This is a genomic window from Levilactobacillus sp. HBUAS70063, from assembly GCF_038374745.1.
GTDB lineage: Bacteria > Bacillota > Bacilli > Lactobacillales > Lactobacillaceae > Levilactobacillus.
Map to the genome: position 1 here is coordinate 1 of NZ_JBANSM010000004.1, position 57,671 is coordinate 57,671.

Genomic DNA, 57,671 nt, shown 5'->3' on the forward strand with positions numbered 1-57,671 from the left:
GTTCCCATGCCGAACACGGAAGTTAAGCTTTAGTACGCCGATAGTAGTTGGGGGATCGCCCCCTGCGAGGATAGGACGTTGCCACGCGATTATTCCGGCATAGCTCAGTTGGTAGAGCACCTGACTGTTAATCAGGTTGTCGACGGTTCGAGCCCGCCTGCCGGAGTCGGGTTAACCTGGTTAACCAGTTGATATGCCGGCTTAGCTCAGCTGGTAGAGCATCGGTATCGTAAACCGAGGGTCGGGGATTCGAATTCCTCAGCCGGCATCAGATAAGTTGTTAGTCTTTGGACTGACAGCTTTTTTTGTTCGATAAAAAATAGAACTTGAATCTAAGGTAAAATCTGGTAAATTTATCTTATAAGGTTTTGACCTTATCGGACTTCGAGTCCGTATTGTGACCGCATCCTGCTGGGATGCGGTCCTTTTTTATGCGAGGACGGCGCGTAAACGTAAGATCACTAGAGCCAACGATGAAAGCGATTACACAATAACTTGCAATTGGTATAGCCACTATGAAGCAATTGGTATATATCACTAAAACGCCACTATACCGGCATTTTAACACATAAAAAAATAAATGATTTTTAGGAAATCCTATTGTGGTATACCCATCTTAGTGCTATTCTATAAGTATCAAGTAAACACAGGAGATGCCATCATGAAAAATGTTTTATTAGTATGTGGTCAGGGAATTTCAAGTCACTTATTCTTAGGCGAAGCCAAGCGGGCCGCCGAAACCCAACGCGTACCGTTACACTTCACCGCGACGAGTTTAATGGAAGTTACGCCAGAACTGCTGGCCGATCAAGACCTCGTTTTGTTGGCCCCACAAGTCGCTTACCAGGCGAAGATGCGTGCTAAAATCGGCGATCAAGTTCGGACCGCGCCAATTCCTAATGACATTTATGGTTGGTTAAATAGCCAAGCCTTGGTTAAGTATGCTTGTCACCAATTGAACTTTGCGCCGGCCGCTGTGGCAGTCGCTTACTAGGCGTTTGCGATGACGCCAACGATTGAACAACTGGCGATGCAGGTCTTAGTAACGGCGGGAAATGCCAAGACCAGTTTGTACCAGGCCATAAGCGTTGCGCGCGAGCAGCACCAGTCGTTGGATTTGACGACGTGTCATGACCAACTGGTGACGGCCCATAAAGTCCAAACGCAGATGATGGCAAAAATGGCGGCTGAGGACCTTCCCGTAACGATCCTCATCAACCATGCAATGGATACTTTAATGGCCGTACAGGGGAATTATGAGCTAATTGAGGCATTAGGCCCCGATTGGCGACGTCAAAATTAAAGATGAAGTCGAAGCGGTGGTCAGAGGACCATCGCTTTTTTATATCGTCTCAAGGCGAAACGGCGTAAATTTATTCATTAAAAGAATAATATTAGTTGGCTGGTTGAAATGAATAAAAAATAAGAAGATTGCATGAGACAGCTAATAATTTCATCATTGTTTTTTGCCCGTGGGGGCGGGGATGGAGACGCTTTTATTTCAAAAACCGTTGCGTAACGGGGATTCATGAAGTATAATTACAACTATGTTTTATTAGAGGTCTATGAGACCCTGCCACAATCGCTTTTAGTGATTCGGATGGTGGAATATAAAAATATTCATTTTAACCAAGCAATGGAGGTATTATCGTTTTGAATAACAAACCAGAGTCGACCACCCAAGATCGAACTTTCTTCGGTCAGCCGCGGGGGTTATCAACGCTGTTCTTCACAGAAATGTGGGAACGGTTCAGTTACTACGGGATGCGAGCCATCCTTATCTACTATATGTACTACTCGGTTACCAAGGGTGGTCTGGGGTTTGATCAAGCAACTGCCGCCTCAGTGATGTCCATCTATGGTTCCATGGTTTACCTGTCATCCGTCCTCGGGGGTTACCTGAGTGACCGGGTCTGGGGAAGTCGCCGGACCGTCTTCATTGGTGGGGTGCTGATCATGTTTGGGCACATCGCCCTGTCAGTCCCAGCCGGCCGGATTGCGCTGTTCATCTCCATTCTCTTAATCGTCTTGGGGACTGGGCTGTTGAAGCCTAACGTTTCTGAAATGGTTGGGGGCCTGTATGATGCGGGGGATACCCGGCGTGATTCTGGGTTTACCATCTTCGTCTTCGGGATTAACTTAGGTTCCCTGGTGGCGCCACTGCTCGTTGGGTGGTTAGGTCTGAACTACAACTTCCACTTAGGGTTCTCCTTGGCCGCTATCGGGATGTTCTTGGGCTTAGTCCAATACTGGTACGGTGGGAAGAAGTACTTGAGTAAAGACAGTCTTTACCCAACCGACCCACTGGAACCCGGTGACATGAAGAAGTTGGGCGTTCGTTCAACTGTCGGTTTAGTCGCCTTTGCTTTAATTATTCTTTTAATGTTCCTCTTAGGTTCCCTGAACCTGAACAACTTTGTTCTGTTATTATCGATTATCGCCATTGCAACGCCAGTCGTTTACTTCGTGATCTTCCTGACCAGCAAGAAGGTTACCACGACCGAACGGAAACACGTTTGGGCTTACTTAGGCTTATTCATTGCCGCTGCTATCTTCTGGGCAATCGAAGAACAAGGGTCCTCTGTCTTGGCCTTATTCGCTGCCAACCAGACGAACAACAACTTCTTAGGGCTGCACATCTTGCCTTCTTGGTACCAGATGTTAAACCCACTGTTCATCCTGATCTACACGCCATTCTTCGCGGCGCTGTGGAACCGTTTAGGGAAGAACCAACCAAGTTCTCCTGCTAAATTCGCTACTGGGATGCTGTTCGCCGGGGCTTCATACCTGATTATTGTGGTTCCAGTCGTAATGTTTGGCTCTAGCGCCAAGGTTAGCCCTCTGTGGTTAGTCGGAAGTTGGGCAATCGTTGAAATCGCCGAACTGTTGATTTCGCCAATTGGGCTGTCCGTTACCACCAAGCTGGCGCCTAAGGCCTTTCAGTCTCAAATGATGAGTATGTGGTTCTTGGCCGATGCCGCTGGGCAAGCCGTCAACGCTCAGATTGTTAAGCTGTACACGCCAGAAAACGAAGTCGGTTACTTCCTGGGGGTTGCCATCGTGGCGATCGTTGCCGGATTAATCATGTTCGTTCTGGTTAAACCAATTAAGAATTTAATGGCCGGCATTAAATAGTCAATATTTACCGGCAAAAGTGCTACTCTTAGTGGAGTGGCACTTTTTTATTTGGGCAACTAAAGGCTGAAAATAGAATTAACACATCGCTTCCCGTAGCGATGGTGTTCTGTCCACTAAAATTAGTGACACCAGCGGCCTGCGCCTGCCAGGGGGTCCGCCTGCTATGGGGGCCACCGCCAGCCTGAAGGGCGGGCTTCCGGTTCGCTTCGAAGCCGCGCTAAGCCCGCAAGTCTTCGAAGTCGCCCCACGCTGTAAGCTGAGAAAGGCCCTCAGCTAACACCGTCGACACAGCTGGCTCCACCCACCACAATCCGACCCCTATTTGGCGAACGGTAAGGCGGCCAGTTCCTACTACGAAGCGGTAAACAACTAGCTTTTACTTAGACAACGATTCGGCGTCTCAGAAAGGAGGAATCATGATGGTTAAAGTCGCCTTAAGTAGCGATCTTCATCTCGATGTGAATCGGCAAAACGTCGACCAACTCTTACCGCAACAGGCCGGCTACCTCATGCAACAGAACGTGGGGGTGTATCTCATCGCCGGAGACATCACCAACCACTTCGATCAGTCGCTCGATTACGTGGAGCGATTGCAGCGGCTGATTGCGCCCGCTCAGGTCCGGTTTATCGCCGGCAATCATGACATGTTACATGATGTGACGTATGCGGCCCTTGAGAGCCCGTTAGCGCCGACTTACCTCCATCTGGGACAATTAGACGTGGCCGGCACTAACTGGCGGATAATCGGCAATAATGGCTGGTACGACTACCAGTTTGCTGACAACCTAGTCGGGCGGGACTTTTTAACCTGGAAACGGGCCTTCTGGGTGGACGGGACGATCGAACAGCCCCAGTCCGATCCAGAGCGGATGGATCACGTCTTGGCGACCGCCACAGCACAGTTGGACCGGGCGCGCGCAGACCATAAGCAGGTCCTGTTTATGACCCATTTCGTGCCGCACCGCGAATATATCCGCTATACCGATGACGATCGCTTTTGGAATATGGCCAACGCCATGCTGGGCAGTCCGCGGCTAGGAATATTGCTGGACGACTACCGGGTGCCACTGGTCTTATTCGGCCACGTTCACCGGCACTTCGCACCGCGGCGGTTCGGGGCGACCACCTACTACGATCAGGCGCTGGGGTACCATAACAAGCGGATTAATGAGTGGTCGCAGGACGATTATTTCACGGAATGGCGGCAGCGACTACGCTTACTGGATTTAAAATAGAAAATATTTTGCAGAAAAAGCTTGACGATTTATGCAGAATTCTGTATGATAATAAATGTTGATTCGTTACGGCGATTCACTTTTGGTGGGGTAGCGAAGTCTGGCTAAACGCGGCGGACTGTAAATCCGCTCCTTCGGGTTCGGTGGTTCGAATCCACTCCCCACCATTTTTATTATTGGGCTATAGCCAAGTGGTAAGGCAACGGGTTTTGATCCCGTGATGCGCTGGTTCGAACCCAGCTAGCCCAACTTAAACCAGTCACTGTGTGTGGCTGGTTTTTTTGTGCCCATTTTTACGTTGAAACGGGGTAGGAGCCAGCGTGGTCAACCGCCCGTAGTTCCGGACGTAGTTGTGCGTTGGCGATTGACAATTCCGTCGTTTTTCGCTAAAGTTGACTTAATCATTGCACTAGACCAATTATGACCCCGGTCGGTGCTGAGTGACTGTCCATTCACCACTTAAAGCCCGTGAGCGTCACGCTCAGGCGTTGTGTGGTGGCAACTTAACGGACACTTAGACCAGCAGGCGAGTTGGGCTGGGATTACGAGGAGGAAACTGAGATGAGAATTGGATTTATTGGCGTTGGCGGCATGGCGCAGGCCATTATTGGTGGCTTGTTGCAGGCCAAGACCTTCGCCCCCGCAGAAATCACGGTACATAGTCATCACGAGGAAAGTTATCTGCCTTACGCCCAGGCCCATGACCTGATTGCCGCCAAGAGTAATACGGCGGTCGTGGTCGGAAGTGACCTAGTTGTGCTTGCGGTGACGCCTAACGTGGCCCCAGCGGTTTTGGCGGAGGTTAAGGATCAACTGACCCCGGAGAAGACCCTAATTTCCATCGTGGCTGGGCTGTCCTTGGCCGAGATGGCGCGCCTCACGTCCGCAGCGTTACCGACGTTGCGGACGCTACCTAACGTCAACGTCGAAGTGGGCGCGGGGATGACGGCCGTGGCGGCCAACGACGCGTTAACCGGCGACCGGTTGACCGCGGCACTACGGGTCTTCAACACGATCGGTTCGACCACGACGTTAGGTGAGGACCAGTTCGGCGTCTTCAGCGCGTTGGCGGGAAGTTCGCCGGCCTACATCGATTTCTTCATTGACAGTCTGAGTCGCGCCGGCGTCAAACATGGGCTGACGAAGCAGCAGGCCACGGCCATTGCCGCGCAGGCGACCCTGGGTTCGGCCAAGATGGTGCTCCAAAGCCACAAGATTCCGTTTGAACTGATTGACCAGGTTTCCTCGCCGGGTGGTAGCACGGTTGCTGGCTTACTGGCGATGGAAGAGGCCGGTTTGATGACGGCGGTCGTCAAGGGCATCGACGCTACTATCAAGCGCGATGCCGGCGAAACGGACTAGGTCTCACCGATTAAATTAAAGACGCGTGTCAGTTGCAATTTTGGTCTATACCGATTACAATAAGACTATACCGCTGGTTGGGGCCGACTGAGGCCTTGATTGGCTGAGCGTTTGACGTCTCGTGCGCAGGATAACCACGAGGCGTTGAGCGATAAAATCGTTATTGTCTTGTCATTGAGGAGGAGACTCATGAGTATTGTCTTAAAGCACGCCAAGATTTATACCGGGGATGACGTCATTCCCGATGGTTACATTCGCTTCGACCAACAGATTGAAGCGGTCGGTCCCGTTGCCGATTTCCGGCCGTTACCCGCCGATGAGATTCACGTGGTCACGGGACGGACGATTGTCCCGGGATTTATCGATGTGCATAGCCACGGGGGTTATGGATATGATAGTATGGATGGGGACCCCGATCAGATCGATAAAATGGTTAATCTGATGGTTCACGAGGGGATTACCTCGATCTTTCCAACCACGATGACCCAGTCGAATGAGGCCATCGACCACGCCATGCAAGGCGTCGCCGAGGCGGCTAAACGTAATCCGGTGATTCAGGGGGTGCATCTGGAAGGGCCATTCATTGCGGCCATCTTTAAGGGCGCTCAACCAGAGAAATACATCAAGGATCCCGATGTTTCGTTGCTCGACCGGTGGAACAAACTTTCTGGCGGGCGGGTCAAGCTAATCACGTATGCGCCGGAGGACCCGGGTTCGCAGGCGTTTGAGGCGTATTGCTTAGCCAATAACATCGTGCCTTCCGTGGGGCATTCCAACGCCACGCGGGAACAGTTGCTGGAGAGTCGGGCCACCCATGTGACGCATTTATACAATGCGCAACGGGGCTTGCGGCACCGCGAACCGGGCGTTACCGGTCACGCCATGCTGGAAGATAACCTGTATTGCGAACTGATCTGTGACGGGTTCCACATTGTGCCCGACATGATCAAGCTGGCATACGAACAGAAGGGGCCACACCGCCTAGAGCTGGTGACGGATTCCATGCGTGCCAAGGGGATGCCCGAGGGTGTCAGCGAACTTGGTGGGCAAAAGGTGATTGTGAAGGACCGGCAAGCACGGTTGGAGAGTGGTAATTTAGCCGGCTCCGTTTTGCGGTTTGACGAGGCCTTTAGAAATATCATGGCCTTCACCGGCTGTGACCTGAATGATGCCGTACAGATGAGTTCGGTCAATCAGGCGGAAGAATTTAAGTTAACGCAAAAGGGCAAGCTGGTTCCCGGCCGCGATGCGGACCTGAACCTGCTCACCCGTGACTTGCAATTGGAAACGACCTACAGCTTAGGCCGCAAGTTCAGTCAAGAGTCAAAGTAAAAATTTAGTTGATTTGCAGAAGGGACGTAGGTGCTGTGAGTTCACCGATTTATATTCAAATTCATAATGACATTAAACGGGCTATTGAGGCTGGTAAATGGGCGGTTGGCGATCGGATTCCGTCCGAACGAGAACTGTCTCGAGATTTTGATGTGAGTCGGATGACGCTCCGTCAGGCGATTCAGACCCTCGTGGATGAAGGGATTCTGGAACGGCAGGTCGGGTCAGGTACCTACGTTGCCAATCAAAAGGTCCAAGAGAAGATGTCCGGGGTCACGAGTTTTACCGACCTCATGTTGGCTCAGGGCAAGCAACCGGCCAGCAAGACCATCTCGTACCACGTGATGAGCCCGTCGCTGAGTGAGGCGGAGAAGCTTAAACTCCATGAAGACGAGCAGGTTCTGCGGATGGAACGGATTCGTTTCGGCGATGACGTTCCCATCTGTTTTGAGGTGGCCACGGTACCGGAACACTTAGTCGATGGCCTCAGCAAGCAGGAGGTCACGAGCTCACTGTATCGGGCATTGGAAGATAAGAAGAACTTGAATCCCGGGAAGGCCCAGCAGACGGTTTCGGCCATGTCGGCTTCCGAACGGATTTCAGAGTTCTTAAAGATTAAACGGGGCGACGCCATCTTGCGGCTCCGGCAGGTGACCTACCTGCAAGACGGAACACCGTTTGAATACGTGCGGACGCAATATGTTGGCGAACGCTTTGAATTCTATCTTGAAAAGTAAATGAAGGGGAGCTGGACGGTGGTTCGGCTCCTTTTTGGCAAAAGAAAGGCGGAATGACGCATGAAAAAAGAAGAACGGTTCGAGGTAACCCCCACCAAGGCCAATAACGGGGTGTCGTTTGACGTGGTCACGGATACCCAAACGGGCGTGAGTACGTGCTGGCCTCCAACTACATTGGCAGCAGCATGACAGTGTTGGTCGATAAGGATGGCAAGCCGTTGCTGAAGTCACGGCTATAAAAAAGGCGCCGTCCACGGGGAACGGTGCCTGGGTGAAACCAACTTATAGTGGCCGGGTAGCAACCGGGTCCGATCATCCCATGCCAACCCAAATTTGGCGAACGTTAAGGTGGTCTAACAGACTGTGGTCCGTTATCGTCGTTTGGCCTGTTGCCGCACCAGATGGAGATAGTGGGGGATGACGGCGATGCGTTTTAACCGCTTGGGTTCCTTGACCGTGCGGTAGAACCACTCGAGATGGTGGTCCTGCCACCACTTGGGGGCTCGAATGACCGCACCAGCGAGGACGTCGAAGCTACCACCCACGCCCATCCACAGTCCCTGGGTGGTGTGACGGTGTTGGGCGATAAAGGCTTCCTGTTTGGGGAACCCGAGGGCCGCGAAGACCATGTCGGGTTGCGTACGGGCGATGTCAGCGACCACGGCCGCGTCGTCTTTAAAATACCCATCGTGCATGCCGGCAATGACCAGTCCCGGATAGTCCTCGGGGAGTTTTTCCTTGAGCGTGGCGATGACGGCCGGTTTGGCTCCCACGAAGTAGGCGGAGCGGTGGTGGTCACTGGCCCACTGGAGTAAGGCCGTTAGCGTGTCGAACCCCGTAATCCGTTCGGGTAGGGGCTGGTTGAGAATCTTAGCGCCATCAAGAATACCGATACCGTCCGGCGTGATGAAGTCGGCGGATTGAAGGAGCTGGTGGTAATCGGGATTGTGGTGCGCGTACATCACGATTTCTGGATTCGCTGTCACTACGAAGGTGTTCTGGTGCGTAAGAATCCGTTGTTGTAAGGTTTTTAAGAATTGCGCGGCGCTGGTCTTGATAAATGGTACACCCAGCACCGTAACTGTAGAAAATGACCGTTGCATGGAGGTCTCCTTTCGAGATTGTCATGCCATTGAATAAAGCCGGGTTGGGCCGCACTAAATAGTATGACGCTCTGTGTGTTTCATGCTAAAATAAGTCTATTAGATTAAAATTGTACCAGTCCAGCTTGAAAACTAGCTAAGGGAGTAACGCATTATGACGAATTTGTATCCTGACGACAGTTTTACCCTGCACACGGATGCCTACCAGATTAATATGATTCAAACGTATTATCAACAAGGGATTGCTGACAGACACGCTGTTTTTGAAGTGTTTTTCCGTGACATGCCGTTTCACAACGGTTATGCCGTGTTTGCTGGTTTGGAGCACATCGTTAATTATATCCAAAATCTCCACTTTTCCCAAACGGATATTGAATACTTACGAGAAGCTGAAGAATATCCGGAAGATTTTCTGGATTATCTCGCGAACTTTAAATTTAAAGGGACAATCCGGTCGGCCGTTGAAGGCGAGCTGGTTTACGCCCACGAACCCATCTTACAGGTGGAGGGGCCCCTGGCAGATTGCCAGTTAGTGGAGACCGCGATTTTAAATATTGTGAATTATCAGACCTTGATTGCGACCAAGGCCGCCCGGATTCGTTCCGTGGCCGGTGACGATGCCCTAATGGAATTCGGGACACGGCGGGCGCAGGAGTTTGACGCCGCCATCTGGGGGACACGGGCAGCCTTTATCGGCGGATTCGATGCGACCTCTAACGTTCGGGCCGGCAAGATCTTTGGGATTCCTATCAGTGGGACCCACGCCCACGCGTTGGTTCAGACGTACGGCAACGATTACGAGGCCTTCATGGCTTACGCGCAGACCCACCACGACTGTGTCTTCTTAGTCGATACTTACGATACGCTCCGCAGCGGGGTGCCGAACGCCATTAAGGTGGCCAAGGAGCTGGGCGATCGGATTAACTTCCAGGGCGTCCGGATTGATTCTGGTGATATGGCTTACTTATCTAAACGCGTTCGGCAAAAGTTGGACGAGGCTGGCTTCCCGAACGCCAAGATTTTCGCGTCGAACGACCTGGATGAAAAAACCATTCAAAGCCTGAAGATGCAGGATGCCAAGATTGACGTCTGGGGTATCGGAACCAAGCTAATCACGGCCTTTGACCAACCCGCTCTGGGGGCCGTCTACAAGATGGTGGCCATCGAGGATGCCAACGGCAAGGTGAAGGGGACCATCAAGTTGTCCAACAACGCCGAAAAGGTGACCACGCCAGGCAAGAAGCAGGTTTGGCGGATTACCAAGCGGGCGGATGGCAAAACCGAAGGCGATTACGTCACGTTGGCGGATGAAGATCCGCGGCGGGAGGAGACCATCTTCATGTTCCACCCTAGCTTTACTTACATCAACAAGACGGTCAACGACTTTAACGCCCGGCCAATTCTCCAGCCAATCTTTGAGAAGGGGGAGTTGGTCTACAAGTTGCCAACGCTCTCGGCCATTCGTGATCGGTGTCGTGGGGCACTGGCTAATCTCTGGCCCGAATACAAGCGGGACCTCAATCCCCAGAAATACCCCGTCGACTTGTCACAGGATTGCTGGGACCACAAGATGGCCATTATCAACGATATTCACAGTTACGTCCAAAAGATGCCCGAATAAGCTAAGCAGGTGGACGTTGCGGATCAGCCAGGCTGACCCAAATTTATGAGGGGGCAAGTAACATGCGAGCAATGCAACAAGAAATTATCGCCGCGTTAAAGGTCCAACCCACCATTGACCCGGCCAAGGAAATTCGGCGGAGCGTTGATTTTCTCAAGGCCTATCTGAAACGCTATGACTTTTTGAAGACCTTGGTGTTGGGCATTTCCGGTGGTCAAGACTCCACTTTGGCCGGTATCCTGAGTGAACAGGCGGTCACGGAGTTACGGCAAGAGACCGGGGACAGTCGCTACCGCTTCATTGCGGTTCGGCTGCCCTACGGCGAACAGGCCGATGAAGACGATGCCATGATGGCCATTGATGTGATGGGGGCCGACGAGACTCAGACGGTAAACATCAAGGCTGCCGCGGACGCGATGGAAGCGGCCGTGAGCGCCAACCACGATGACGTCAGTGACTTCAATAAGGGCAACATCAAGGCCCGTCAGCGGATGATCGCGCAGTACGCCATCGCTGGGGCCCGCGCCGGGGCCGTGGTGGGAACCGATCACGCGGCCGAAGCGGTGACGGGCTTCTATACTAAGTTCGGGGATGGTGCGGCTGATATTTGTCCACTGTGGCGGTTAGACAAGCGTCAAGGCGCGGCCATGTTGGCTTACCTGGGGGCCCCGGAACACCTTTACAAGAAGGTACCCACGGCGGACTTGGAAGATAATCGGCCGGCCCTGCCCGATGAGGCGGCCTTGGGTGTTCGTTACGCGGACATCGATGATTACCTAGAAGGTCGTAAGGTGAGTGACGAAGCGGCCGAAAAGATTGAGAACTGGTACCGTAAGACCGCCCACAAGCGGCATTTGCCGGTCAACGTCTACGATACTTTTTGGAAAAATTAGGAGACAAACGATGCGAAAGAACAATATGAGTGGTTACATCAATGTATTGAGCAAAGTCTTACAGGGAACCGAGGACGAAGCCGGTGCCATGAACGATGACTTTGAAAAGATGCGGTCGGCGATTGACAACGATACGGTGAGTGACTTGTCGCAGGCCGACTTGCAGGCCGTGGTGGACAACTTCCAACGCGGGACGGACGGTTACGAGGACAAGTTGAATCAGTTGGAACAGGCCAGTGCCCCCGTCCGCGTTCTGGGGAAGCACAAGTCGTTGGTCGCGGCCTTTCGGACCTACACGGAAGCCTGCCAAGCGATGACCGACAGTATTGACGTCGAGCATCAAGCGGTTGACGTCGCGGCGTTTAACCAGTCTGAGAAGACGCAGGAGAACGCCATGGAAAAGGTGACGGCTGCCACCCAACGGATCATGACGAGTCCCATGTAAAAGACGAAGGATGTCGGGTGTTTGAACGGCATCCTTTTTTGCTTTGAGGACTCACGATCGGCGACTGACGGCAGTCACCGATTGAACGAGCAGGCATGGTATAATGCAGGTATGACGAACACCAACGGAGGGGTTGCATGGCAAGAGAGAATGAAGAACAGTTGAGCGCCTTGGCCGAGCCGGTTCAGCGGCAATTAAGCCAGTATCGCGTTCAGCAGATTGCGGCGGTCTTGACGCTCATGGACGAGGGCAACACGGTGCCGTTCATCGCCCGGTATCGTAAGGAACGTACCGGGTCACTGGATGAAGTGGCCATCCGGGAGATTGAAGACGAGGCCACACGCCTGTCTAAGCTAAACAAGCGGCGGCAGGACGTCTTGAAGGCCATCGCCGAACAACAGGCGTTGACGCCCCAGCTGAAGCGGAACTTGGAGCAGGCGGCAACCTTACAACAGGTGGAAGACCTCTACCTGCCGTATAAGAAGAAACGCCAGACCAAGGCGACGTTGGCGGTGCAGCACGGGTTGAAGCCACTGGCCCAGTGGTTACTGACTTTTCCGCAAACGGACCTAGACGCCCACGCCAAAGCTTACATTCAACCGGACCAGGAATTGCCCGATCTAACGGCCGTCTGGGCTGGGGTTCACGAGATTTTGGCGGAAACGTTTAGCGAACAGGCGGCGTTTCGGGAGTGGATTCGCCATTACACGTGGCAACACGGTGAATTGACCAGTAAGCTGAAACGGGGCGCCCAGGAGCGCGACGAGCAGCAGGTCTACGCCACGTACTACGACTTCGGTCAGCGGCTGAATCAGGTGCCGCCGTACCGGGTGTTGGCGATTAACCGGGGTGAACGTGAGAAGGTGTTGTCCGCGGGAATCACGGTGGACCCGGCTTCAATTCTGCAGTATGGGCATTTTCGGTTGGTCGGCCAGCATCACGGCCCGGCCGTGGCTAAGATTAAGGCGGCCTTCGCCGATGCCTACAAGCGTTTCCTAGGGCCGGCCATCGAACGGGAATTGCGGCGTCAACTGACCGATCAGGCCGATGCGCACGCGATTCAGGTCTTCGGCCATAACCTCTACCACCTGTTGATGCAGGCTCCCTTGAAGGGGAAGGTCGTCATGGGCTTTGACCCGGCGTACCGGACGGGCTGTAAGTTGGCAATTATGGACGCGAACGGCCGCTTTCTAACCAAGCAGGTCATTTACCCCCATAAGCCGGCCAGCCAAAAGCAACGAGCCGCGGCCGGTCCCGCCTTCAAGCAGTTGTTGAATGCGTATCACGTGGAAATGATTGCGATTGGCAACGGGACGGCGAGCCGAGAGTCCGAGGAGTTCGTCAGCGGAATTTTAAAGACGCTGGACCATCCGGTGTACTACGTCATCGTCAATGAGGCGGGGGCTTCCGTATATTCCGCGAGTGCCAATGCCCGCGCGGAATTTGCGGACCTGCACGTTGAAGAGCGGTCGGCGGTCAGTATCGGTCGGCGGCTCCAGGATCCCCTGGCGGAATTGGTCAAGATTGATCCCAAGGCCGTGGGGGTGGGACAGTACCAGCACGATGTTCCCGAGAAGGCGTTGGACGAGCAGCTTGATCGGGTCGTGGAGACGGCGGTGAACCAGGTCGGCGTCAACGTGAACACGGCCAGTCCGGAATTGTTGACGCACATCTCCGGGTTAACGGCGACGACAGCCCAGAACATTGTGAATTACCGCAATACCAACGGTGCCTTTGCTAGTCGAAAGGATCTGCAGCAGGTGCCACGACTAGGACCGAAAGCTTATCAACAATCCGTGGGGTTCCTGCGGATTATCGGTGGCCAAGATGCGCTGGACAATACGGACATTCACCCCGAGAGTTATCCGGCCGCTCGCGAGCTGTTGCGGGGGATGGCAGCGGATCAACAGGCGATTGGCACGCCTAAGCTGCAGCAAGAACTGGCCCAGCTGAATCAGCAACAGTGGGCGGCAAAGCTGGGGATTGGTGCGGCGACCCTGGCCGATATCGTGGCCGGGCTACAGAAGCCCGGGCGCGACCTGCGGGATACCATGCCGGCGCCGTTGTTGCGGCAGGACGTCCTGACCATGGCAGACTTGAAGCCCGGCATGGAGTTGCAGGGAACGGTCCGCAACGTTGTGGACTTCGGGGCCTTCGTGGATATTGGCGTCAAACAGGACGGGCTGGTGCACATCTCCCAGCTGGCCGATCACTACGTCAGTGACCCCAGCACAGAGGTAACGATTGGCGATGTGGTCACCGTGTGGGTGCTCAGCGTCGATGAGAACCGCCAGCGAATTCAATTGACGATGCGAGCTGATGACCATGACTAATCAGGAGTTACAGCGGTTAGTGGAACGGATTTCGCTGGAAAGCTTTGGCCAACCGTTTCGGCACCGGGCGTGGTTCAATCCGCGCCTGCGAACCACGGGCGGTCGCTATCGTCTGGAAGACCACAGCATTGAAATTAATCCGCGCATGCTGACGGAACACGACGAGACGACGTTAGAGGGCATCATCAAGCATGAGCTGTGTCACTACCACCTGCATTTGGCGGGCCAGTCCGGGCAACACCGCACGCGAGCCTTTAGGGAGCTACTCCAACAGGTGGGTGGTCTGCGGTTTGCGCCCGCCCCACAGCAGGCGCAACCGAAGCTACGGCCCTGGCATTTGTACGTTTGTCAAAATTGTGGTCAGAAATATTACCGTGCCCGGCGCATTGACGTGACGAAGATGGTGTGTGGGCGGTGCCACGGCCACTTGGTCTGGCAGAAGACCGTGATCGCTAGGCAACGACCACAGTAAACTTAGGAGGTCAGTAAATTATGGGAAAAACGATTATTCGGGTACCAGCAACCTCGGCCAACCTTGGCCCCGGCATTGATTCGATTGGGGCGGCCTTACATCTGTATTTGACCGTCATCATCGAGGAAAAGACGGAAGAATGGCGGGTTAATCACGCGTTGGGAACCAGCATCCCCCGTGACGAACATAATTTAATGGTGCAGACGGCGTTGAAGGTTAATCCCAAGCTGCAGGCCCATCAACTCACGGTGATGTCGGATATCCCGGTCTCACGCGGATTGGGAAGCTCGACCAGTGCCGTAATTGCCGGCATTAAGATTGCCAATGAGCTGGGCGAGATGGACTTGTCTATCGCCGACCAGTTGAATTGGGCGGTTAAATTAGGCGGCGAATTGGATAACGTGGCGCCGGCCTTGATGGGACAGGCGGCCGTGGCCACGGTTAACGATGGCGTGGCCGATGCCATTAAGTTACCGTTGCCGGATTTGCAGGTGTTGGTCTTTATTCCGGGCCAGAAGTTATTGGCCGAAAAGAGTCGGGAGGCGCTGCCTAAACAGGTGGCCTTTAAGACGGCGGTTCACGCCAGCAGCGTGGCTAACGTCCTCGTGGCGGCCTTGTTAAAGAAGGATTGGGCCCTTGCCACGAAGCTGATTGAGATGGATGAATTCCATGAACAGGCGCGGTCACAGCTGGTTCCAGAACTCAATACGATTCGTGATGCCGCCCATGAGTTAGGGATTGTCGGAACGTATCTCAGTGGAGCCGGTCCGACCGTGGTCACCTTTGGCACTTCCGCTCAGCTGACGCTTCTACGGACCAAGCTCGCGGATGCTGATTTACCGGGGAGCTTGCGTATTCTGGAACTTGACCAAGATGGCGCAACCGTCCTCACGGATGCATAATTTTAGATTTTTTTTGAATTAACTTGCAAAAAAATATTGTCACTGCCCGAATCATTTGGTATACTATTTCTTGTGAGTTAATGCGGCCATGGCGGAATTGGCAGACGCGCAAGATTAAGGATCTTGTCCGGGTAATCCGGGTGGAAGTTCGAATCTTCTTGGCCGCATATTGAGTACGGATAAGCCGTGATAGGACGTGTAAAACGTTGCTATCACGGCTTTTCTGTTTTTTGAATCCTGATAGATAGTGATAGGCTGTGGGCAATTTCTATACCAAGACTATACCACATTGTGCACAATTGATTTAAATAACATCGCCTATTTTCCGAACGTTAGCCGCAACCTGCTTCTGGTTCATATGTGTGTACACGTTAAGTGTAACTTTAATATCGCTGTGTCCCAGTTGAAGTTGCAAGGCTTTTGGTTCGATACCACTGGCAATTTGAATTGAGGCGAAGGTGTGGCGTAAGCCGTGAACGGTGATTCTAGGCAGTCCGCTGTCTTTGATGATGGATTCTAACCAGTGGTTGGGCGTCATCAGCGACATCGGCTTCTTGTGTTGTGGATCGCGGCTACTAGTAAAAACGAGTGAGTCAGTCATTGGAATAACTGGCATGCTGGCTCGAAACGCTTTGAGGTGACTAATTGCAAGTGGCTCAAGTGCAAGCGTTCGGTTGCTGTTGACCGTCTTGGGTGTGTCAATCCCCTCCGAGTTATCTAGCTTACGGGTGACGGTCTTATTGATGGTGACCGTACGGCGAAGAAAATCAAGGTCAGACCACTTGAGCGCCAGTGCTTCCCCCTTACGCATTCCGGTGGTGGCCAGTAGGTAGAAGAGGGCACTGCGTTCAACGATACCGTCTATCTGGTCTTGTTGGTCAACAGCTGCTAGGAATCGTCCTAACTCGTCAGCCGTCCAATAGTTATCAGGCTTCTTTTCTACCTGTTCAGGGTGATTGTGGTCAAGCCAATGCGCGACGAGAACCGCAACCTGAGCGACGCACTCAACGCATTAACGCATGAATTTCACGCTATGCGTGAGAATGAAGACCGGGAACACCGAACCATAGACGACAAACTGCATGAGCACGATATTAAAATCGCGCGCCATGATGAGGAACTGAAAACCCTGTTCCGGGGTGACAGGAAATGAGTAAAGGCCGAGCAATTGCTCGGCCTTTTTTTATGCCCTCAAAACGCACGAAACCCGCACGCACTAGGGATTCCAGCTCGGTATGCTTATTACCGTTATCGGGCCTGGTAGCAACAACTAAGCATGAAAGAGGTTTTTATTTTGGCTGAATTAACTTCGCACGATCATGAAACATTAAAAGGGTATATGATGAAAAAGGCTTTTGTTCTAAAGAATTTGCCACACAAGACGGCTGTTCAAAAAGTCTATGTAGGAACCAGTAATTTGTATGCTCTGCAAAAGTCTGGAGATAGTCTCTATATTTCACGCTTTTCGATGGATCGTCCATTCGATGAAAAGGCTCAAACTCCAACTTATCAGGGGCAGATGAGTCTTTTACACTTTGGTCACGGTCAAACTCTGGATTATTTTTCTCATAATGGTACTGGTTATTTCTTGGTTGCAACTAAACCCAATACTGATGGATGGGCTACACAAATTGGCCGGATTGAATATCAAGACGGTGCAACAATTGATAGCAACCTAGAAGTCACTCGTATCTCATCTATTAACCATGCTCAGAAGAGCGGTGCCTCAATTGGCACGTTGCTGCGCACTGAAGCAGCCGTATCTACGTCAGGCAAAGAAATCCTGATTTTAGCTATGAACCAAGCTAAGACAAAGTCTGTTCTTACGCGGTATAATCTTGAACAGCTTAACAATGTTCTTGACAATAACGAAGGCAAGAACATTGCGGCCAGTGATCCTGCGGTTAAAGCAACTGCTATTGCAACTATGACTATTTCTGGTAACCTATCTCTTAGTCACACCATGAACAACTCAGTTCAAGGCTTAGATTTATCTGATGGTGCTGCAATTTATATGTCATCTGGTAATGAGGGTGAACAACCTACTATTTCTAAATCTCTTTGGAGTAGCGGCACTATTAACAAGGGGCATAAGGTTGATAGTCGTTACTGGCCTATCTCAAAGGGGCTCGTTGAAACCGAAGGCATTCAACTCAAAGGCAACTACCTGTTCTTAGGTGTTGCGTACCATAGTCAACCTGCGGGTGTTCCATACCCTGAAAATCAAACGACGGATAATTTAGTTTATTACATTGATAAAACTAAGTTCTGATATAAAAAAAGCAAGCCAGCAATGGCCTGCTTTTTATTTTGCTAAATATAAAGTGGAACTATTCATAGTATCCGCTTGAGTATTAATTGTCCAAGGATAGCCTTTTTTTCCTGCTGAAATTCCAGTTCCACCATTGACATAGATGCCTAGCTTATACCCTTGATTAATCAGGTTGGAAATTTTCTTTTTTGTATAGCCGTTTTTCATAAGAATTGCGTTAACCGTTTTAGCTAAAGCAGCATTGCTTGATGTTACAGGAGAGTCCAAAACATTTAAGATTGTTTCGTTGTAACTAGTTCCGTATGACGTCTTTACATCGTGACTTAGAGACTGTAAGTCAATAACATGTTTATAATTACTAGTATTTAATGATGTGTTGCCAACAAACTGGCCTGCTCCCCGTTGTGAAAGATCCAAACTAACCTTAGCCTTGGGGAAGTATTTCAACACGGCTCGTGCGAGCTTCTGAGATTTATTATTGTTCAGATAGCTACGGTAACTACTATCTGATTTGAATGAACTGATTTTTTTAGAAATTGCGGGAGTGACATAGCCATGCCAAACATATCCTGACTTTTTGTTTCCGTAAACTTGGTAATACACCTTTCCATGCCGCTTAAACGATTTTTGAACGTACCAAGAAGTATATTGATATTTTTTGATATTGTATAACTTCTTAGTGAAGTTCTTGTTCCAGATATAGGCATTTTTCTTAGTGTTTGTGTTATAAAGAGGTGCGGCATCGTCCTTTGGCGCTGACCATGAGTAATTTTTGGTTAGTCCATACTTCCATGGATAAGATTTTTTGCTTGCAGATGCATTTGTAACAGCTACGCTTCCAGCCACAGCCCCTAGAAGTATTAGTAATGTAGCTCCCTTAATTCCGATTGTTTTCAATTGAATTACCTCCCAATTATGTTCCTACCATCCTTGTTGTTAGTATACCCCAGTTTTGAAACATTAAAAATCAGCGGATTAATAATTTGCGACGCTAGTCATTAGGCGTAATCTCCTTGTGACCAGTTACGGCTTCCATACCTTCGCGGGTAACTACTAACTGTCGCCCAAATAGGCGTACAGTGCCTTCTGGAAAGCGCTCAGGGCGTGCCCTTAATGCCGAACGAACGTAATCCGGGGCCTTTCCCCAACGTGCAGCAGCGTCTTTAGCACTCATGATTTCAGGATTGTTTAGATTGATATGTTCTGTCATTTCTATCACCTCACAGCATTTTGAATAGACGGAGAAGACTGAGAATTAGAGATAATGAACTGACAATGATAGCTACATAAAGCAATTTAGTTATTTTCTTACTCATATTGAAGCCTCATAAATTACCCCCTACAGGTACGTCTCCCATCCCTGTTAGTATACCCTAGTTGATGAGGCATTAAAATCAGGGGATTCAGAATCTACAGTACTAATCATTGAGAGTAGCTCCTTATACCTTGGCCCAAGTCTCTTTGGGTTTCCCGCAATTTTGGTCCGTTAGTGGGCCTTAAATGACAAACAGATAACAATTTCGCTACGCAATCGTTTTCACCCCAAATAGGTCTTCAAAAATCCTTAAGAAGGGCGTAATATTGGAAATTAAATCGGGGATTATGAAAGTTTTCAAGCAAAAAGGCTGACAAAGTGAAAGCCAGGCGTTATAGTAGTAATCCTGTGTCAATGATTGACAAAATTCAAAAAGGAGGTCGGCGCATGAACGACTTAACTAAGGGCAATTCCCTCAAACTCATTTTCTTTTTCACGATTCCACTTTTAATTGGTAACTTGTTTCAGCAATTATATAACGTATCAGACACTGTGGTTGTGGGGCAAACCTTAGGGGTCAAGGCGCTGGCCGCTGTTGGGGCAACGGGCTCCATCAACTTTTTGATCATTGGGTTCGCCCAAGGCTTAACGGCCGGCCTGGCGATTATCACGGCAACGCGTTACGGCGCCCGCGATTACAAAGGGGTGCGGAAGTCTTTTGCCGCGAGCATTGTCATTTCAATCTTAATGACCATCGTGCTGACGGTATTGTCGCTGACCTTCGTTGATCCTATTCTTCACTTGATGCAGACGCCGGCTTCCATCTTTGAAAATGCCCGGATCTTCATCAGCACCATCTTCGCCGGGATCTTTGCGTCGATGGCCTTTAACTTGCTATCCAACATTATCCGGGCCTTGGGTGATTCCCGGACGCCGCTGATCTTCCTGGTGATTGGGACGGTCGTCAACGTGCTTTTGGAATTACTCTTCATCCTGGTCTTTCACATGGGCGTGGCCGGTGCCGGTTGGGCCACGGTTATCTCTCAGGTGATTGCGTCCTTGCTCTGTGTGATTTACATCATCCGTTCCATTCCGTTACTGCACATCTCCAGAGCGGACTTCAAGATTGATTTTCACGAACTGTGGGATCATTTCTCCACGGGGATGCCCATGGGCTTTCAACTGTCAATCATCGCCATTGGGACGATGGTCATGCAGGCGGCCCTGAACTCTTTAGGGACCGACTCCGTGGCCGCTTCCACGGCGGCTTCCAAGGTGGACCAATTATGTTCACTGCCGATGTCGTCCTTTGGGGTAACCATGGCAACCTTTGCCGCTCAGAACTTTGGTGCGGCTAAATACGGACGGATCATGGAAGGGGTCAAGAAGACCCTCTGGTTATCTGGGAGCTTTGCCGTCTTTGCCGGTGGCTTGGTGATCTTCTTCGGTAAGCCTATCGTGACGCTGATTATCGGGACGGCCGATGAGAACGTTATTCGGTTATCACAAACGTACTTTAACATTATTGGGAGTAGCTACCTGTTGCTGAGTGTCTTATTCATCATCCGCAATACCCTTCAAGGCCTTGGTCGGCGGGTATTGCCAACCCTGGCAGGGGTCGGTGAGCTGACGATGCGGGTCTTCGCGGCCCTCTTCATGGTCGGGGCATTCGGTTACGCCGGTGCCGTGTCCGCCGAACCTCTGGCTTGGTTGGGGTCCTGCGCGATCCTAGTGCCTTCCTGGATTCGGGCGGTCAAGCAACTGCGGAATCTGCAACGGTCCGAAGACGTGGTTGCTGGTAAGCCAACGGCTGAAGAAGTGGCTCAGTCAACGTCTAACGAGGCGGCGATGCCAACCGCACCACAACCTAAATTAGAGTCCTAAACCAAAGCGTGATACACTAGGGGTAGTCGTGATTTAACGGCTACCTTTTTTGTTAAAAATAAACAGCTAACCGCTAATTGAGGAGTGCTTTACGTTCATGAAGAGTTTTATTTTTGATATTGATGGCACCTTATTAGACACCGAAGCCATGTATATTAAATCCCTGCAGGCTATCCTGCACGAACGCGGGATGGATCGGCCCTACGCCGAGCTGGCGACGACCTTTGGGATTCCCAGCAGAGACGCCCTGATTCGACTGAAGGTGCCCGATGTGGAGGCGGTGTTGGCCTTGTGGGGTCCTCGCACCCAGGATTACCGGGAAACGGTCGCCGTTTATCCAGGCGTCTTTGCGGCGTTACAACGGTTAAAGGACGCTGGTGTCAACTTAGCCGTCATGACGTCCAAGCAACGGTTTGAGTACCAACGTGACGTGGTTGGCGAAGGCTTAGCCGATTATTTCAGCCAGCACGTGATTGCCGAGGACGTGGCGCACGGCAAGCCCGCGCCGGATGGAATTTTGCTGGCCATGGAACGGTTGCACGCCGACCCGGCCACGACCATCTACGTGGGGGACACGGACTACGATGTGAGGGCCTCTCGCGCCGCCCACGTGACGTTCGGTTTTGCCGGTTGGAATGGCAAGCAACCGCGAGGATTTACCCCGGATGTGACGTTCAACCAACCAGGGGATATGCTTAACTTGTGCTAAAGTGGTGGATCCTCTGGAATTGTGCTATATTTGAGCCAGAAAGTATCCAGTAAGCCGCGATTGCGGTAAATGACAAAGGGGTGGCAGAATGCTTGCCATAATCGTCACAGGCCACGGGGAATTTGCCCGGGGCATTTTACAAAGTGCCGAGATGATCTTCGGTAAGGCGCGGAAAGTGGTGGCCGTCACATTGGCCGGCAACGAGAGCGTTGAAGATTTGGTTAACCATTATCAGGCTGCTATTCAACAGTTGCAACCCGTATCTGAGTTATTGTTTTTAGTTGATTTGTGGGGCGGCTCGCCGTTCAATGCGGCCCGCCAGTTAGTGGCCCGGCATCCAGAGAATTACGGTCTAGTCGCCGTCTTGAACCTACCCATGCTTATCGAGGCATTGGCGATTCAAAAGCAGCCGTTGGCCGTGGCCATTCCGCACCTTGAGCAGGCCGCCCAGGGTGGCGTTCGCCATCTGGACGTCTCGCAGGAAATGAATGATGAGAATTAAGTCAAGCGAGGAAGCGTTGTCGTGAAGGGCAACGCTTTTTTGACGCTTGTGGGGGATGTTTGGTGGGGAGATGATGGCGCCGATCCCAGCGATAACGGGAAGTCGTGAGCGTTGTGGCGGTCAGGGAGTTGTACGGACGCCGGTTGAACAGGTTCCAATGGCCTTGCAGTTGCTGGGAAGGACGCATGAGATCACCCACCATTCTTTTTTGGTAAGTCCACTCTACCATAACCAACCGGATAGTTCATGCCATGAACCTTATAAAGATTTTTATATAAAAAGGACGCTTGAGTCAACGGCCCAAGCGTCCTAGTCCTATCCTCTTAAATTTTAATCAACGGTCACTTGGTCGCGACCGTGACGTTTCGAATAATACAGATGCTGATCGGCGCGGCGGTAGATGTCCAGCTGGTCCTCGTCGGTCGTCTGGAATTGTGTGACGCCGGCGGAGATGCTGACGGCAATCGTCTGGCCGTTCTGGTGGAAAGGCTGGTCCCGGACGGCTTGTGCGATGGCGTCGACGTGTTGCTGAGCCGCTTGCAACGAATAGTTGGGGAAGACGATGGTAAATTCTTCGCCCCCGGTCCGGTAGAGTCGCGGTTGGTCGCCAATCGCCTTTAGTTGCGCCGTGATGAGTTGCGCCACGTTGGTTAAGACGTAATCCCCGGTCAGGTGCCCGTACGTATCGTTAACATGCTTAAAATGGTCGATATCGAAGAGCATCAGGGTTAGCGGCTCGTGGTGGGTTTGAGCCCGTTCAAAGGCCATGCCGAATTCATTTTTAAAGGCGTAGTAGTTCCGCACGCGGGTCAGTTCATCGAAGTTCGTGGTATAAGTCAACTGCGCTAAGGTGCTGGCTCCGGCCAGAATGGAATCGATGTAGACGAACATGACCGTCATGAAGAAGAAGCTAAAGAGAATCTCCCAGGCAATCGTGGTCCAGGGGAAGTGGAACCGAAAGAACATGACAATCCACATGGCCGTGGAGAAGACCAGATTGACCAGAGTGTAGGCTGCAAAGTCTCGCCAAAGGCCGTGGCGGTGCCGCCGAATGTAGGCCATCGCGAAGTACAGGCCCACGTAGATGAGCATGAATAGCCAAGAAAGCGGAATCGTCAGGGTGCCGTTGAGCGCCATGAAGACGATGATCACGATGAAAATTTGCCAAATCTGAATCTTCAAGCGGATGAAGTAACTCAAAAAGATCACCGCAAAGATTTGAAAGTTGACGAAGACCCAGCCGTCCGGTGTGCCATTGACGGCGAGTTGGGTGATCATCATCAGTAGCGCCATGTAGAGGAGACCGAAGATGGCCTGAACCTCCTGGCCATCGACGTGGTCGTGACGCTTTTCCAGATATTTAATTAAGCGATTCGTAATAAACCAGTAAAGGGTGAGCACGCCCAGCAGGAAGAAAACACTGGTGAGGGCGGGCGCAACGAACCATTTAGACCAAGTCATGTGGCGTCTCCATTTCTATAAGTTTTAGTGCGCTGTTCTTCCATCATAACGCGGTTGTTGGCAATCGCCAATGCTTTTCTTAAAGTTAATCGCTGGGCGAACGGTAAGGCGGCCAGCTCCCTCCCACGTTGCGGCAACCACAGGACTTCTAGCGCGCAAAGAAGGGCCTGGGAAAGCATCCCGGGCCCTGGTGTTGCCAATTTTAATCGCCCGTTAGACCACGCGACTAATCCTAATAAAAACTAAGCAATCGTCACGCGGTCGCGGCCGTGACGCTTTGAGAAGTAGAGGTTCTGATCGGCTCTGCGATACAGCGCAACCTGATCCTCATCGTCCGTTTGTAACTGGGTCACGCCCACGGAAATGCTGACGTTAATCGTTTTGCCCGAATGGCGGAATTGCCCATCGCGCACGGCTTGAGCAATGGCGTCCACGTGTTCGCGGGCCTGGTCGGTGGTGTAGTTCTTGAAAATAATGGTGAACTCCTCTCCACCGGTCCGGTAAAGCCGCAAGTCCGGCGAGATTGACTGTAGTTGCTTGGTAATCAGCTGGGCCACGTTTCGTAGCACGTAGTCGCCCGCCAAATGCCCGTACGTATCGTTGACATGCTTGAAGTGGTCGATATCAAAGAGCATCAGCGTCAACGGTTCCCGATTGTTTTGGGCGGCCGTGAACGCGTGACCGAATTCGTTTTTAAAGGCATAGTAGTTGTGCACGTGGGTCAGCTCATCGAAATTCGTGGTGTACGTCAGCTGGGCCAACGTGGAGGCCCCGGCCAGCAGGGAGTCCACGTAGAAATACATGATGGTCAGCAGGAAGAAACTAAAGAGAATCTCCCAACCAACCGTGCTCAGCGACAGGTGATGGCGCATCATCGTGATGAGCCACAGCACCGTGGTGAAGACCAATGTGACGGCGGTATAGTCGCTGAAGTCCCGTGCCGGGCTGTGGCGATGGCGCTTAACCATCTTTAACGTCACGTAGAACAAGACGTAGATCAGCGAAAAGGCCCAGGATAAGACGACGTCAAATGACTGGTCGAAGGTCATGAAGATTAAAACGGCGATGCTCAGTTGCCACAGCCGAATTTCCAACATTAAGAAATAACTGACGAAGACGATCGCAAAGATTTCAAAGTTGGTGAAGACCCAGCTGTGTGCGGTGCCGTTGACCGAGACTTGGGTCACCACCAGTAGCGTTAGCATGTAGATGAGGCCGACAATGGTGCGAACTTTTTCGGGTGGTACCTGCTTACCCCGGTGCTCCAAATATTGAATTATTTTATTGGTTAAGAACCAATACAGGGTTAGCACGCCGAGTAGGAAGAAGATGCTGGTAAAAGCCGGCGTGACAAACCATTGGGACCAGGTCATGGTTAGTCATCCATTCTATATTTTTATAGCTTAAAAGATACGTTACTTATATGTTAACGCGTGAAACTTAATTGGGCTACCCATCCCGGCGAAATTTAGAGAAAAAATAGGGAGTCGTCTGGGACGTGACCGCGCAGACGACTCCAACTGATTAGACTAAACTGGGTTTTCCGTACAAATACCCCTGGTGCAGGGTGATGCCAAACTTCTTGGCCAACGCCTGATCCTTCGCGTCCTCGACGCCTTCCAGCACCATTTGTAGGCGATACTGGTTGGCGATGTTGGACCAGAAGGCCAGTGAGGCCGGAATCTCTTCGGCGCGATTGGCCATCCGCAAATTTTGCATCGCGAATTTAATCTCGTCGACGAAGGGCAACAGGTGCTTGACGTTCTCGTAGGTGTTCGAGCCGGTGCCCACGTCATCCAAGACCAGCTTGATGCCATATTGGTGCAGGGTCATACTGAAGAGCTGCACCTCCGGCAACGTGGGGGCCTCGGTCAATTCGATGGTCAACGCAGCGGGATTAATTCGTTTTTTAAGCGCAACAATGGTGCCCAAGGTGAAGGGATCCCGTAATTGTTGGTTGTTTAGGTTAAAGGCTAAGACTTGCTGATTCGCCGCTGTGTGAAGGGCGGCAGCTGTCTGCTCCAGCAGAGTAGCTTGTTCCGCAACGGAGATATCCGTAAAATGTTGCGGTAACACCCACGTCTCGTTCTGTTGTTTACGCAGGAGGACTTCATAGCCGAAGACTTTATGATCATCTTGATTGATTTGTGGCTGCACAAAAAAACGATACATTTGAGTCGACTCCTTTAATTTCTCAATTTAAGGTTTATCTTCATTCTAGACCTTTTCCTAAAAAGCACAACGCCATATACCGTTTAATGTTGCTAGTCATTTACATTTCGAGTAAAGAGGGGCGTAGACCAGCCACCCTCTTGATGAATTACTCAGCTTGTCGTTGGATTGCCGCTAACTGGCGATACTGGCCTTGCATCCAGGACAGGTAGTTTTTCCCCTGGGGCAGGGTTTCGGTAACGTTTAGCACGGGCACGTGTTCCTGCTTGGCCAACCGGACCATCGCCTGAACGGTCTTGTTGCTGGCCTGGCGGTTATTGACCAGAAAGGCAATCCGGTGTTGGCGCAGGTCGGCCTGCAGACGTTTGATAGCCGCGGGGGACGGATCGGTGCCATTCTCGATGGCGTGGGCGAAGGCATCGTTATTACGACGATAGCCCAATGCCGTGAGGGCGTAGTCGAAGACGGGTTCGCTGACGGCCACGTGTTGTTGCCGACTGTTTTGCTTTAAGGTCTTCACCTGAGCCTGCAGTGGTGCGAGGCGGCGGATGTAGGCCGCGGCGTTGCGCTGATAAGTCGCCCGATAGCGAGGGGCGCGTTTGCCAAATTGCTTAGCCAGATAGGTCGCCGTTCGCGCCATCGTCTCTGGATCATACCAGATATGTTCGTTGGCGCCAAGTTGTTTGCCCATGACGTCTTCGCCCACGCGAATCAGCTGGGGGTGGTGGCGACCGCTTTTGGCGAGCTTGGCCAGCCAGCCGTCATAGCCCAGACCGTTGCCGAGGACCACGTTGGCGCGGGTGACCGCGGTGGCATCCCGCGGGGTGGGCTCAAAGTCGTGGGGGTCGATGCCGGAACTCTTGATAATCGTGGTCACCGTGCCGTGGTCGCCCAGAACGGCTCTGGCAACCTCGCCGTAAAAGTCCAAGCTGGCCACCACGTGAATCGGCTTCGTCTTACTGGTGGTTGCTGCGGGGGCCGTTTGCCGACAGGCGGTGACGCCTAGCATCAACCCACTCAGCGCTAGGGCCCCCAAGATAAAACGGTTAACATGAAATCGCATCAAATTCTCTCTCCTCTAGTATCTAAATGGTAATTATTACTATTTAGATACTACAGAAGTCACCGTCGCTTGGCAAGGCTAACTTTTAAAAATTGGATAATGGTGCCCACAAGAAAACCCCCGCCACGCACAGCTAATGCTGAGATGACAGGGGAATTAAGGGTTTTGATTTTAGTAGCCGTAACCATTATTGTTTGTCGTCGAAGTCGAAGCGCCATAGCCATTGTTAGCCGTGGTCGACCCGGTATAGCTGGTATCGTAGCTCGTGTCGGTGCCGTACGCGGTGGTATCGGCATCGGTGGTAAAGCTCTTGGTATTGGATAGCTCGAGAGTCTTTCGAATGTGATTGGAGACCTTCTTCAATTCAGCGTTGGTGGGCACCTGGTACGAGAGTCCATCGATCATTGCGTCTTGTCCCTGTAAGGTTTCGGACTTGATGTGGTGAGAGGCATCGCCATATTTGGCACGAATCTGCATCAGATCATCGAAGGTCAGGTCGGTCTTCAAGTTACCCTTTAAGGACGTTAGAATCTGTTGATAACGGGTCAGTGAGGTCAGTCCGGCCGCCTTGACGACCAGCTTCTGCAGCACTTGCCGTTGGCGTTTCTGCCGACCGTAATCACCTAACGGATCTTCGTGCCGCATCCGCGAGTAGGCCAGGGCCTGCTTCCCGTTCAAATGAACCTTCTTGCCCTTGGTGACGTTGGCCGCCCCGTAGTGGAAGGTCAGCGTTGGCGTCACGTCCACGCCATTGACGGCGTCGACCATCTTTTCCAGACCACCCATGTTGACGATGGCGTAGAAGTCGATGGGGATGTCCAACAGGTTTTCCACGGTCTTCACGGCCGTCTTTGGCCCGCCAATTGTGTAGGCGGCGTTAATCTTCTGAACGGAGGCGTTTACCCCAGAGCCGACCGTAACCCGGGTATCTCGAGGAATACTGGTCAGGTAGGCCGTTTCCTTAGTCGGATTAATCGTGGCCACCATCATGGTATCCGTCCGACCCACGTCCGACCGGCCCAGCGCCCCGGTATCGGTTCCCATCAAAAGAATCGAGAAGGGCTTGTTCTTCTTCAACACGGCCGAGACGTTTCGACTCTTGGCTGCCTTCGAGGACTCGTAGGTCTGGCTAAAGGTCTTCTTGGCGGAAGTCCAGGCTTGATAGCCGTACGCTAGTCCCCCGGTCAACATTACTAGTAAGACGATGACGATCGTCCACATGACGGGACGGTGGGGGTGAACTTGCGGTGTCTTAAAGTGTGAATTGCGATCGGCCCGGCGGTCATAGACTTGTTCGAAGTCCTCTGGCGACCGTTGGCGTCTACTTCCATTATCGTTTGGCATAGTTAATTTCCTCATCCTCATTAAAATCTTTATCTACACGCTGCTGGCGCTCACGAGGCAATCCGGAGTCGGCCAGCCCAACCAAATTTTAGTGTTCCCCTGGAAATCTGGTTTGCGGACTCAATTAATTTATTAGACCACAAAAACCGGGATTCGTAAACGCTTGGTCATGACCCAAACGACCGATTTCGGGTATAATCTGGAAGACAAATGAAGTTTACAAAAGCTTGTCAAGGTGAGTTAAAGCGTATCGGATAGGCGTTTGTAACCGGTTACGATCGTTTGGAAAACGGGACCCGTGCTATAATGGGCCAAGTTACTTAAGAATCGTTAATATTTTATGATGATTGGCGGGAGGGTGTCTCATGGCCGTCTTTGTTCGCAGTGTCTCCGGGGTGCTCATCATCCTGGTGATGATTGGTTTAGGTTATATTCTATCCCGCCGTGGGTGGTTCGATGAGCAGTCTCGGCGGTTAATTGCCCGCTTGGTGACGCAGATTGCGTTACCGGCTTATATGATTAGTACGATTACCACCCAGTTCTCGGCGCAGACGCTGAAGTCAACGCTACCGGACTTGCGGTTTCCCATCGTGTCGATGCTCATCATGTTTGGCTTGTCCGTGATTGCCTTTCACGGGTTTAAGGTCCATCCGGAACGCCGGGGGCTGTTCGAGGCGATGTTTGCCAATTCCAACACCGTCTTCGTGGGCCTGCCGGTTAACGAGGCGCTGTTCGGCCCCAAGAGTATGCCCTTCGTGTTGGTCTATTACATGGCGAACACCACGTTCTTCTGGACGTTGGGGGCGTACCTGATTCAACGCGATGGTCAGGGCACGGCGAAGTTCAATCTGGTCACCACGTTGAAAAAGATTTTCTCGCCACCGCTACTGGGCTTCATGCTCGGGGTGGCGCTGGTTCTGCTGGATATTCAATTACCCGGCTGGATCATGAAGGATTTTAGCTACGTGGGTGGCTTGACCGTGCCATTGTCGATGATCTTCATCGGCACGGCGATTGCGGGAGCCGGGGTGCAAAATATCCGACTGAACCGCGATAGCCTGGGAATCCTCTTCGGACGATTCCTGGTGGCACCGACATTAATGGCCTGTCTGGTCATTCCCACGCCCATGCCATTATTAATGAAACAAGTCTTTATTTTACAAGCGGCGATGCCCGTAATGACCAATGCCCCGGTAGTGGCGAAGCTCTACCACGCGGATACGGATTACGCGGCCATCATGGTAACCGAAACGACCCTCCTAAGTTTAGTGGTGATTCCGATTCTGATGGTGATCGTCCAACAGATTCACTAGACGCTGAAGGTTTGACACACAGGGAGGAACTAGGTTCGTTTTGAGAAAAACGTTGTTGTATATCGCATTTTCAACTTTGATGTTTAGTTCGATGGAAATCGCCTTGAAGGCGGCCGGTGGGGCGTTCAACCCCATTCAGCTTAACCTGATTCGCTTCTTCATCGGGGGACTGGTGCTACTGCCGATTGCCTTACGGGCATTGCGCAAACAGAATCACCACCTGACGCGTTCCGACTGGGGCCTGTTTTTCCTGACAGGCTTCGTCTGCGTGATCGTCTCCATGACGCTGTACCAGTTGGCCATTTCCGTGGACCAAGCGTCGACGGTGGCCGTCCTGTTCAGTTGTAACCCCGTCTTCGCGCTGATCTTTTCCTATCTGATCTTGCACGAACGGTTGGGCCGGGCCAACTTGATTGCCGTGGTGATTTCCATTATTGGCTTAATCATCATCGTCAATCCCGCCCACTTGACCAATGCCGTGGGCTTGAGCCTGGCAATTGGGTCAGCCTTGACTTTCGGGTTGTACAGCATCGTTTCGCGGTGGGGGTCCGTGCGACACCACTTCAACGGCATTATCATGACCTGCTTTACGTTCTTCGCTGGCTCATTCGAACTGTTATTGTTGATGCTAGTGAGCCACGTGCCAGCCATTGCGGGTGGCATGCGGCAGGTGTCCTGGTTAAGCCAGTTCGCCGCCATGCCTATCTTGAAAAATGTCACCCTGGAGTACTTCTGGTTGCTGTTCTTCATCGGCGTCTGCGTGACCGGTGGGGGGTTCGCCTTTTACTTCTTGGCCATGGAACGGTCCGACGTGTCCACGGCGTCACTGGTCTTCTTCATTAAGCCAGGGTTGGCGCCCATCTTGGCCGCATTGCTGATTCACGAACGGATTTTAACGAATACGATCGTGGGGATTGTGGTCATTCTGTTGGGTTCGGTCGTCACCTTCATGGGGAACCGGGTCAAGTCCCGCGAATCCCAGTTGGCCGATCAGGACGCAACCGTCCCAGCCAGCGACTTCCAAGACGCTACGCCCCAGACCGCGGCTGCTAAGCTCCGGGCTCGTGCGGAAGCTCATGTGAAGTCGTCTTCGACAGAATCTACGGATTAAATAAAATAGTCGCGTTAAAGCGTAAAATACCCGTTTCCCATTAGACATCGTCGTCTAACGGAAAACGGGTATTTTTATGCGGTTAGATTCTGGACCAACAACCGGGCGACCGCCTTAGCCGAGAAGGGATTCTGCCCAGTAATCAACCGGCCGTCTTGGACGGCGTATTCTTTGTAGGCCCGCTTCTTCAGGAAGGTTGCACCGTGCGCCTCGGCCGCTGGCTGGTTGTAGAACGGGACCACCGAGCGTTTGCCCGCCAAGATCTCCTCTGATTTGGTAAAACCGGTGACTTGGTGATCGGCGATTAAATACTGGCCGGGTGCCGTCTGGATGTTCAGGAGACCGGCAATCCCATGACAAACCGAGGTGACATAACCGCCATGGGCATAAATCGTGGCGGCAATCGTCTGTAAGGGCTGATTATCGGGGAAGTCCCACATCACCCCGTGACCGCCGGCGTAGTAGATAGCCACGTAGTCCGCGGGATTCACCTGCTGGGGACTTAACGAGTGGGTCAGAGCGCGGCGCTGGAAGTCAGCAGATTCGTAGACGGTCAGTGTTTCTTCGTCCGTATACTTCATGCTCCGAGGATCGAGCGGCACGAAGCCTCCCCGAGGACTGACGTAGTCTACCTGATAGCCGGCACGTTGGGCGATTACGGCAAATTCGGTCGCTTCGCCCAGCCAGAGTCCGGTGGGGTCGGTCGTCCGACCGTAGCGCGTCGTATTCGTTAAAACTACGAGAATTTTCTTTAAAGTTGTTGGTTGCATGTCATCGTCTCCGTTACGTGGTCTAAGAGGGTTTTGAGCTGGTCAATGGCTTTCGTCTGATGCGTGAGGTAGTAGAAGTTCTTCGTGCCTTCGCGACGGTAATCCACGAGTTGAACGTCCTTTAAAATTTTGAGGTGGTGCGAGACGGCCGGTCGGGACAGCCCGGTCACACCCACGAGATCGGTGACTTGAAGCCCCCGGTGGATGATCTGTGGTTCCAGTAACGCGATGATAATGGCCTGCCGCTTCTGGTCGCCCAGCGCAATTAAGAAGTCACTGGACTTGGTGAATTCGTGTTTTAGTTTCGTTAAGTTCGACAATTTTGGTCTCCTGTTCGTTCATTATTCTAAACCATTAAACCATTTGCTGTTGGTTCTGTCAAGCAGTGTTTTTCAAGGATTGGCGATGATTTTGTTGGTTGACATTTTTAAACGGAGTCAGTATGCTAGACCTTAATCGTTTAAAAATATGAACCAAGAAAGCTGAGAAAGATATGCAAAATTATATGCAAGCTGCCGTGATAACTCACTATGGTCAGGCAACACCGCATCTGCAAACCGTTCCGGTTCCGGCCATGCGGCCAACCGATGTGCTGGTAAAGATCAGAGCAGCCAGTATCAACCCAATCGATCACAAGACCATGGCGGGGGATTTGAAGCTGCTACTGACCTACCGGATGCCCCTGATTTTGGGGAGTGATTTTGCCGGGGAGGTTGTGGCCGTTGGAACCCAAGTGACCCGGTTTAAGGTAGGGGATGCGGTGTATGGCCGGCCGCGAAAGACCCGGATTGGGACTTTTGCCGAATATCTCGCCGTTGATGCCGCGGACATTGCGTTAAAGCCCGGTAATCTTACGTTTAACGAGGCCGCCGCCATTCCCTTAGTGGGACTGACCAGTTACCAGGCCCTCCACGATGTGCTTAACGTGAAGCCCGGTCAGAAGGTCCTCATTCAGGCTGGTGCTGGGGGACTGGGTACGCTGGCCATTCAGGTGGCGGAGTCACTGGGTGCCTACGTCGCCACGACCACGAGTCCCCGGAATTTCGACCTGGTTCGCGGACTGGGAGCTGACCGCGTGATTGACTACCATACCACGGATTTCGCGGAGGTCTTGACGAATTACGATGCGGTGGTTGACACCCTCGGCGGTCGGCAGTTGGAGCGAGCATTCTCGGTGGTCAAACGTGGCGGCCAGGTGGTCAGCGTCGCGGGCCTTCCCAATGCCCGCTTCGCCAAGGCATACGGTTTACCACTGTGGAAGCGGGAACTCTTGCGCATCGTCAGTCATCGGTTGACGCGATTAGAGACGCGGACCGGCGTGAGTTATCGCTTCCTGTTCATGGCACCCAGCGGCCAAGAATTGGAAGACCTGACAGCGTTACTGACGACCGGCCAACTCCACCCGGTGATTGACCGGACCTTTAGCCTCCAAGACGTGGATCGGGCCCTCGACTACTCTAGGCGTGGCCATGCCCGGGGAAAAATCATCGTGATGGTCGCACAGTCGTAGGCGGCCCTTACCTTAGCGGGATCAGGTCAAGGGCGGATGTTTAGAAAATAGCGGGTGGGCGACTCATCGAATCCGTGATTTCTTGCACAAATTAAGCGAAACCCGAGCGCCCCTATGTTATGATTATCGTGGTAACGATAGAGAGAAAGGGAGCGTGACAGATGGCAACGCTGGTTATTTTACGACACGGTGAGAGTGTCGCCAACCGGGACAACATTTTTACGGGGTGGAATGACGTGCCGCTGACGGCGAAGGGCCGGCAACAGGCTCGAGCCGCCGGACAGCTCGTGGCGCAGACGGGCCTACAGTTTGGGGCGCTCCACACTTCCATGCTTCAGCGGGCCATCGTGACCTCGAACATTGTCTTAGAGGCCATCGACCAGCTGTACATTCCGGAGTACAAGTCCTGGCGGCTAAACGAACGCCACTACGGCGCCTTGCGGGGAAAGAACAAGGCCAAGGTCAGAGAGCAGGTCGGCGACAAGCAGATTAAGATTTGGCGGCGGAGCTTTAAGACGGTACCGCCCCTACTGGATCACATCACGCAGGATCAACGGTACGATAAATTTGGCCCGCACATCGAGCCTTTGGGTGAAAGCCTGGAGATGGCCTACCACCGGTTGATGCCGTACTGGGTCGACCAGATTGCCCCGCGCCTGCTTGACGGGCACAATCAGCTAATCGTCGCCCATGGTAGCACGCTACGGGCGTTGATTAAGTACCTGGATGGCGTGGCCGATGCCGACATCAGCAAGGTGGAAGTGGCCAACGGCGAACCCATCCAATACGACTTCGACGACCGCCTCAACGTCCTCAGAAAATTAATATTATAATAATTAGTTAACAAAAGACTAAGATAATTAGGTTGGCTCGCACAATTGGCAGAAATGATTGTGTTTGGCCAGCCTTTTCGTATAATCAAAGGAAAGGGACTTTTCCTTGATGATTTGACCGGTGGCTGGTGATTAGTCACGATGTTTTTGGGGAGCGTAAGACCAAGGATGGTTGGTTGGGACCGACCGTTCTTTAGGCCGTTTTGGTCCAGTTAAGGGAGTTACCCCGGATGGATCAGTCGGTTAGTCAAGGTACACCTCAATAAATAACAGGCAAAGAGTAGGGAAGCCTAATTTTTAAGGGGGATTGAGGATTTTGAACACACGGAATTTGGGGCATTGGGGCATCCTATTCGTCGTGATCTTGGGGATCAGCGGCGTCGTTTTTGGGATGCATGAATTGGATACCAAGGACCAGCAGACGGTGCGCACGACCAACAAGCTTCACGCCAAGCAGACGCGCCAGGAGATTGCCTACGATGCGTTGCAGAGCAATCAACAGCGCAGTAAAAAGAAGACGGCGTTAGATAAGCAGAATAAGGGAAAGAAGAATCCGCAGTTTGCGGCGCGATTCACCAAGCAGTTACGCGCGAAGAAGTTCGTGGGAACGGCGCTGGTGGTCAAGAACAACAAGGTCGTCTATCAGCGGTCGTTTGGGAAGGCCAATGCCAAGAAACACCGTGCCAATCAGGCCACGTCGCAGTTCCTGGTGAACTCGATTCAAAAATCCATGACCGGAATCTTAGTCATGCGTGCGGCACAGGCCGGCCAACTACATTTAACGGATAAACTGAGCAAGTACTACCCGCAAATCAAGGGGAGTAATAAGGTGACGCTCCGGCAGATGTTGAACATGGAAGCGGGGATTACCGGGGATCTGAATCCCGGAACCACGCTGACGGAGCCGGCCGTTTATCGTTATGCGAGTCAGCAGGCCCGGATTGACCAGACCAAGATCAATCAATTCAACTATCAGCCCATCAGCTACACGCTGTTGGCGGGGATTTTACGCAAGGTCACGCATGAATCGTACTACCAGCTGTTCTATGAACACTTGGTGACGCCGTTGAGCCTAAACCACACCAGCTTTGCCCAGCTCAAGCATTCGGGCGAAACGATTGGCTACAGTGGTACGGTTCCCGGCAATTATTCGCAACCGCACGTGCCATCCGCCAAGGATATGGCCGTGCAGATTGCCACGGGCAATGCGACCATGTCGGCCGGCGATGTCTTTCGGGTCGAACGCGCCATCATCCGTGGGACGGTGTTGAAGAAGGCTAGTGGCGCGAACTGCTTGCATCAAAGCACCAGTACCACGGCGCACTATGCCGGGGGCCTCTATCATCTGGATCGCGTGGGCTACTACGGTCACGGGGTCGGCGATGACTACGAGGGCACCTTCGTCATGAGTCGTAACGGCAAGACCGGCGTGATCCTCCTGTCCAACAACTACTACAAGGGCGGGATGTATCCGACCTGGTCCACGGAAGACTTGGCGATTAGCACGTTCCGCAGTGTGAACGCCGCCAGTCGGTTGTTTTAAATGAAAATGAGAAAATCGTGGAATCAGCTGCCCGTTGGCACACATTTCGATGATTTAAAGGTGAAGCAAGAGTTTGGGTGTTATGGCCCAAGCTCTTTTTTTGCGCAGAACGTTACTGTTTGAGCAATCGAGTAACCGATTTCATTTCGAGTCAGTATTCGGATTTTAAAACCAGAAAAGGAGGTGGAAACGCTGGTTTCATCGCAACGGATTAAGATTAGGAGGTGATCAGTAAGACCAGGCAACTTTAACTTTTCTTCCATATTATTCGGTGCATGTCGCAAAATTAACACTTTTATTGTGAAAAGGGTTGTTGTATAATTTGACGAGTTCGCAAAGATAGTTACGCAATTCACTTATCAAATCTAGGAGTGTGAAAAAATTGACGGTTTCAGTTAGCTGGGTGGGAGCCTTGATTGGCCTGGCCCTCGCCATTATTTTAATTCTCAGAAAGTTAAATCCCGTGTATTCCTTATTACTGGGAACCATTGTCGGGGCACTCATCGGGGGCGCCAACCTGACTCAGACGGTAAACATCGTCGTGACGGGCTCTCAGAGTGTCATGGGGACCGTGGTGCGGGTGCTGGCGGCCGGCGTCTTCGCCGGGGTCATGATGGAATCCGGTGCGGCCAACGCGATTGCCCGGGGCATCGTCACTAAGTTTGGAGAGAGCCTCGCCATTCTTTCCCTGGCGTTGGCAACCATGATTATCACGGCGGTGGGGGTCTTCATCCCAGTGGCCGTCCTGATTGTGGCACCGATTGCCTTGGAAGTGGGGAGTCGCATGCAAATTTCCAAGCTGGCACTGCTGGTGGCCCTGTCCGGTGGGGGGAAGGCGGGAAACATCATCTCGCCTAATCCCAACACCATCGCGGCGGCCCACGGGTTTCACTTGGAGCTGAGTCAGTTGATGGTCGCCGACTTCATTCCGGCCGTCTTCGGCTTGATTGCGACCGTTTTGATTGCCACGCTACTGCGGCATCGCGGAACGCTAGCCACGATGGCCGATGTCCAAGCCAACCAGGCTCAAGGGGATGACCAGACCATGCCCTTGCCTTCCCTGAAAACGGCCATTGTGGCGCCGTTACTGGCCGTTATCCTGTTACTGTTAAATCCGGTGGGCAACGTCTTACATATCGGCCTGCTGGAGAAATTCAACGTGGACGCCATGTACATTTTGCCACTAGCCGGTTTAATCGGCATGCTGGCCATGCGTCAGGGGAAACAGGTCCTGGCCTACACCAAGGCCGGGATGGCCCGGATGACCGATGTTGTCCTGATTCTGATCGGGGCCGGGGCCATTGGGGGCTTGATTACCACCTCCACCTTGCCCGCCGTCATCGTCCATTTAATCAAGATTTCCGGCATCTCCGGGACCTTCCTGGCACCGATCGCCGGGATTCTGATGGCCGCGGCAACGGCTTCGACCTCGACCGGGGTTATCTTGGCCACCGGGTCGTTTGGTAAAGCCATCCTGGCCTTTGGAACGGCGCCATTGGCCGCAGCGGTCATGGTCCACACCGGGGCAACGGTGATTGACCACCTGCCACAAGGAAACTACTTCCACGTGACGGCCAACGCCATGAACATGACTTTAAAGGAACGGATGCAGTCGGTGCCTTACGAAACGGCCGTGGGGTTGACCATGACCATCGTGGGTGTCGTAATGTTTACGCTATTTTAACGGCAAGGAAAGGACGATTGGATAATGAAATTTGTAATTGCACCGGATTCATTTAAGGGGAGTCTGACGGCGAAACAGGCCGCGGATGCCATTTATACCGGCCTGAAACGGGTCTTTCCCGAGGCCGACTACGAGCTGGTTCCCATGGCGGACGGCGGCGAGGGGACGGTTCAGTCCCTGGTCGATGCCACGCACGGTAGCTTCCGGCACGCCGACGTCTTGAATCCGTTGGGCCAACCAGTCTCCGCCGAGTACGGCCTGTTGGGCGACCAGCAGACGGCCGTGATTGAGATGGCGGCGGCCAGCGGGATTCAATTTGTGAACGAAGACACGAAGGATCCCCTGGTGACCACGACTTACGGCACCGGGCAACTCATGCTGGATGCCATGCACCACGGCGCCCGGGAGATTATCATCGGTATCGGCGGTAGTGCCACGACCGATGGCGGTCAGGGGATGGCCGAAGCTCTAGGCGTGAAGTTCCTGGACACGGCCGGTGCCCCCATCTCTCGTGGCGGTGGCGGCCTCGCCGACCTGGCCACTATTGACGTGAGCGGTATCGATCCGCTGGTGGCCCAGACTAAGGTTCGGATTGCCTCGGACGTGACCAATCCGCTGGTCGGAGAAAAGGGTTCGGCGGCCGTCTTTGGTCCGCAGAAGGGCGCAACGCCGGCGATGGTGGCGACTTTGGACGCCAATCTCGCCCACTATGCGGCATTGATTAAGGCTACGCTGGGTAAGGACCTCGCGGACTTCCCGGGAGCCGGCGCGGCCGGTGGCTTGGGTGCGGGTCTACTGGCCTTTACCGATTCTCAAATGGAGAAGGGCGTGGAAATCGTGGTTCGTGAAACGCATCTCAAGGAACGCGCGGTCGACGCGGATTACGTCTTCACGGGTGAGGGCGCCATTGATTTTCAGACCCAGTACGGCAAGACCCCCATGGGCACGGCCCAGGCGGTGAAGGTTGCGAGTCCGCACGCCAAGGTGATTGGCGTGGCTGGCAATGTTGGTGCGGGGATCGACCAGCTCTACGACCTCGGGATTGACGCGATCTTTGGGATTCTTCCGGGAATTGTGGATCTGCCCACGGCCATCGCGACCGGGCAGGAAAATCTGGCGCGGACGGCGGAAAATATTGCCCGGGTTATTAAGTAATTTAGACCGGGATACCCCTAAACCCGGTTAAATCGGTTCTGTGAGACGTCTGTGGCCAGATAATCTGACCCGCAGACGTCTTTTTTACCGTCATTTACAGGGCTTTAAGTTCACATGAACACAAAAAAATTCCGAGACCTATGTCCCGGAATTTTTTAAATCGTTTAAACGTTAGGCTAAGGCACCCATTGGATCCCAAGGGGCCAAGACCGTTGGTTCTTCGGTTTCTTGAATCTTCTTTAAGTTGTCAGGCAGGAATTGCTTGTTGACGACAACTTGGTAGCAGTATTCATCCATCCAAGCATCGCTCATGACGAAGTAACCCTTGGTGCCGACCTTTTCACCCCAGGAGTTTTCAACCTTCCACTTGGTTGGTTGACCATCGACCAGGTCGACCCCGGTCAAGACCATGGCGTGGGTCATCATGCTTTCCCCGTAGTCCAGGCGTTCAGCCTTGGTCGTGGAGAAATCGATGTTAAAGAGGGCATCCTTGTCGTAGTACTTGGTGTCCATGATTCCCTTTTGCCGTTCGGAGGATTGACCGACATCACAACCGAACCAGACGGATTGTCCGGCTTGGAGTTGCTTGATGGCTAAGGCCTTGAAGTCCTTCATCGTCACGTTTAAATGCTTTACTTGCCGGCCGTTGACCACGTTGCCCAGCATTTCAACCGTGTAGGTGTGGTTGTAAGGCTTGTCGTCGGTTGGCGCGTTGATGATGGAAACGTAATCGGACAGGTCCCAGTTGACGTACTTGTCGAAGAAGGACTTAGGCGTCAAGCCCTTGTCGATGTGGTAGTTCTTGTCGTCATCACGGTATTCGAAATCAAATTTGCTTACGGGTTCGCCGAGAGAGAAGCTCAGTAACCGGTAAACTTCGCCCAGCATCTTGTCCTTAGCGGCGGCGATGTCGTCAGCGCTAACCTTGTCGGCAACCAATTTCCGTAAGGTTACGGCGTCCTTGCGTAGCTTCAGATTCAACGTGCTGTTCAGTTCACTGGACTTGGAACTGTTGTAGGTTTCGGGCATAACCGACTTTGGCACGATCCCGTACTTTTCAATGATGGCACACAGCATGTCCCATTGACCACCATCTTGTTGCGGGGTGGCCATTAAAAAGGCGACCTTGCGGCTAGAGGTAGGTTGGTCAGCGGTGGCCAAGACGTTTTCGTAGAAGTAGTTGGCTTTTTCGAATTTGTCCCAGAAGTTCGTGTAGTTTTGGGATAATTCGAAGTCGCTCAGGTTGAAGAGGTCGGCTAAGTGATGACGCATCGTGTTCAATGCGGCAAACATCCAGCAACGGCCACTTTGTTTTTGGTTGGCCACTTTTCCGGTGTCCAAATCAATGGAGAACACGGGGGTCATGTCGGTTTCGGAAGCATAGTCGGCTGACGTTGCTAAGATTCCTTGGTGGCTGACGGCACGTTCGATCACCTTTGCGGTGGGGTCGGCAGCTAAAGCTTGTTGATAACGGGCGGTTTGGTCCGCCGTGATTTCTTTACTCAATGACGTCACTCTCCTATCTTATTTCTCTCATTGTACCCCAATTTTCTCATTTTTTGTATAGGCTTTAAGTAGCTGAAGAAAATATATTGGTATATTGTGGCCATTTTGGGCGTAGAGTAGGGCGTAATTGAAAAGTAGTCATTGAATTGAATAAATAGTTATTTGACGATGTCCTAAAAGTAAAGATATGCGGTAGAATTAAACACATAAGCGAAATGAATTCGTTTTCAAAGGCTGATAATAACAATAGTAAATGAGGAGTGAGTTAAGATGGGGATCACTAAAGTCATTAAAGAAATGGTGTCGGATGTGGTGAGTGATGGGTGTAAATTATATTTAAGTCCAAACATTGAAGATAAGAAGTTAAATAATGCCATGAAAGCAATGAAAGTTTCGGATAATCCGGATGAAGTTATTGCTATCTTAGATACATCTATTTTCCAAAACGCTAAAACTGGAATTTTGTTTTCGTCTAAGGATCTATATGTTCATGAAAGTTTTACTAATCCCCAAAAAATTAGTTATGATCGGATTTCAACAGTGAGTTTTGAACATCGCGTTGAACAGCAGGGGGATGAAGAAAAACAAGTGCCCTATTTGTTGATAACCTTTAATGATGATGAGTCTGAATATGAATTGCCATCAATAATTCTTAACTACATTGATGGACGTAAGCTAGCGGATTTACTGGATAAGATTATTGAAGTTAACTTAGCTTCAGATTCAAGTACTGACGCATCGATGGATACTGAAGAGTCAACTTCAGGTACCATTCGTTCGCTAGAAGACTTACCAACTTCAGTTAAGCTAGCCTACATTCAATTAATTTGTAACTTTGCTTTCGAGGAAGATCAGGAAATTGATTCCGTTGAATATCGGGGCATTATTTCTTTAGCAGCTCGAATTGAGTTGCCGAGTGATGCGCAACCCCAATTGGCTAACTACCTCGTTGGAGATGAGCGAGTTGAATCTGCAGAATTATTAAGAGCAGTACAATCGCAAGTTAATGAAGAAACACAGGATATTTTACATAAATCTATTATGAAAGATGTTCTTAACCTTGCTAATCAAAAGGAAGACGTTGACGTAGAACAATGGCATCAGGATAAGTATTTGAGTTCACTGGCAGAAGAACTTAACCTATCTGCGGAGCAGGTTGATTTTTTAGTTGAAGGCATACAGCACGATCAGAATATCTTGAAGGAACGACTGGACGATAACCAAATCAAAAAGCAAACTAAAGCCTTAGCTGCTAAAGCAACTGCGGTAGGTGTTCCTCTAACAGCTCTTTATTTCTCTGGATCCGTTGTAGGCGTCAGCGCTGTAGGTATTACTTCCGGATTATCAGCTCTCGGCTTTGGAGGGATATTTGCTTTTTCAAGTATGGTAACGGGAATCGGTGTATTAATCGTTGCCGGTACTTTGACGTACGAAGGTGTTCAGCATCTAACTGGTCGCAAAGATGTTGAAAATAATAAGCAACGTGAGGCCCTGTTACAACAAATTATTCGTAATACGCAAAAGACACTGAACTACTTAATAAACAGCGTTAATGGTATATCACAAGAGTTAGCTGAAGTAACGGAAAGTGACGCAATTAATCGTTTGAAAATTGACAAGATGACAAAATTGCTGGTGATGCTCAGTAAAGGTGCTAAAGAAACAACGACTGACTTAGATTACTATCAATCTGAATCGATTCTAACTGGTGTTCCTAATGAAATGAATACTGGACGACTGAGACAGCTGACTAAAGATCCAACGACTAAGCAGTTTTACGATGTGGTAATGAAAAATTACGAAGAAGACGATGAAGGAAAGATGAAGTTGAAAGCGACGATTTCATCCGATGGGGCCAGTGCACTACATGAAATTCTGGACAGTATTGGCTACTTAACTGTAAAGGGAGTAGCCAAGTCTGAGCTTGGAATAGCGGCATCGACGATTAAAGGGGTGCTCAAGTAGAATGGCGCATTTTAAAGATAATGAATTACGACAGTATGGTAACTTGGAGAAAATTCAACAATATCAAGCAAACCAAATAAATCAACGATTACGGGTTACACATAGCGAGGTTAAAAGCTTAAAGCAACGACAGCAAAGTCAAAGTGATGAGTTGGATGCATTAATAGCACAAGCTGAAAGTATGCTAGCTGAACCTGATAATACGAATATGGTAGGCGACGATGAAGCTACGTCAATGCTCTCGGAAATCATGTCCGATGCAAATGCACAAGATACTATTAAAGATGCAAGCGACAAATTATTTCCACTTCAGACCATCGAGTTGACAGATGATTGGGATGATTTTGAAAGTAATCTATTTGCTTACGCGAATAAACAAAAAATTGAGTTGAGTTCGGATCCATTGACAGAATTAATAAGTCTTGAACAACGTGCTCAAATAATTGCCAATATAAAAGCTGATTTTGGTTATCGAAAAGCGCATTGTGATAAATATGATTATATGATGGCCACGTCGTCTGGTTTAATTACTGGAATAATGGATGTTTTTTTGGTCGGTAGCGCTGCGGAGACAAAGTCGGGTAGCAAGCAGCATCGCAGATTGCCTAAAGTGACAGATGCATGGTTTAATCAAGTTATTTTAAAATACTCGCAGTTGGATTATCATTTGCGACAGATTAGCGGAAAGCATATCGAAAAGTTTCCAAAGAAATCTCCTGAGACAATTGAACAAGGGGTTCACTATTTAGAAATGCAGTACGAGGTTCCTTATGATGCGCAATATGATAAACGTCTGAAAGGTTTAGGGCCAGGTGAAATGCACATGTCTGCTGGTAATCATCATTTATTCTCTTTGGCGCACTATCCAGATTTTGTTGGCTTATTCTTTTCAATTTTAGATCAGTTTTTGAATACTGGCTCTTATTTATCAAATGGGCGAATTCTTCAAGCAACGATGGAAAATGACCAATTCAAGTTGCAGGGAAGTAATTTTGTTGCAAAGGTATTTTCTGGTTTTGTCAATTGGCTAGGACATTTAGCATCGGATACAGTGGGATCCTCAGGAGCGGTTCACAAGAGTAATCGTGGTTCTGGATTACCGGTTCCAGGAACGGAAATATTTCAAATGTTAAACTTTAATCTTCCCGGGACAGATAACCTAACATTAGCTAAAATTACGACTAAGGTATTTGAACAAGGTTATGATGCTCGGTATGCAACCGCCGCCTCAATACCAGTCATAATTAATGAATTGCTAACGCGGCTTCTCTGGGCACTGAAGCAGTATTTTTATCATCATAAAACGGTTAGCGAAATCGTTAAAGCACGAAATGTACCTGAAGTAAACAGAATGTTACTATGTAGCTATGGGGTTTTTGCAACTCTTGATATTGGTGATGCAATGACCCATGGCTTGAAAGAGGGGCATGGTAATTATCAAAAGACGTTGGTTGGAATATTTGGGCACTTAAATGTTGCATTGTATCCACGTTTGGCGTTACAGGGATATAAAGAAGTTGTGTCTTGGTATAGCAATAATCATTATAACGTGGAAGAATTTGACCATTATCTGGGTGATGAATGGAAAAAATTGCTTCGTAATTGATCGATATTGTGATTAATTTTGCCGATAAGGCGACCATCGTTGTCACAGTAATTAGCGTGTAAAGTATGAATGAGAAGACACAAAAGGCGATGTTACCCGCAAGGGCACATCGCCTTTTGACTTAAAATCATTTTCGTTAACTAGTCGTAGTTTAAATGCTTATCTTGATCCAAAGCATTAATTTCAGCGATTTCTTCGGCGGTCAGGTTAAAGCCGGAGATTTCGAAGTTTTCCTTAACCCGGGCTGGTTTCGAGGACTTCGGGAAGACCACGAAACCGGTATCGACTTGCCAACGCAAGACAATCTGGGCCGGGGTCTTGCCGTATTTATCGGCCAGCTTGGTGATGACGGGATCTTCGAGAATCAAATGACCGTGGCCAATTGGTGAATAGCCTTCATTAACTAAGCCGTTGTCCGTATCGAACTTGCCCAATTCGGCTTGAACCTTGTAAGGGTGGCGTTCAATCTGGTTGACCATGGGCTTAACCTTGGCCATGGCGAAGACCTTTTCCAGTTGTTCTTCGGAGAAGTTTGAGACCCCAATGGCCCGAACCTTCTTTTGTTGATATAAGGTTTCTAAGGCGCGCCAAGTATCCAGCGTCAAGTCGAAGTTTTCTTCGTTTGGCCAGTGAATCAAGTAGAGATCCAGGTAGTCCAACTGCAAGTCCTTTAACGTCTGGTCAAAGGCGGCTAAGGTCTTGTCGTAGCCTTGGTCGGCGTTCCAAACCTTAGATGTGATGAATAGGTCGGCGCGGTCGATGCCAGAAGCCTTGATGGCGGCCCCTACGGCTGGTTCGTTGCCGTAGATGTGGGCGCAGTCGAGATGCCGGTAACCGGCGTCCAGCGCCGTCTTAATAGCGGCAGGGACGTCCTTACTGTCAATTAAGTAAGTTCCGAACCCCAACATGGGGATGGTTACGCCGTTGCTTAATTGTGTCGTTTCCATATCATTACCTCGCTCTTCAAATATTGATAATCTACATTACAATTAACTATGATACACCACTGGCCGGGCAGTTTCACGAATCTTGCCCAGCCAACGCTTACTGAACGGTAGACCAATTAGGCCAGAAAAAAACGCCAGCGACGAATTCGTTGGCGTTTAGCGGTACCTTTACAGAGCTAAAACGGGAGTCAAAGGGCAGCCGGCTCCGCTTAAAACTGATAATCAAACAATCCAAAACCAGGATTGCTCGGTTATCAGCCTTAATGCTCGCCGGCTAATCGCTCGTTGTCTCACTCTCTAGCGTCATTATTTTCTAAAAACTAAGTCCTCGGCGTTGCCTTGCTTGGTAGTCGCCAGGGCCGGGGTGAAGCCGATGTGGGCGCCACCGGCATCCATGCCAGCTAAGAAGTCAAAGTAAGGTGAGGCGATGCCCAGCTCGTCCAGGTCGGTCAGTGGCAGCGTGTAGCGAATACTGTCCTCGGCGCCGGCCTCGACCTTTTGGACCCAGTGCGGTTCGCGAATGCTTTCACGACCGATGGCGACGAAGTCAATACCCGCGTCCATGACCTTTTCGGCGTCGGCGGGCGTCTCAACGTTGCCGACCGAGATAAGCGGGGTATTGGCGACGACGTCTTGGATTTGGCCAATCAGTGGCGTCTGATCCGTCCGGTCGTTGATGGATGGCCGCCAGACGTTCCCCATGGAGACGTGCAGGTAGTCCAGATTCAGGGTGTCTAGCTTGGCGACCAGCTTGAGGGTGTCGGCCATCCGAATGCCGGGTTCCTCGATCTCTTCGGGGGAGAAGCGGTAACCCACCACGAATGGGCGATCGGCGTAGTCCTTTACGGCCTGTTGAACGGCGGCAACCACGCGGAGTGGGAAAGTCATCCGTTTTTCAACGGAGCCGCCCCACTTGTCGGTCCGGCGATTACTGTGAGGGGAGAAGAACTGCTGGATCAGGTAGGTGTTGGCGCCGTGGATTTCTACGCCGTCGAAGCCGGCCTGAATAGCCCGCCGAGTGGCCGAGCCAAAGTCCGTGATGGTTTGTTCAATCTCGGCATCCGTCAGCTCCTCCGGCGTTTCCATGCCGGGGCGTGGTGCGGCCACGGCACTGGCCGAAACGGTCTTCTGGCCTCGCAGAATGGCGGAGTTGGACATCCGACCGGCACTGAAGATTTGTAAGATGGCCTTCGTCCCGTTCTGTTGGATGGTCGTTGCCAGCTTGTTTAAGCCGGGGATGAAGCGATCTTCTGCGGCTGACAATTGGCCTTCAAAGCCCTTGCCGCGTGCGTTGACGTACGCTACTGGGGTGATGAACAGGCCCACACCACCGGCATGAATCGCGGCGTAGCGGAGTTCGTCGCGGGAGACCTCGCCGTTTTCCAACGCCATGCATTCGGTCATTGGGGGCAAGACCACGCGGTTCTTAACCGTCACACCGGACTTCAAGGTTGCTGTCTGCAAAAATTGATAATCACTCATAGGAACCCTCCTAGAAAAATTGATAATCACGCTACTTGTTAACCATACCAGAATCACTTATTATTAGTAACGAATAAATCAACGATTTTGTTCAAAATTGAACAAAAGTCACAATCTGTCTATCTTTAGGAGGAATCTGCTCATGGATATTCGTCATCAACTCCTGCACGCCGTCTATGAATTGGCGCAGCGGCAAGCCATTAAGGACATCACCGTCAACGATATTCTTGAGGAGGCGAGCGTCAGTCGAGGGTCATTTTACAAGTATTTTGCCGATAAGTATGACGTCATCAACAGCTACTACGAGGAGGCTATGACCCAGATCTTTAAGGACTGTCGCGCCTACAGCTGGGAAGGCATCTTCACCAAGATGTTGCGCTACTTTGAGCAGCACCAGGCCTTCTTTACGGCGGCGTTTCGGGCGACCGGGCAGAATTCCTTCACAACCTTCTTTCGCCACCACCTCGTCCACAACTTTGGGGAAATCATCACGACCTATGGCGACCACCCGCTGAGTGCCGATGAGCGCAAGGCCATTCAGTTCTTCGTGGACGGTTTCGTCGGCTACACGCGGCAGTGGGCGCTGACCGGCATGCAGCAGCCAGCCACCGAGTTGGGGTACGATCTGCACCTGTTCATGCCGGCTTGCCTGTGTGGAATCCCGTTAAAGGCGTCGGCGGTTGATGCTTATTCGTAGCCGGTTCCATCGACCACTTAACCTGTCGTTCAGATTGATTGGATACGCCATGAAAATCCCAAAAGGTCGCGGGCTACTCGTTGATTTAACGAGTGACTCGCGACCTTAATTTTTAACGATTATTTTTTAATTTAGTCCCGGGCGTTCAAGACTTCTGGACCGTCTTGACGACCTACGATGACCGTGTTAACCGTGTCCAAGAACAACCCGTGTTCCACGACACCCACGATGCCATTCAAGGTGTTGGCGAGTTCGTGTGGATGGTCGATGCGGCCCAGGTGCAGGTCGATGATGTAGTTCTTCGAATCGGTCAGCACGTGGCTACCGTCTTCTTTCATCCGGAAAGTAGGGTGTAAGTTCATCTTGTCCAGCTTTTCTAAGACGTGGCTAGAGCCGAATGGAATGACTTCCAAGGGGAGTGGGAACTTGCCCAAGTGGTGGACCATTTTACTTTCGTCCACAATCCACATGTTCTTAGTGGAGTTGATGGCAACAATCTTTTCCCACAGGTGAGCAGCACCGCCACCCTTGATTCCTTGGAAGTTGTCGTCGATCTCGTCGGCCCCGTCGATGGTTAAGTCGAGGTGGTCGACTTCGTCCAATTGCTTGATGGTGATGCCCAGGGATTCGGCTTGCTTGGCAGAACGGTCCGACGTCGCGACGCCGACAATGTTCAGGCCTTCATCCTTGACCCGCTTCCCTAAGGTATCGATCATGTAGCGAACGGTCGAACCGGTTCCGATTCCTAAAATCATGCCATCCTTCACGTACTTAACAGCTTCTTGGCCAACGAGGGCTTTTAATGCGTTTTGATCCATCGTAACTACTCCTCTTCTGTGTGTTCTAGGTGTAAAGCAACTGGTCGGACGGCCGCCGCGCCACTGACCGGTAACTGGTGGGCCACCAGTAAGTCGCTGGGGTGGGTCGCAAAGTAACGTTTGGCGTAGGGGTCCAGCACTTTCAAACGGACGTTGGCGGTGGTTGCCAATTCGGTAAAACGTTTTATCAATTGCTCGGCTAACCTGGCCGCTGGTTGGGCGGGGCGGACGAAGATCTGCTCTAACACCCAGGTGGTGTCGTCCAAGACCAGGTAGTGCAGACTCGCCAAAAGCCGGTCGTCATCGGTGATCGCCAGCTCGCCCGGCCGTTCCGTAATCGTCATGGTTACTCGCTCCCTTCATGACCAGTTTCACCCCTAATTCTGGTCTATCTCGGGGGTCTTGTCAACAAATTTTCGTGGGCGATTACTTTTGCTGGCATTCTGGCCCCAAGGTCGGTACCCTAGTAACAGGTCGGTCGGCGTAGACTGGCTATTGTAATTTACATGAGGGCTGTTAGAATTAGTCTTTATGGGCGATGCTCACCCGTAATTAGTATCGTCCTTCCGTTCAAGTCATCATTGATTTGGGAAGCAATAAATAGATAAAAAAGGAGTGTCACGATGCATCGCGGATTTGAAGTGGTCAGCAAGTATGAAAATCAAAATATTAAGGTGCCTTACCGGACGACCCAACAGGCGGCTGGTTATGACTTTGAGTGTGCCGAAGACTTCACGTTACCTTCCATTTGGCGACATGATTTACTGCATGCGTTTAAGCAACTCTGGCACCGCGATCCCTTGACGACCGAGGAATTGGTCGCCGGTCAACACAACCTCAAGCCCTGGTTAGTGCCGACGGGGATCAAGGCCTACATGGAACCCGGCGAGGTCTTACTGTTGGCCAACCGGTCCAGCAACCCGCTCAAGCACAACCTGATTCTGCCGAACGGCGTGGGCGTCATCGATGCGGACTACTACAATAATGAAAAAAACGAGGGTGAAATCTTCGTTCAGCTGGTCAACGTGGGCCTCAAAGACATTGTGATCAAGAAGGGCCAACGAATTGCGCAGGGGATTTTTATGCCCTTTCTACTGGCCGATGGGGAACGGATTCCTAGCCAACAACGGACCGGTGGCTTTGGGTCATCTGACCGCTACTAAATCTTTACATTTAGACTGATAGACTAGTGGGGAATTGCCCCCTAAATATGCTAAAATGAAAGTGCTGAAAACGAACGGATAAGGGGGATGAACGTGGCTAAAACGAAAACGAAATTTGTCTGTCAGAATTGTGATTATAGTTCTCCCCGTTACTTGGGGCGCTGCCCGAACTGTGGGGAGTGGAATACCATGGTGGAAGAGGTCGTGACACCGGCCGCTGCCAAGCCCCAGTCCACGCGAACAACCGTATCGGGTGAACATTCTAAGCCGCAACTGATGAATGAGATTAAACATACCACGGAGATGCGGGTCAAGACCCAGATGCACGAGCTCAACCGCGTCTTGGGTGGCGGAATCGTTCCGGGCTCACTCATTCTGATTGGTGGGGACCCCGGTATCGGGAAGTCCACGCTGCTCCTGCAGGTTTCCGGTCAGCTGAGTGCGACCGGGGGCAAGGTGCTCTACGTTTCCGGTGAAGAGAGTGCTTCGCAGATTAAGATGCGTGCGGACCGGCTGGTCGTGAACAGCGACCACCTCTACCTCTATCCAGAGACGGACATGGCTAGCATCCGGGCAAACATCGAGGAAATGCAGCCGGATTACGTGGTGATTGACTCCGTTCAGACCATGCAGGCGCCCGGGATCGAATCGGCCATTGGGTCGGTTTCCCAGATTCGGGCGGTTACCGGGGAACTCATGCAGATTGCCAAGACCAACGGCATCACCATCTTCGTGGTCGGTCACGTGACCAAGGGTGGGGCCATTGCCGGGCCAAAGATTCTGGAACACATGGTGGATACGGTGCTGTACTTCGAAGGCGACCTGCATCACACCTACCGAATCCTGCGGGCGGTCAAGAACCGTTTCGGCTCCACCAACGAGCTGGGGATCTTCGAGATGCGTGAGGGCGGCCTCTATGAGGTGGCCAACCCCTCGGAAATCTTCCTGGAAGAGCGGCTGAAGGACGCCACGGGTTCGGCGATTGTGGTGTCGATGGAGGGAACCCGGCCGATCCTAGTCGAAGTTCAGGCGTTAATCTCGCCGTCCGTCTTCGGCAATGCCCAACGGACTTCCAGCGGCTTGGACCGTAACCGGGTGGCCCTACTGATGGCCGTGTTAGAGAAGCGGGCCAATCTGATGCTACAAAACCAGGATGCCTTTTTGAAGGCGGCCGGGGGCGTGAAACTCGATGAGCCCGCCATTGACTTGGCGATCGCCATGAGTATCGCGTCCAGCTACCGGGATACGGCCACGGAACCCAGCGATTGCTTCGTGGGTGAAGTGGGCCTGACCGGTGAGATTCGTCGGGTCAGTCGGATTGAGTCGCGGGTTGCCGAGGCTAAGAAGCTCGGTTTCCAGCGGATCTTCGTCCCGAAGAACAACATGCAGGGGTGGAAGGCCCCCGAGGGCATTAAGGTCGTGGGCGTGTCCACGCTCCGCCAAGCCCTCAAGTTAGCCCTGGATATTTAAACGAATCGTCTTCTGCTGTGCTTTGGGCGGTGGCTGGCCGCCTTGCCGTTCGCCAAATTTGGTCTGGAACGCGGTGGGCAGGACGGGAAAAGCCAAAGCCCGGTCTTTTCCCTCGCTTTGAGCCGAGAGCTCGCGTCTCAAAGTCGCCATTTTACCAAGCAAAACACTTGGTAAAATCCCACGGCTGAGACCAAATTTGACTCACTCACGGCTCTGATTGCAACTGTCAGCGATGGGTTCGTTTAAATCATTGAGGTTGGCCTCGCATATGGTCTGGTCTACCTTAGCGCTAGCTGACTGAATGGTTACCGTTCTGCCGGAACCCCTGGCAGGCACAGACAACTTGGATTTAGTTAATGTTTAAAAATTGAGTTATGCGAAGGGAGGTGAATGTATGCGTAAGAAAACAGTTATTCTCGTGATATTTGCCATCTTAGGGGGTGTCATGGGGGTCGCTTATCTTTCCCGCTTCTGGCACGTGATTGGCGTGACCAGCCCGCTCGTCAACAATATTTTAGTCAACATTTTAATTGGTGCAATTATTTTCCTTATTTTAGGATTGCTGTTTGCAGGCCTGATCATGCGGGTCGTCGGTAAGTTGGAAGCTTACCTGAATCGGCAGAACCCGATGACGATTCTCTTCGGGAGCTTGGGCGCCATCATCAGTCTGGCGTTGGCCCTGTTGATTTCATCGTTTCTCTTCCGGGTGCCGTCGTTTTTCATTGGCACCGTGATTCCGTGGGTCCTGATGTTACTGTTCGGCTACCTGGGCTTTCGGATTGGGACGCGGCTCAGCAAGATTCGGGTCGAAGAATGGCGGAAGTTATTCCAATCCCGGAGTAAGAAGGCCAACGAAGAAGAGTCAGAGAAGGTGCTGGACAAACAGTCCGAACCGAACTTTCACCACTACAAGATTTTGGACACCAACATTTTAATTGATGGCCGTATCTATGACTTGGCGAAGACCGGCTTTCTGGAAGGGACTCTGTTAGTGCCCAACTTCGTGCTGTACGAACTGCAGTATATCGCGGATTCCAGCGACTCGATCAAACGGGTTCGCGGCCGGCGTGGCTTGGATATTTTGAACAAGCTGCAGAATGAAAATATCATGCCGATCGAAATGTACGAAGGCGACTTCGAAGATATTCCGGAGGTCGACAGCAAGCTGATTCGCTTGGCCAAGGAAAACGGGGGCGTGATCGTCACCAACGATTACAACCTCAACAAGGTTATTCAGTTCCAAAATGTTCAGGTCTTAAACATCAACTCATTGGCTAACGCCTTGAAGCCACGGGTCATCCCGGGGGAAAACCTCCACGTGATGGTGGTCAAGAACGGGACCGAGCGGCAACAAGGGGTGGCTTATCTGGACGATGGCACGATGGTCGTGGTCGAAGATGGGAAGTACTTCATCAACAAGCAACTCGATGTCGTGGTGACGAGTGCGATTCAGACCGATGCCGGCCGCATGATCTTTGCCAAGCCGATTCATTCCAGCAAGAACATCGAGGAAGATGCCCACAAGAAGACCAACAAGACGAAACGTTCCCGGTAGCCCACCGGATTTAGCGAATTTCGGAAAGATTGGGGGACATACCTTTATTTTTCCGGATGAGCATTGTACACTAAGAACAATGTGTCATGTCACAACTGACAGTTAACACCTAAAATACGTAATAAATGGAGAAAGAGGCGCAAACGTTTTGGCGAAAAATTCAATTCGGGTTCGGTACGCACCGAGTCCTACCGGTCATTTGCACATTGGTAATGCCCGGACAGCGATTTTTAATTACTTATTTGCCCGGCACAACAAGGGTAAGTTCATCATCAGAATCGAAGATACCGATACGAAGCGGAACATCGCGGATGGTGAAAGAAGCCAACTTGAAAACCTGAAGTGGTTGGGTTTGGATTGGGATGAAGGTCCCGATGTTGGTGGCGACTACGGTCCCTACCGGCAATCCGAACGGCGCGATATTTACACGCCACTGATCCAACAGCTGCTGGATGAAGGCAAGGCTTACGAATCTTACCGGACGGAAGAAGAATTACAAGCCGACCGTGAGGCTCAAAAGGCCAACAACGAAATGCCCCATTACGAATACGAATACGCCGGGATGTCAGACGAAGAACGGCAAGCCGCCATTGATGCCGCTAAGGCCAAGGGCTTGAAGCCGGTCATCCGGTTCCGGGTGCCTAAGGATAAGGTCTACGCCTGGGATGATATGGTTAAGGGCAACGTGTCCTTTAACTCCGATACCATCGGTGGGGACTTTGTCATTGCCAAGCGCGATGGCATGCCAACCTACAACTTTGCCGTGGTCGTGGACGACCACAAGATGGCCATCAGCCACGTCTTCCGTGGGGATGACCACGTGGCCAACACCCCTAAGCAATTGATGATCTACGAAGCCTTTGGCTGGGAAGCGCCTAAGTTCGGCCACATGAGCCTGATCATCAGCAAGGATACGGGGAAGAAGTTGTCCAAGCGTGACGAATCCGTTCTCCAATTCATCGAACAATACCGGGACCTGGGTTACTTGCCAGAAGCCATGTTCAACTTCATTCTGTTGTTGGGCTGGTCTCCAGTGGGTGAAGATGAAATCTTTACGCGCAAGCAATTCATCAAGATGTATGATGAAACGCGGCTGAGCAAGTCCCCAGCCACCTTTGATGGCGATAAGCTGGAATGGATCAACAACCGTTACGTCAAGGATGCCGATGACAGTACGATCATGGACCTAGCCTTGAAGCAACTGATTAAGGCGGGCAACATCCCTGCCAACCCAGATACCAGCACCATCGAATGGTCTCGTCAATTGATCAACCTGTACAAGCGGCAAATGAGCTACATGGCGCAGATCAACGACATGGCTTCCGTCTTCTTTGAAGAACCGGAACAAGTGACGGGCGATGCCTTGGAAGAAATCAGCAATGATACGGCGCCAGTCGTCTTGAAGGCCTTTGCCGAAGAGATTGAAAAGCTGGACCTGTTCGATTCCGTTGAAATCTTCCACGTCATCAAGCGCGTGCAAGCCAAGACGGGCATCAAGGGTCGTCAATTATGGATGCCAATCCGAATTGCCGTCACCCACGAGATGCACGGACCAGAATTACCTGAATCAATTGAATTGGTCGGTCGTAAGACTGCCTTACAACACATTCACCAAACCTTAGCACAACTCGAAGGCTAATGATTTGGTAAAGAAGCCGGATGAGGGACGTTTCGCCGCTCATTCGGCTTTTTGTGAACCGCTTAGATATGCTACAATGGAGCTAACGCATTCGGTGCTGGGTAACCGAGAAACAGTCGGCTTTACGGGCAATTGCGGGGATTAGAGCGTCCACCCAGCCACCCACTTGCCGGAACGAAGAAATTCTAAATAAGTTACGCGAAAGGAGTCTCGCGATGCTCAAAGTATTTAATACCATGACCCGTCAAAAAGAAACGTTCGAACCAATCACGCCAGGGGTCGTTAACATGTATGTCTGTGGGCCGACCGTCTACAACTACATTCACATTGGGAACGCGCGAAGTGCCATTGCCTTTGATACGATTCGCCGGTACTTCGAATACCGCGGCTACCAGGTGAAGTACATTTCGAACTTTACTGATGTTGATGATAAGATGATTAAGCAAGCTAAAAAATTAGGCATTACCGTTCCCGAACTAGGGGATCGGTTTATCAAGGCCTTCAAGGAGGACACGGCGGCCTTAAACATCGAACCCGCCACCGCCAACCCTCGGGCCACGGAACACATTCCGGAAATCATTTCGTTTGTCGAGGACTTAATCGACAAGGGCTACGCCTATCCGGTGGACGGGGATGTCTACTACCGGGCCCACAAGTTCGCCCATTATGGGGAACTCTCCCATCAGAACTTGGATGAACTCGAAGAAGGTGCGTCCCAACACACCAACGATGAGGAGACCGCGCGTAAGGAAGATCCCGTGGACTTCGCGCTGTGGAAGGGTGCCAAGCCGGGAGAAATTTCCTGGCCATCGCCGTGGGGTGCCGGACGGCCGGGCTGGCACATCGAATGCTCGGTCATGTCGACGCATTACCTGGGTGATACCTTTGATATTCACGGCGGGGGCGAGGACCTAACCTTCCCGCACCATGAAAATGAAATTGCGCAGAGTGAGGCCAAGACGGGCAAGACCTTCGTTCATTACTGGTTACACAACGGCTTCGTCACTGTGGGCGATGAGAATGAAAAAATGAGTAAGTCACTGGGCAACTTCGTGACGGTGCATGACCTTTTGAAGACGGTTGATCCCCAGACGTTGCGGTTCTTCATGGCCACCACGCAGTACCGGCGGCCGATTCAGTACAGCCAGCGCAACCTTGATACGGCGGCCCGGAACCTGGAACGTCTCCAGACGGCGTACAACAACATGGGTTACCGCCTAAAGGATGCCGAGGACGGGAATGATCCCAAGGTGGAACAGGAAACCCGTCAGATCATTGCCGACTACAACGACGCCATGGACGACGACTTTAACGTGCAGAACGGGGTAGCCGAAGTCCACGACCTGGCTCGTTTGGGGAACGTTTACGCTGAACGGCCGGTGGTCTTCAGCGGAACGTTGACCTTTATTCGCCAGACGCTAGCGGACCTGCTGAGCGTCTTCGGCGTTAAACTGGCCGAGGCGGCCACGCTGGACGATGACCGGATTCAGGCGTTGATCGACGAACGGTTGGCGGCCCGGAAGAACCGGAACTTTGAGCGTAGCGATGAGATTCGTGAACAATTGAAGAACCAAGGAATTATCTTGGAAGACACGCCCCAAGGGACGCGTTGGAGAAAGGGAAATTAATGACTGAACACACAGAACAAGTCGATTTTCGACAATTAAACGGGGTCGCACTGGCCTACATGGGCGATGCCGCCTACGAAGTAATCATTCGACAACACCTGATTGCGGAGGGCTTGGCCAAGCCGAACCATCTGCAAAAGAAGGCCACCCATTACGTCTCAGCCAAGGCCCAGGCCGCGCTGATCGACCTGATGGAACAAGACGACCTGCTAAGTGAAGAGGAATGGACGATGTTCAAGCGCGGGCGGAACGCCAAGAGCTACACGCACGCGAAGAACACGGACGTCGTGACCTACCGGATTTCCACCGGGTTCGAGGCACTGATGGGCTACTTGGCCCTCAGTGGTCACCAGGACCGGGTCAACGAGTTGGGCAAGTGGTGCATTGAACAAGTAGAAGCGGGGCGGACTGAAAAATGAGACCAGAACAAGACAACGAGGTTGCAAATGATTTTGTGATTGGCCGGCATCCAGCCGTAGCGGCTTTACGCAGCCAGCAGACGATTAACAAGGTCTTTCTCCAGAGTGGATTGAAGGCCGAGGCCATCGACGAGATTCGTCAATTGGCCAAGAAGCGCCACCTGGTGATTTCCGAGGTGCCTAAGCAGAAGCTGGACCAGCTGACGGACCACCAAAACCACCAAGGCGTGGCGTTGGGCGTGGCGGCATTTGAATACGCCAGCATCGATGATTTATTCGCCAAGGCAGAAGCCGCCAGAGAAGCGCCGTTCTTCCTGATTCTAGACGGCGTCGAAGATCCCCACAACTTGGGGTCCATTCTGCGGACGGCCGATGCCAGTGGCGTTCACGGGATTATTATTCCCAAACGCCGGGCCGTGGGGTTGACCTCCACGGTGGCCAAGACGTCGACCGGGGCCATTGAGACCGTGCCGGTTGCCCGGGTCACGAATCTGGTCAATACGGTTCACGACCTGAAGGACCGCGGCATGTGGATCTTTGGGACCGACATGACCGGGACCGACTACCGGGACTGGAACGCCAAGGGCGCCGTGGGGCTGATCATCGGGAACGAAGGCAAGGGGATTTCTCGCTTGCTGAAGGAAACCGTGGACGAAATGCTCACGATTCCCATGGTCGGTTCCGTCCAGAGCCTGAACGCCAGCGTAGCGGCCGGACTCTTGATGTACCAAGGCTTTAGTTCACGGCACCCGGTCCAACATTGAACGAAGGGATGAGCGTGGGAAGATGAAAGAAGATATTCTGATTGTCGACGCCTATAACATGATCGGCAACTGGCCCAAGCTCAACCGGCTCAAGCTCAATGATCGGTTACCGGAGGCCAGAGACCTCTTGCTGAATATGTTGGCTAATTATAAGAAGTTACGGGATACGTCCATCACGGTGGTCTTTGACGCGATGTACGTGCCCGGCATTTCCAAGAGTTACAAGCAGTTCGACCTGGAGGTGGTCTGGACGAACCGCGACGAGACGGCCGATAGCTATATCGAACGAATCGCCAAGGAACGCCAGACGCGCTTCACCCAGGTAACGGTGGCCACCAGCGACCAGGCGGAGCAGTGGACCATCTTCTCCGAAGGGGCCCTGCGGATTCCGGCGGGTGAGCTGCTTCGCGATATCGAAAGGGCACAGAACGAAGTGAAACAGACGGCCCGTGAGTTTGCGGATAAGGGATTAGTCCGCAAGTCGCCGTGGAACGACCAACAACTCTTCAAGCTGGAGAAGCTGCGCGACCAGATGATGGCGCAGCCCAATCGGCGGAAGAACAAGGATGACTGATTCGGCGTTAAGGGTATTGCGTCGGGTAACGGTTTAAGCGGAACCGGCCGCCCTTTGACCAACGTTTCGACCATTTGAATTTAACGCGTAACCGGGGTTTAGGAGAGAGTTCCTAAGCCCTTTTTGCTTGCGGTGGGCGAGGGAGTAGTGGAGATGACTTGGGCGTTTACAGTGTTCATAGGGGGGACAGTCTGGGTCAGGGGACAGAGAACTTATAAGACTTGGTGATCGTGCGTACTGAAATTTGGTGATTGAGGGACTAAGCCAATCGAGTTGGTCAAGACTCACCGTAGCCGGGAGTGAAGCCCCAGATGAGCTCAGCCGTGGGATTCCCTTAGCGGCTGGCTTTGGCCGGTTAGGGAATGGCGACTTGGAAACGCCGGGTCTTGGCGGTTCCAAGCGAGGCCTGAGACCGTTCCTCAAGCTCAGGGCGTCCTGCCCACCGCGATCCAGCTCATCTGGGGCGAACGGCAAGGCGGCCAGTCCCATCCATACCGCCCCCAAAGCGCTAACTTCCCACCAACTTTTTTGAAATTTAAACGTCCGTTCGCTCGGCCCCCAACGGTGGATGGCGTAAACTGAAAGGACAACAAAGGAGGGGTCCCCTTGACAGATTTGACCGATGCACAACTGATTACCATGATTCGTGAGTCGCTGGATTCACCAGCCCTGCTCGTCTTGTTTGAACGCTATCGTCCGGTGCTTTACAAGCTCCAACACCACTACTTCATTCCTGGCTACGACAACGATGACTGGAATCAGGAGGCGCTGCTGGTCTTCTGTCGGGTCGTGGGACGCTTCGATTGCAATCGCCGGCGGAGCTTCGGGAGCTTTTACCGGCAGGCACTGCGCTATCGCATCTTCGATCTGATTCGGCGGACGCAAACGCAGAAACGCTTGGCCGGGCAACTCGCGATTTCGTTGGAGGCCAACCGAACCTTCGTGATTGAAACGGTGCCCGACCGGCGCTGGTTATTAAAAGAAACTTTAGAAGTTCAGGAGGCCGTGGCCACACTGCCCACCCGGCTGTCGGCAGTCGAACACGTCGTCTTTGGCGACCTGCTGCAGGGGTGTTCATTACAGACGATTAGTCACGGTCGCCAGCTGACCCTACAACAGGTCACCGGCGCGGCTTACCGAAGTCGCCGCAAGCTACGCGAACTCATGGCGGAGTGATTGACGGCTAGCCCAGACAATGGTAAACTACACCAGTATGAGTTGAACATGATTTGATCAAAGGTGGTGGCAAGATGGCTCAAAGGAAAATTGCTCTGGCCTGTTCAG

Annotated in this window: 54 protein-coding genes, 5 tRNA genes, 1 rRNA gene and 1 pseudogene (1 of these 61 running past the window's edge); 45 read left to right on the forward strand and 16 right to left on the reverse strand. The window is 51.8% G+C overall.

What is annotated here, in order from left to right:
* The 13 genes from rrf to V8I28_RS13140 form a co-directional block, all read left to right on the forward strand.
* Positions 1–87, forward strand: a 5S ribosomal RNA gene (rrf, locus tag V8I28_RS13135); the annotation flags it as partial.
* A gap of 6 nt (positions 88–93) precedes the next feature.
* A tRNA-Asn gene (locus V8I28_RS06815) sits at positions 94–166 on the forward strand.
* A 29-nt stretch (positions 167–195) separates the two neighbouring features.
* Positions 196–268: transfer RNA gene (locus tag V8I28_RS06820), tRNA-Thr, on the forward strand.
* 393 nt (positions 269–661) lie between these two features.
* Positions 662–994, forward strand: a complete 333-nt coding sequence (locus V8I28_RS06825; RefSeq protein ID WP_341779385.1) for a PTS sugar transporter subunit IIB — start codon at positions 662–664, stop codon at positions 992–994.
* A gap of 9 nt (positions 995–1,003) precedes the next feature.
* On the forward strand, positions 1,004–1,303 hold the full coding sequence (locus V8I28_RS06830; protein WP_341779386.1) for a PTS lactose/cellobiose transporter subunit IIA: 300 nt from the start codon (positions 1,004–1,006) through the stop codon (positions 1,301–1,303).
* A 350-nt stretch (positions 1,304–1,653) separates the two neighbouring features.
* On the forward strand, positions 1,654–3,135 hold the full coding sequence (locus V8I28_RS06835; protein ID WP_341779387.1) for a peptide MFS transporter: 1,482 nt from the start codon (positions 1,654–1,656) through the stop codon (positions 3,133–3,135).
* Between the two features lie 422 nt (positions 3,136–3,557).
* Positions 3,558–4,373 (forward strand): metallophosphoesterase, encoded by an 816-nt coding sequence (locus V8I28_RS06840; protein ID WP_341779389.1) that lies wholly within the window; start codon positions 3,558–3,560, stop codon positions 4,371–4,373.
* A gap of 84 nt (positions 4,374–4,457) precedes the next feature.
* Positions 4,458–4,540, forward strand: a tRNA-Tyr gene (locus V8I28_RS06845).
* Between the two features lie 10 nt (positions 4,541–4,550).
* A tRNA-Gln gene (locus V8I28_RS06850) sits at positions 4,551–4,622 on the forward strand.
* A gap of 312 nt (positions 4,623–4,934) precedes the next feature.
* A complete protein-coding gene (gene proC, locus V8I28_RS06855; RefSeq protein WP_341779390.1) occupies positions 4,935–5,735 on the forward strand; it encodes a pyrroline-5-carboxylate reductase in 801 nt (266 codons plus the stop codon).
* A 189-nt stretch (positions 5,736–5,924) separates the two neighbouring features.
* A complete protein-coding gene (gene nagA, locus V8I28_RS06860; RefSeq protein ID WP_341779391.1) occupies positions 5,925–7,067 on the forward strand; it encodes an N-acetylglucosamine-6-phosphate deacetylase in 1,143 nt (380 codons plus the stop codon).
* A gap of 35 nt (positions 7,068–7,102) precedes the next feature.
* Positions 7,103–7,804, forward strand: coding sequence for a GntR family transcriptional regulator (locus tag V8I28_RS06865; RefSeq protein ID WP_341779392.1), 702 nt, complete (start codon positions 7,103–7,105; stop codon positions 7,802–7,804).
* Positions 7,805–7,959: 155 nt separating this feature from the next.
* Positions 7,960–8,043 carry a hypothetical protein gene (locus V8I28_RS13140; RefSeq protein WP_445928199.1) on the forward strand — a complete coding sequence of 28 codons (84 nt, stop codon included), beginning with the start codon at positions 7,960–7,962 and terminating at the stop codon, positions 8,041–8,043.
* 132 nt (positions 8,044–8,175) lie between these two features.
* Here V8I28_RS13140 and V8I28_RS06870 read toward each other — a convergent pair whose 3' ends face one another.
* Positions 8,176–8,907: a WecB/TagA/CpsF family glycosyltransferase gene (locus V8I28_RS06870; RefSeq protein ID WP_341779393.1), complete on the reverse strand. Its 732-nt coding sequence runs from the start codon at positions 8,905–8,907 to the stop codon at positions 8,176–8,178.
* Between the two features lie 154 nt (positions 8,908–9,061).
* Here V8I28_RS06870 and V8I28_RS06875 point away from each other — a divergent pair, with 154 nt between their 5' ends.
* From V8I28_RS06875 to V8I28_RS06905, 7 genes are all read left to right on the forward strand, one after another.
* The gene (locus V8I28_RS06875) at positions 9,062–10,528 is read left to right on the forward strand and encodes a nicotinate phosphoribosyltransferase (RefSeq protein WP_341779394.1); all 1,467 of its coding nucleotides are present in this window, start codon (positions 9,062–9,064) and stop codon (positions 10,526–10,528) included.
* Positions 10,529–10,590: 62 nt separating this feature from the next.
* Positions 10,591–11,421, forward strand: coding sequence for an ammonia-dependent NAD(+) synthetase (gene nadE, locus V8I28_RS06880; protein ID WP_341779395.1), 831 nt, complete (start codon positions 10,591–10,593; stop codon positions 11,419–11,421).
* A 10-nt stretch (positions 11,422–11,431) separates the two neighbouring features.
* Positions 11,432–11,866 carry a hypothetical protein gene (locus V8I28_RS06885; protein ID WP_341779396.1) on the forward strand — a complete coding sequence of 145 codons (435 nt, stop codon included), beginning with the start codon at positions 11,432–11,434 and terminating at the stop codon, positions 11,864–11,866.
* Positions 11,867–12,003: 137 nt separating this feature from the next.
* Complete coding sequence (locus V8I28_RS06890; protein ID WP_341779397.1) at positions 12,004–14,199, forward strand: Tex family protein; 2,196 nt, start codon at positions 12,004–12,006, stop codon at positions 14,197–14,199.
* Positions 14,192–14,671: a SprT family protein gene (locus V8I28_RS06895; RefSeq protein ID WP_341779703.1), complete on the forward strand. Its 480-nt coding sequence runs from the start codon at positions 14,192–14,194 to the stop codon at positions 14,669–14,671. Before V8I28_RS06890 ends, V8I28_RS06895 begins: the two co-directional genes overlap by 8 nt.
* A 20-nt stretch (positions 14,672–14,691) precedes the next feature.
* Positions 14,692–15,573: a homoserine kinase gene (thrB, locus tag V8I28_RS06900; protein ID WP_341779398.1), complete on the forward strand. Its 882-nt coding sequence runs from the start codon at positions 14,692–14,694 to the stop codon at positions 15,571–15,573.
* An 82-nt stretch (positions 15,574–15,655) separates the two neighbouring features.
* Positions 15,656–15,740, forward strand: a tRNA-Leu gene (locus V8I28_RS06905).
* Positions 15,741–15,877: 137 nt separating this feature from the next.
* On the opposite strand, the pseudogene V8I28_RS06910 reads toward V8I28_RS06905, so the two are convergent.
* A pseudogene (locus V8I28_RS06910) lies at positions 15,878–16,477 on the reverse strand (site-specific integrase); the annotation flags it as partial.
* Positions 16,478–16,543: 66 nt separating this feature from the next.
* Between V8I28_RS06910 and V8I28_RS06915 the strand changes: the two are divergent.
* Positions 16,544–16,726 carry a hypothetical protein gene (locus V8I28_RS06915; protein ID WP_341779399.1) on the forward strand — a complete coding sequence of 61 codons (183 nt, stop codon included), beginning with the start codon at positions 16,544–16,546 and terminating at the stop codon, positions 16,724–16,726.
* Positions 16,727–16,867: 141 nt separating this feature from the next.
* Positions 16,868–17,845, forward strand: a complete 978-nt coding sequence (locus V8I28_RS06920; RefSeq protein WP_341779400.1) for a helveticin J family class III bacteriocin — start codon at positions 16,868–16,870, stop codon at positions 17,843–17,845.
* A 33-nt stretch (positions 17,846–17,878) separates the two neighbouring features.
* Here the strand turns inward: V8I28_RS06920 and V8I28_RS06925 are convergent, their stop codons facing one another.
* Positions 17,879–18,742 (reverse strand): D-alanyl-D-alanine carboxypeptidase, encoded by an 864-nt coding sequence (locus V8I28_RS06925; protein WP_341779401.1) that lies wholly within the window; start codon positions 18,740–18,742, stop codon positions 17,879–17,881.
* A gap of 94 nt (positions 18,743–18,836) precedes the next feature.
* Positions 18,837–19,055: a helix-turn-helix domain-containing protein gene (locus V8I28_RS06930; protein WP_341779402.1), complete on the reverse strand. Its 219-nt coding sequence runs from the start codon at positions 19,053–19,055 to the stop codon at positions 18,837–18,839.
* A gap of 492 nt (positions 19,056–19,547) precedes the next feature.
* Here V8I28_RS06930 and V8I28_RS06935 point away from each other — a divergent pair, with 492 nt between their 5' ends.
* The 3 genes from V8I28_RS06935 to V8I28_RS06945 all read left to right on the forward strand — a co-directional run bounded on the left by V8I28_RS06935 (position 19,548) and on the right by V8I28_RS06945 (position 22,195).
* Positions 19,548–20,984, forward strand: a complete 1,437-nt coding sequence (locus V8I28_RS06935; protein ID WP_341779403.1) for an MATE family efflux transporter — start codon at positions 19,548–19,550, stop codon at positions 20,982–20,984.
* Between the two features lie 97 nt (positions 20,985–21,081).
* The gene (locus V8I28_RS06940; protein WP_341779404.1) at positions 21,082–21,693 is read left to right on the forward strand and encodes an HAD family hydrolase; all 612 of its coding nucleotides are present in this window, start codon (positions 21,082–21,084) and stop codon (positions 21,691–21,693) included.
* A gap of 88 nt (positions 21,694–21,781) precedes the next feature.
* On the forward strand, positions 21,782–22,195 hold the full coding sequence (locus V8I28_RS06945) for a PTS sugar transporter subunit IIA (protein WP_341779405.1): 414 nt from the start codon (positions 21,782–21,784) through the stop codon (positions 22,193–22,195).
* A gap of 330 nt (positions 22,196–22,525) precedes the next feature.
* On the opposite strand, the gene V8I28_RS06950 is transcribed toward V8I28_RS06945, so the two are convergent.
* From V8I28_RS06950 to V8I28_RS06970, 5 genes are all read right to left on the reverse strand, one after another.
* Positions 22,526–23,656: a GGDEF domain-containing protein gene (locus V8I28_RS06950; RefSeq protein WP_341779406.1), complete on the reverse strand. Its 1,131-nt coding sequence runs from the start codon at positions 23,654–23,656 to the stop codon at positions 22,526–22,528.
* A 242-nt stretch (positions 23,657–23,898) separates the two neighbouring features.
* Positions 23,899–25,029 (reverse strand): GGDEF domain-containing protein, encoded by a 1,131-nt coding sequence (locus V8I28_RS06955; RefSeq protein ID WP_341779407.1) that lies wholly within the window; start codon positions 25,027–25,029, stop codon positions 23,899–23,901.
* 151 nt (positions 25,030–25,180) lie between these two features.
* The gene (locus V8I28_RS06960) at positions 25,181–25,828 is read right to left on the reverse strand and encodes an EAL domain-containing protein (protein ID WP_341779408.1); all 648 of its coding nucleotides are present in this window, start codon (positions 25,826–25,828) and stop codon (positions 25,181–25,183) included.
* 148 nt (positions 25,829–25,976) lie between these two features.
* A complete protein-coding gene (locus tag V8I28_RS06965) occupies positions 25,977–26,891 on the reverse strand; it encodes a metal ABC transporter solute-binding protein, Zn/Mn family (RefSeq protein WP_341779409.1) in 915 nt (304 codons plus the stop codon).
* A gap of 171 nt (positions 26,892–27,062) precedes the next feature.
* Positions 27,063–28,235 carry an LCP family glycopolymer transferase gene (locus V8I28_RS06970; RefSeq protein ID WP_341779410.1) on the reverse strand — a complete coding sequence of 391 codons (1,173 nt, stop codon included), beginning with the start codon at positions 28,233–28,235 and terminating at the stop codon, positions 27,063–27,065.
* 365 nt (positions 28,236–28,600) lie between these two features.
* On the opposite strand from V8I28_RS06970, the gene V8I28_RS06975 reads away from it, so the two are divergent.
* Together V8I28_RS06975 and V8I28_RS06980 are read left to right on the forward strand one after the other, a co-directional pair.
* Complete coding sequence (locus V8I28_RS06975) at positions 28,601–29,548, forward strand: AEC family transporter (protein ID WP_341779411.1); 948 nt, start codon at positions 28,601–28,603, stop codon at positions 29,546–29,548.
* 40 nt (positions 29,549–29,588) lie between these two features.
* Positions 29,589–30,659 (forward strand): DMT family transporter, encoded by a 1,071-nt coding sequence (locus tag V8I28_RS06980; RefSeq protein WP_341779412.1) that lies wholly within the window; start codon positions 29,589–29,591, stop codon positions 30,657–30,659.
* A 74-nt stretch (positions 30,660–30,733) separates the two neighbouring features.
* Here the strand turns inward: V8I28_RS06980 and V8I28_RS06985 are convergent, their stop codons facing one another.
* Positions 30,734–31,429 (reverse strand): type 1 glutamine amidotransferase domain-containing protein, encoded by a 696-nt coding sequence (locus V8I28_RS06985; protein ID WP_341779413.1) that lies wholly within the window; start codon positions 31,427–31,429, stop codon positions 30,734–30,736.
* Positions 31,411–31,749: an ArsR/SmtB family transcription factor gene (locus tag V8I28_RS06990; RefSeq protein ID WP_341779414.1), complete on the reverse strand. Its 339-nt coding sequence runs from the start codon at positions 31,747–31,749 to the stop codon at positions 31,411–31,413. The genes V8I28_RS06985 and V8I28_RS06990 overlap by 19 nt, the downstream gene beginning before the upstream one ends.
* A 173-nt stretch (positions 31,750–31,922) precedes the next feature.
* On the opposite strand from V8I28_RS06990, the gene V8I28_RS06995 reads away from it, so the two are divergent.
* The 5 genes from V8I28_RS06995 (at position 31,923) to V8I28_RS07015 (ending at position 38,154) form a co-directional block, all read left to right on the forward strand.
* Positions 31,923–32,939, forward strand: coding sequence for an NADP-dependent oxidoreductase (locus tag V8I28_RS06995; RefSeq protein WP_341779415.1), 1,017 nt, complete (start codon positions 31,923–31,925; stop codon positions 32,937–32,939).
* 161 nt (positions 32,940–33,100) lie between these two features.
* Entirely contained in the window at positions 33,101–33,772 is a 672-nt protein-coding gene (locus V8I28_RS07000; RefSeq protein ID WP_341779416.1) for a 2,3-bisphosphoglycerate-dependent phosphoglycerate mutase, read from the forward strand.
* Positions 33,773–34,088: 316 nt separating this feature from the next.
* Positions 34,089–35,315: a serine hydrolase domain-containing protein gene (locus V8I28_RS07005; protein WP_341779417.1), complete on the forward strand. Its 1,227-nt coding sequence runs from the start codon at positions 34,089–34,091 to the stop codon at positions 35,313–35,315.
* Positions 35,316–35,697: 382 nt separating this feature from the next.
* Positions 35,698–36,999 carry a GntP family permease gene (locus V8I28_RS07010; protein ID WP_341779418.1) on the forward strand — a complete coding sequence of 434 codons (1,302 nt, stop codon included), beginning with the start codon at positions 35,698–35,700 and terminating at the stop codon, positions 36,997–36,999.
* A gap of 24 nt (positions 37,000–37,023) precedes the next feature.
* Positions 37,024–38,154, forward strand: a complete 1,131-nt coding sequence (locus tag V8I28_RS07015) for a glycerate kinase family protein (protein WP_341779419.1) — start codon at positions 37,024–37,026, stop codon at positions 38,152–38,154.
* 171 nt (positions 38,155–38,325) lie between these two features.
* On the opposite strand, the gene V8I28_RS07020 is transcribed toward V8I28_RS07015, so the two are convergent.
* Entirely contained in the window at positions 38,326–39,660 is a 1,335-nt protein-coding gene (locus V8I28_RS07020; protein ID WP_341779420.1) for a C1 family peptidase, read from the reverse strand.
* Positions 39,661–39,930: 270 nt separating this feature from the next.
* Here V8I28_RS07020 and V8I28_RS07025 point away from each other — a divergent pair, with 270 nt between their 5' ends.
* Entirely contained in the window at positions 39,931–41,625 is a 1,695-nt protein-coding gene (locus V8I28_RS07025; protein ID WP_341779421.1) for a hypothetical protein, read from the forward strand.
* Position 41,626: 1 nt separating this feature from the next.
* Entirely contained in the window at positions 41,627–43,231 is a 1,605-nt protein-coding gene (locus V8I28_RS07030; RefSeq protein ID WP_341779422.1) for a hypothetical protein, read from the forward strand.
* Positions 43,232–43,371: 140 nt separating this feature from the next.
* On the opposite strand, the gene V8I28_RS07035 is transcribed toward V8I28_RS07030, so the two are convergent.
* A complete protein-coding gene (locus V8I28_RS07035; RefSeq protein ID WP_341779423.1) occupies positions 43,372–44,178 on the reverse strand; it encodes an aldo/keto reductase in 807 nt (268 codons plus the stop codon).
* A gap of 306 nt (positions 44,179–44,484) precedes the next feature.
* Positions 44,485–45,660, reverse strand: coding sequence for an NADH-dependent flavin oxidoreductase (locus tag V8I28_RS07040; protein WP_341779424.1), 1,176 nt, complete (start codon positions 45,658–45,660; stop codon positions 44,485–44,487).
* Positions 45,661–45,802: 142 nt separating this feature from the next.
* On the opposite strand from V8I28_RS07040, the gene V8I28_RS07045 reads away from it, so the two are divergent.
* Positions 45,803–46,357 (forward strand): TetR/AcrR family transcriptional regulator, encoded by a 555-nt coding sequence (locus tag V8I28_RS07045; RefSeq protein WP_341779425.1) that lies wholly within the window; start codon positions 45,803–45,805, stop codon positions 46,355–46,357.
* A 131-nt stretch (positions 46,358–46,488) separates the two neighbouring features.
* Here V8I28_RS07045 and rpiA read toward each other — a convergent pair whose 3' ends face one another.
* Positions 46,489–47,175 carry a ribose-5-phosphate isomerase RpiA gene (gene rpiA, locus V8I28_RS07050; protein ID WP_341779426.1) on the reverse strand — a complete coding sequence of 229 codons (687 nt, stop codon included), beginning with the start codon at positions 47,173–47,175 and terminating at the stop codon, positions 46,489–46,491.
* 5 nt (positions 47,176–47,180) lie between these two features.
* Positions 47,181–47,519, reverse strand: coding sequence for an acetyltransferase (locus V8I28_RS07055; RefSeq protein ID WP_341779427.1), 339 nt, complete (start codon positions 47,517–47,519; stop codon positions 47,181–47,183).
* 279 nt (positions 47,520–47,798) lie between these two features.
* Here V8I28_RS07055 and V8I28_RS07060 point away from each other — a divergent pair, with 279 nt between their 5' ends.
* The 10 genes from V8I28_RS07060 to rpmG form a co-directional block, all read left to right on the forward strand.
* The gene (locus V8I28_RS07060) at positions 47,799–48,338 is read left to right on the forward strand and encodes a dUTP diphosphatase (protein ID WP_341779428.1); all 540 of its coding nucleotides are present in this window, start codon (positions 47,799–47,801) and stop codon (positions 48,336–48,338) included.
* 93 nt (positions 48,339–48,431) lie between these two features.
* Entirely contained in the window at positions 48,432–49,808 is a 1,377-nt protein-coding gene (gene radA / locus V8I28_RS07065; protein WP_341779429.1) for a DNA repair protein RadA, read from the forward strand.
* 394 nt (positions 49,809–50,202) lie between these two features.
* Positions 50,203–51,363 carry a PIN/TRAM domain-containing protein gene (locus V8I28_RS07070; RefSeq protein ID WP_341779430.1) on the forward strand — a complete coding sequence of 387 codons (1,161 nt, stop codon included), beginning with the start codon at positions 50,203–50,205 and terminating at the stop codon, positions 51,361–51,363.
* 148 nt (positions 51,364–51,511) lie between these two features.
* The gene (gene gltX / locus V8I28_RS07075) at positions 51,512–53,002 is read left to right on the forward strand and encodes a glutamate--tRNA ligase (RefSeq protein WP_341779431.1); all 1,491 of its coding nucleotides are present in this window, start codon (positions 51,512–51,514) and stop codon (positions 53,000–53,002) included.
* Positions 53,003–53,217: 215 nt separating this feature from the next.
* Positions 53,218–54,630: a cysteine--tRNA ligase gene (gene cysS / locus V8I28_RS07080; RefSeq protein ID WP_341779432.1), complete on the forward strand. Its 1,413-nt coding sequence runs from the start codon at positions 53,218–53,220 to the stop codon at positions 54,628–54,630.
* Entirely contained in the window at positions 54,630–55,049 is a 420-nt protein-coding gene (locus V8I28_RS07085) for a Mini-ribonuclease 3 (RefSeq protein WP_341779433.1), read from the forward strand. Before cysS ends, V8I28_RS07085 begins: the two co-directional genes overlap by 1 nt.
* On the forward strand, positions 55,046–55,813 hold the full coding sequence (rlmB, locus tag V8I28_RS07090) for a 23S rRNA (guanosine(2251)-2'-O)-methyltransferase RlmB (protein WP_341779434.1): 768 nt from the start codon (positions 55,046–55,048) through the stop codon (positions 55,811–55,813). Before V8I28_RS07085 ends, rlmB begins: the two co-directional genes overlap by 4 nt.
* 22 nt (positions 55,814–55,835) lie before the next feature.
* The gene (locus V8I28_RS07095; protein WP_341779435.1) at positions 55,836–56,387 is read left to right on the forward strand and encodes an NYN domain-containing protein; all 552 of its coding nucleotides are present in this window, start codon (positions 55,836–55,838) and stop codon (positions 56,385–56,387) included.
* 606 nt (positions 56,388–56,993) lie between these two features.
* Entirely contained in the window at positions 56,994–57,563 is a 570-nt protein-coding gene (locus V8I28_RS07100) for an RNA polymerase sigma factor (RefSeq protein ID WP_341779436.1), read from the forward strand.
* A 74-nt stretch (positions 57,564–57,637) separates the two neighbouring features.
* A protein-coding gene (rpmG, locus tag V8I28_RS07105) for a 50S ribosomal protein L33 (RefSeq protein ID WP_168900242.1) crosses the window boundary here: on the forward strand, positions 57,638–57,671 show its start. It continues 116 nt past the right edge of the window; the window shows 34 of its 150 coding nt (coding positions 1–34); its start codon is at positions 57,638–57,640; the stop codon falls past the right edge of the window.

Bases quoted from the DNA above. Each gene is read 5' to 3' on its own strand.
- V8I28_RS06945 (WP_341779405.1), top strand. From the start codon at position 21,782: ATGCTTGCCATAATCGTCACAGGCCACGGGGAATTTGCCCGGGGCATT.
- V8I28_RS06940 (WP_341779404.1), top strand. From the start codon at position 21,082: ATGAAGAGTTTTATTTTTGATATTGATGGCACCTTATTAGACACCGAA.
- V8I28_RS06895 (WP_341779703.1), top strand. From the start codon at position 14,192: ATGACTAATCAGGAGTTACAGCGGTTAGTGGAACGGATTTCGCTGGAA.
- rlmB (WP_341779434.1), top strand. From the start codon at position 55,046: ATGAGACCAGAACAAGACAACGAGGTTGCAAATGATTTTGTGATTGGC.
- V8I28_RS07060 (WP_341779428.1), top strand. From the start codon at position 47,799: ATGCATCGCGGATTTGAAGTGGTCAGCAAGTATGAAAATCAAAATATT.
- V8I28_RS06965 (WP_341779409.1), bottom strand. From the start codon at position 26,891: ATGCGATTTCATGTTAACCGTTTTATCTTGGGGGCCCTAGCGCTGAGT.
- V8I28_RS07025 (WP_341779421.1), top strand. From the start codon at position 39,931: ATGGGGATCACTAAAGTCATTAAAGAAATGGTGTCGGATGTGGTGAGT.
- V8I28_RS07000 (WP_341779416.1), top strand. From the start codon at position 33,101: ATGGCAACGCTGGTTATTTTACGACACGGTGAGAGTGTCGCCAACCGG.
- V8I28_RS06885 (WP_341779396.1), top strand. From the start codon at position 11,432: ATGCGAAAGAACAATATGAGTGGTTACATCAATGTATTGAGCAAAGTC.
- V8I28_RS07055 (WP_341779427.1), bottom strand. From the start codon at position 47,519: ATGACGATTACGGAACGGCCGGGCGAGCTGGCGATCACCGATGACGAC.
- V8I28_RS06840 (WP_341779389.1), top strand. From the start codon at position 3,558: ATGGTTAAAGTCGCCTTAAGTAGCGATCTTCATCTCGATGTGAATCGG.
- V8I28_RS07085 (WP_341779433.1), top strand. From the start codon at position 54,630: ATGACTGAACACACAGAACAAGTCGATTTTCGACAATTAAACGGGGTC.
- V8I28_RS07030 (WP_341779422.1), top strand. From the start codon at position 41,627: ATGGCGCATTTTAAAGATAATGAATTACGACAGTATGGTAACTTGGAG.
- V8I28_RS06955 (WP_341779407.1), bottom strand. From the start codon at position 25,029: ATGACCTGGTCCCAATGGTTTGTCACGCCGGCTTTTACCAGCATCTTC.
- V8I28_RS07015 (WP_341779419.1), top strand. From the start codon at position 37,024: ATGAAATTTGTAATTGCACCGGATTCATTTAAGGGGAGTCTGACGGCG.
- V8I28_RS07070 (WP_341779430.1), top strand. From the start codon at position 50,203: ATGCGTAAGAAAACAGTTATTCTCGTGATATTTGCCATCTTAGGGGGT.
- cysS (WP_341779432.1), top strand. From the start codon at position 53,218: ATGCTCAAAGTATTTAATACCATGACCCGTCAAAAAGAAACGTTCGAA.
- V8I28_RS06985 (WP_341779413.1), bottom strand. From the start codon at position 31,429: ATGCAACCAACAACTTTAAAGAAAATTCTCGTAGTTTTAACGAATACG.
- V8I28_RS06995 (WP_341779415.1), top strand. From the start codon at position 31,923: ATGCAAAATTATATGCAAGCTGCCGTGATAACTCACTATGGTCAGGCA.
- V8I28_RS06970 (WP_341779410.1), bottom strand. From the start codon at position 28,235: ATGCCAAACGATAATGGAAGTAGACGCCAACGGTCGCCAGAGGACTTC.
- thrB (WP_341779398.1), top strand. From the start codon at position 14,692: ATGGGAAAAACGATTATTCGGGTACCAGCAACCTCGGCCAACCTTGGC.
- V8I28_RS06935 (WP_341779403.1), top strand. From the start codon at position 19,548: ATGAACGACTTAACTAAGGGCAATTCCCTCAAACTCATTTTCTTTTTC.
- nagA (WP_341779391.1), top strand. From the start codon at position 5,925: ATGAGTATTGTCTTAAAGCACGCCAAGATTTATACCGGGGATGACGTC.
- proC (WP_341779390.1), top strand. From the start codon at position 4,935: ATGAGAATTGGATTTATTGGCGTTGGCGGCATGGCGCAGGCCATTATT.
- V8I28_RS07040 (WP_341779424.1), bottom strand. From the start codon at position 45,660: ATGAGTGATTATCAATTTTTGCAGACAGCAACCTTGAAGTCCGGTGTG.
- V8I28_RS06915 (WP_341779399.1), top strand. From the start codon at position 16,544: ATGCGCGACGAGAACCGCAACCTGAGCGACGCACTCAACGCATTAACG.
- rpiA (WP_341779426.1), bottom strand. From the start codon at position 47,175: ATGGATCAAAACGCATTAAAAGCCCTCGTTGGCCAAGAAGCTGTTAAG.
- V8I28_RS06830 (WP_341779386.1), top strand. From the start codon at position 1,004: ATGACGCCAACGATTGAACAACTGGCGATGCAGGTCTTAGTAACGGCG.
- V8I28_RS07045 (WP_341779425.1), top strand. From the start codon at position 45,803: ATGGATATTCGTCATCAACTCCTGCACGCCGTCTATGAATTGGCGCAG.
- V8I28_RS06890 (WP_341779397.1), top strand. From the start codon at position 12,004: ATGGCAAGAGAGAATGAAGAACAGTTGAGCGCCTTGGCCGAGCCGGTT.
- V8I28_RS06975 (WP_341779411.1), top strand. From the start codon at position 28,601: ATGGCCGTCTTTGTTCGCAGTGTCTCCGGGGTGCTCATCATCCTGGTG.
- V8I28_RS07035 (WP_341779423.1), bottom strand. From the start codon at position 44,178: ATGGAAACGACACAATTAAGCAACGGCGTAACCATCCCCATGTTGGGG.
- V8I28_RS06960 (WP_341779408.1), bottom strand. From the start codon at position 25,828: ATGTATCGTTTTTTTGTGCAGCCACAAATCAATCAAGATGATCATAAA.
- V8I28_RS06930 (WP_341779402.1), bottom strand. From the start codon at position 19,055: ATGACAGAACATATCAATCTAAACAATCCTGAAATCATGAGTGCTAAA.
- V8I28_RS06870 (WP_341779393.1), bottom strand. From the start codon at position 8,907: ATGCAACGGTCATTTTCTACAGTTACGGTGCTGGGTGTACCATTTATC.
- V8I28_RS07095 (WP_341779435.1), top strand. From the start codon at position 55,836: ATGAAAGAAGATATTCTGATTGTCGACGCCTATAACATGATCGGCAAC.
- V8I28_RS06825 (WP_341779385.1), top strand. From the start codon at position 662: ATGAAAAATGTTTTATTAGTATGTGGTCAGGGAATTTCAAGTCACTTA.
- V8I28_RS06950 (WP_341779406.1), bottom strand. From the start codon at position 23,656: ATGACTTGGTCTAAATGGTTCGTTGCGCCCGCCCTCACCAGTGTTTTC.
- V8I28_RS06875 (WP_341779394.1), top strand. From the start codon at position 9,062: ATGACGAATTTGTATCCTGACGACAGTTTTACCCTGCACACGGATGCC.
- nadE (WP_341779395.1), top strand. From the start codon at position 10,591: ATGCGAGCAATGCAACAAGAAATTATCGCCGCGTTAAAGGTCCAACCC.